This window comes from Psychrobacter sp. CoH-33_TS_01 (assembly GCF_058189395.1).
Map to the genome: position 1 here is coordinate 329,834 of NZ_JBVGQI010000002.1, position 57,671 is coordinate 387,504.

The 57,671-nt window shown below is 46.3% G+C and carries 43 protein-coding genes and 1 tRNA gene (1 of these 44 cut by a window edge); 24 read left to right on the forward strand and 20 right to left on the reverse strand.

The features are described from left to right. Position 1 precedes the first annotated feature (1 nt). From ACZ2XM_RS04505 to ACZ2XM_RS04520, 4 genes are all read right to left on the reverse strand, one after another. Positions 2 to 77: transfer RNA gene (locus ACZ2XM_RS04505), tRNA-Gln, on the reverse strand. 221 nt (positions 78 to 298) lie between these two features. After that, entirely contained in the window at positions 299 to 1,372 is a 1,074-nt protein-coding gene (gene ispE / locus ACZ2XM_RS04510; RefSeq protein WP_490587187.1) for a 4-(cytidine 5'-diphospho)-2-C-methyl-D-erythritol kinase, read from the reverse strand. 58 nt (positions 1,373 to 1,430) lie between these two features. Then, positions 1,431 to 2,090, reverse strand: a complete 660-nt coding sequence (gene lolB / locus ACZ2XM_RS04515; protein WP_490587188.1) for a lipoprotein insertase outer membrane protein LolB — start codon at positions 2,088 to 2,090, stop codon at positions 1,431 to 1,433. Between the two features lie 156 nt (positions 2,091 to 2,246). Then, complete coding sequence (locus tag ACZ2XM_RS04520) at positions 2,247 to 4,295, reverse strand: tetratricopeptide repeat protein (RefSeq protein WP_490587189.1); 2,049 nt, start codon at positions 4,293 to 4,295, stop codon at positions 2,247 to 2,249. Positions 4,296 to 5,115: 820 nt separating this feature from the next. On the opposite strand from ACZ2XM_RS04520, the gene hemA reads away from it, so the two are divergent. After that, positions 5,116 to 6,474 (forward strand): glutamyl-tRNA reductase, encoded by a 1,359-nt coding sequence (gene hemA / locus ACZ2XM_RS04525; protein WP_490587190.1) that lies wholly within the window; start codon positions 5,116 to 5,118, stop codon positions 6,472 to 6,474. 267 nt (positions 6,475 to 6,741) lie between these two features. Beyond that, the gene (locus ACZ2XM_RS04530) at positions 6,742 to 7,884 is read left to right on the forward strand and encodes an aminotransferase class V-fold PLP-dependent enzyme (RefSeq protein ID WP_490587191.1); all 1,143 of its coding nucleotides are present in this window, start codon (positions 6,742 to 6,744) and stop codon (positions 7,882 to 7,884) included. Between the two features lie 1,201 nt (positions 7,885 to 9,085). On the opposite strand, the gene ACZ2XM_RS04535 is transcribed toward ACZ2XM_RS04530, so the two are convergent. Then, positions 9,086 to 10,741: an AMP-binding protein gene (locus tag ACZ2XM_RS04535; protein WP_490587192.1), complete on the reverse strand. Its 1,656-nt coding sequence runs from the start codon at positions 10,739 to 10,741 to the stop codon at positions 9,086 to 9,088. Between the two features lie 409 nt (positions 10,742 to 11,150). Here ACZ2XM_RS04535 and ACZ2XM_RS04540 point away from each other — a divergent pair, with 409 nt between their 5' ends. The 4 genes from ACZ2XM_RS04540 to ACZ2XM_RS04555 all read left to right on the forward strand — a co-directional run bounded on the left by ACZ2XM_RS04540 (position 11,151) and on the right by ACZ2XM_RS04555 (position 16,260). Next, positions 11,151 to 11,855 carry a hypothetical protein gene (locus tag ACZ2XM_RS04540; RefSeq protein ID WP_490587193.1) on the forward strand — a complete coding sequence of 235 codons (705 nt, stop codon included), beginning with the start codon at positions 11,151 to 11,153 and terminating at the stop codon, positions 11,853 to 11,855. A 430-nt stretch (positions 11,856 to 12,285) separates the two neighbouring features. Next, a complete protein-coding gene (locus tag ACZ2XM_RS04545) occupies positions 12,286 to 14,421 on the forward strand; it encodes a 2,4-dienoyl-CoA reductase FMN-binding domain-containing protein (protein ID WP_490587194.1) in 2,136 nt (711 codons plus the stop codon). A gap of 287 nt (positions 14,422 to 14,708) precedes the next feature. Then, on the forward strand, positions 14,709 to 15,347 hold the full coding sequence (locus ACZ2XM_RS04550; RefSeq protein ID WP_490587195.1) for a DUF2238 domain-containing protein: 639 nt from the start codon (positions 14,709 to 14,711) through the stop codon (positions 15,345 to 15,347). A gap of 172 nt (positions 15,348 to 15,519) precedes the next feature. Beyond that, on the forward strand, positions 15,520 to 16,260 hold the full coding sequence (locus ACZ2XM_RS04555; RefSeq protein ID WP_490587196.1) for an SDR family NAD(P)-dependent oxidoreductase: 741 nt from the start codon (positions 15,520 to 15,522) through the stop codon (positions 16,258 to 16,260). A 163-nt stretch (positions 16,261 to 16,423) separates the two neighbouring features. Here ACZ2XM_RS04555 and ACZ2XM_RS04560 read toward each other — a convergent pair whose 3' ends face one another. Next, positions 16,424 to 16,840, reverse strand: coding sequence for a VOC family protein (locus tag ACZ2XM_RS04560; RefSeq protein ID WP_490587197.1), 417 nt, complete (start codon positions 16,838 to 16,840; stop codon positions 16,424 to 16,426). A 221-nt stretch (positions 16,841 to 17,061) separates the two neighbouring features. Between ACZ2XM_RS04560 and ACZ2XM_RS04565 the strand changes: the two genes are divergently transcribed. Further along, a complete protein-coding gene (locus ACZ2XM_RS04565) occupies positions 17,062 to 18,015 on the forward strand; it encodes a hypothetical protein (protein WP_490587198.1) in 954 nt (317 codons plus the stop codon). After that, positions 18,012 to 18,707, forward strand: a complete 696-nt coding sequence (locus tag ACZ2XM_RS04570) for a hypothetical protein (protein WP_490587199.1) — start codon at positions 18,012 to 18,014, stop codon at positions 18,705 to 18,707. Before ACZ2XM_RS04565 ends, ACZ2XM_RS04570 begins: the two co-directional genes overlap by 4 nt. Before the next feature lie 89 nt (positions 18,708 to 18,796). Here the strand turns inward: ACZ2XM_RS04570 and lplA are convergent, their stop codons facing one another. Then, positions 18,797 to 19,810, reverse strand: a complete 1,014-nt coding sequence (gene lplA / locus ACZ2XM_RS04575) for a lipoate--protein ligase (RefSeq protein WP_490587200.1) — start codon at positions 19,808 to 19,810, stop codon at positions 18,797 to 18,799. Between the two features lie 198 nt (positions 19,811 to 20,008). Then, positions 20,009 to 21,619 carry a GMC oxidoreductase gene (locus ACZ2XM_RS04580; RefSeq protein WP_490587201.1) on the reverse strand — a complete coding sequence of 537 codons (1,611 nt, stop codon included), beginning with the start codon at positions 21,617 to 21,619 and terminating at the stop codon, positions 20,009 to 20,011. Between the two features lie 379 nt (positions 21,620 to 21,998). On the opposite strand from ACZ2XM_RS04580, the gene trpB reads away from it, so the two are divergent. Together trpB and ACZ2XM_RS04590 are read left to right on the forward strand one after the other, a co-directional pair. Then, a complete protein-coding gene (gene trpB / locus ACZ2XM_RS04585; RefSeq protein ID WP_490587454.1) occupies positions 21,999 to 23,177 on the forward strand; it encodes a tryptophan synthase subunit beta in 1,179 nt (392 codons plus the stop codon). Positions 23,178 to 23,351: 174 nt separating this feature from the next. Beyond that, entirely contained in the window at positions 23,352 to 24,260 is a 909-nt protein-coding gene (locus ACZ2XM_RS04590; RefSeq protein WP_490587202.1) for a DMT family transporter, read from the forward strand. Positions 24,261 to 24,327: 67 nt separating this feature from the next. On the opposite strand, the gene ACZ2XM_RS04595 is transcribed toward ACZ2XM_RS04590, so the two are convergent. Beyond that, positions 24,328 to 25,581 carry a hypothetical protein gene (locus tag ACZ2XM_RS04595; RefSeq protein WP_490587203.1) on the reverse strand — a complete coding sequence of 418 codons (1,254 nt, stop codon included), beginning with the start codon at positions 25,579 to 25,581 and terminating at the stop codon, positions 24,328 to 24,330. A 380-nt stretch (positions 25,582 to 25,961) separates the two neighbouring features. Here ACZ2XM_RS04595 and ACZ2XM_RS04600 point away from each other — a divergent pair, with 380 nt between their 5' ends. Continuing rightward, positions 25,962 to 27,080, forward strand: coding sequence for an alkene reductase (locus ACZ2XM_RS04600; RefSeq protein ID WP_490587204.1), 1,119 nt, complete (start codon positions 25,962 to 25,964; stop codon positions 27,078 to 27,080). A gap of 125 nt (positions 27,081 to 27,205) precedes the next feature. Here ACZ2XM_RS04600 and ACZ2XM_RS04605 read toward each other — a convergent pair whose 3' ends face one another. Continuing rightward, entirely contained in the window at positions 27,206 to 28,363 is a 1,158-nt protein-coding gene (locus tag ACZ2XM_RS04605) for a BaiN/RdsA family NAD(P)/FAD-dependent oxidoreductase (protein ID WP_490587455.1), read from the reverse strand. A gap of 655 nt (positions 28,364 to 29,018) precedes the next feature. On the opposite strand from ACZ2XM_RS04605, the gene acs reads away from it, so the two are divergent. Then, positions 29,019 to 30,995, forward strand: a complete 1,977-nt coding sequence (acs, locus tag ACZ2XM_RS04610) for an acetate--CoA ligase (protein WP_490587205.1) — start codon at positions 29,019 to 29,021, stop codon at positions 30,993 to 30,995. Between the two features lie 146 nt (positions 30,996 to 31,141). Here the strand turns inward: acs and ACZ2XM_RS04615 are convergent, their stop codons facing one another. Continuing rightward, positions 31,142 to 31,834, reverse strand: a complete 693-nt coding sequence (locus tag ACZ2XM_RS04615; protein WP_490587206.1) for a DUF1345 domain-containing protein — start codon at positions 31,832 to 31,834, stop codon at positions 31,142 to 31,144. 207 nt (positions 31,835 to 32,041) lie between these two features. Between ACZ2XM_RS04615 and ACZ2XM_RS04620 the strand changes: the two genes are divergently transcribed. Both ACZ2XM_RS04620 and ACZ2XM_RS04625 read left to right on the forward strand, forming a co-directional pair. Continuing rightward, a complete protein-coding gene (locus ACZ2XM_RS04620; protein WP_490587207.1) occupies positions 32,042 to 33,256 on the forward strand; it encodes an NAD(P)/FAD-dependent oxidoreductase in 1,215 nt (404 codons plus the stop codon). Positions 33,257 to 33,622: 366 nt separating this feature from the next. Next, entirely contained in the window at positions 33,623 to 33,955 is a 333-nt protein-coding gene (locus ACZ2XM_RS04625; protein WP_490587208.1) for a hypothetical protein, read from the forward strand. 178 nt (positions 33,956 to 34,133) lie between these two features. Here the strand turns inward: ACZ2XM_RS04625 and ACZ2XM_RS04630 are convergent, their stop codons facing one another. Continuing rightward, positions 34,134 to 34,460 carry a hypothetical protein gene (locus ACZ2XM_RS04630; RefSeq protein WP_490587209.1) on the reverse strand — a complete coding sequence of 109 codons (327 nt, stop codon included), beginning with the start codon at positions 34,458 to 34,460 and terminating at the stop codon, positions 34,134 to 34,136. Between the two features lie 929 nt (positions 34,461 to 35,389). On the opposite strand from ACZ2XM_RS04630, the gene pgsA reads away from it, so the two are divergent. After that, positions 35,390 to 36,049: a CDP-diacylglycerol--glycerol-3-phosphate 3-phosphatidyltransferase gene (pgsA, locus tag ACZ2XM_RS04635; protein ID WP_490587210.1), complete on the forward strand. Its 660-nt coding sequence runs from the start codon at positions 35,390 to 35,392 to the stop codon at positions 36,047 to 36,049. Between the two features lie 108 nt (positions 36,050 to 36,157). Here pgsA and ACZ2XM_RS04640 read toward each other — a convergent pair whose 3' ends face one another. After that, the gene (locus ACZ2XM_RS04640) at positions 36,158 to 36,652 is read right to left on the reverse strand and encodes a pyridoxamine 5'-phosphate oxidase family protein (protein WP_490587211.1); all 495 of its coding nucleotides are present in this window, start codon (positions 36,650 to 36,652) and stop codon (positions 36,158 to 36,160) included. A gap of 505 nt (positions 36,653 to 37,157) precedes the next feature. Here ACZ2XM_RS04640 and purL point away from each other — a divergent pair. Together purL and ACZ2XM_RS04650 are read left to right on the forward strand one after the other, a co-directional pair. Continuing rightward, positions 37,158 to 41,150 carry a phosphoribosylformylglycinamidine synthase gene (purL, locus tag ACZ2XM_RS04645; protein ID WP_490587212.1) on the forward strand — a complete coding sequence of 1,331 codons (3,993 nt, stop codon included), beginning with the start codon at positions 37,158 to 37,160 and terminating at the stop codon, positions 41,148 to 41,150. 301 nt (positions 41,151 to 41,451) lie between these two features. Beyond that, on the forward strand, positions 41,452 to 43,113 hold the full coding sequence (locus ACZ2XM_RS04650; protein ID WP_490587213.1) for a GMC family oxidoreductase: 1,662 nt from the start codon (positions 41,452 to 41,454) through the stop codon (positions 43,111 to 43,113). A 321-nt stretch (positions 43,114 to 43,434) separates the two neighbouring features. Here the strand turns inward: ACZ2XM_RS04650 and ACZ2XM_RS04655 are convergent, their stop codons facing one another. Next, complete coding sequence (locus ACZ2XM_RS04655) at positions 43,435 to 43,650, reverse strand: hypothetical protein (RefSeq protein WP_490587214.1); 216 nt, start codon at positions 43,648 to 43,650, stop codon at positions 43,435 to 43,437. Positions 43,651 to 44,058: 408 nt separating this feature from the next. Between ACZ2XM_RS04655 and ACZ2XM_RS04660 the strand changes: the two genes are divergently transcribed. Beyond that, on the forward strand, positions 44,059 to 46,086 hold the full coding sequence (locus tag ACZ2XM_RS04660) for a hypothetical protein (protein WP_490587215.1): 2,028 nt from the start codon (positions 44,059 to 44,061) through the stop codon (positions 46,084 to 46,086). A 144-nt stretch (positions 46,087 to 46,230) separates the two neighbouring features. On the opposite strand, the gene ACZ2XM_RS04665 is transcribed toward ACZ2XM_RS04660, so the two are convergent. Then, entirely contained in the window at positions 46,231 to 47,103 is an 873-nt protein-coding gene (locus tag ACZ2XM_RS04665; protein ID WP_490587216.1) for an N-acetylmuramoyl-L-alanine amidase, read from the reverse strand. A gap of 200 nt (positions 47,104 to 47,303) precedes the next feature. Between ACZ2XM_RS04665 and ACZ2XM_RS04670 the strand changes: the two genes are divergently transcribed. From ACZ2XM_RS04670 to ACZ2XM_RS04680, 3 genes are read left to right on the forward strand one after another with little or no spacing between them, the layout of a single operon-like run. Further along, positions 47,304 to 47,573 (forward strand): type II toxin-antitoxin system Phd/YefM family antitoxin, encoded by a 270-nt coding sequence (locus ACZ2XM_RS04670; protein ID WP_490587217.1) that lies wholly within the window; start codon positions 47,304 to 47,306, stop codon positions 47,571 to 47,573. Between the two features lie 39 nt (positions 47,574 to 47,612). Then, on the forward strand, positions 47,613 to 47,864 hold the full coding sequence (locus ACZ2XM_RS04675) for a PIN domain-containing protein (RefSeq protein ID WP_490587218.1): 252 nt from the start codon (positions 47,613 to 47,615) through the stop codon (positions 47,862 to 47,864). A 12-nt stretch (positions 47,865 to 47,876) separates the two neighbouring features. Next, positions 47,877 to 48,017 (forward strand): hypothetical protein, encoded by a 141-nt coding sequence (locus tag ACZ2XM_RS04680; protein ID WP_490587219.1) that lies wholly within the window; start codon positions 47,877 to 47,879, stop codon positions 48,015 to 48,017. A 3-nt stretch (positions 48,018 to 48,020) separates the two neighbouring features. On the opposite strand, the gene ACZ2XM_RS04685 is transcribed toward ACZ2XM_RS04680, so the two are convergent. The 5 genes from ACZ2XM_RS04685 to ACZ2XM_RS04705 all read right to left on the reverse strand — a co-directional run bounded on the left by ACZ2XM_RS04685 (position 48,021) and on the right by ACZ2XM_RS04705 (position 54,339). After that, positions 48,021 to 48,800 carry an MOSC domain-containing protein gene (locus ACZ2XM_RS04685; protein WP_490587220.1) on the reverse strand — a complete coding sequence of 260 codons (780 nt, stop codon included), beginning with the start codon at positions 48,798 to 48,800 and terminating at the stop codon, positions 48,021 to 48,023. A 109-nt stretch (positions 48,801 to 48,909) separates the two neighbouring features. Then, complete coding sequence (gene rsfS, locus ACZ2XM_RS04690; RefSeq protein ID WP_490587456.1) at positions 48,910 to 49,314, reverse strand: ribosome silencing factor; 405 nt, start codon at positions 49,312 to 49,314, stop codon at positions 48,910 to 48,912. Between the two features lie 463 nt (positions 49,315 to 49,777). Continuing rightward, a complete protein-coding gene (locus tag ACZ2XM_RS04695; RefSeq protein ID WP_490587221.1) occupies positions 49,778 to 50,608 on the reverse strand; it encodes a nicotinate-nicotinamide nucleotide adenylyltransferase in 831 nt (276 codons plus the stop codon). 225 nt (positions 50,609 to 50,833) lie between these two features. Then, the gene (gene pta, locus ACZ2XM_RS04700) at positions 50,834 to 52,981 is read right to left on the reverse strand and encodes a phosphate acetyltransferase (RefSeq protein ID WP_490587222.1); all 2,148 of its coding nucleotides are present in this window, start codon (positions 52,979 to 52,981) and stop codon (positions 50,834 to 50,836) included. 167 nt (positions 52,982 to 53,148) lie between these two features. Next, positions 53,149 to 54,339 (reverse strand): acetate/propionate family kinase, encoded by a 1,191-nt coding sequence (locus ACZ2XM_RS04705; protein WP_490587223.1) that lies wholly within the window; start codon positions 54,337 to 54,339, stop codon positions 53,149 to 53,151. Between the two features lie 725 nt (positions 54,340 to 55,064). Here ACZ2XM_RS04705 and lptM point away from each other — a divergent pair. The 3 genes from lptM to dapF all read left to right on the forward strand — a co-directional run. Next, positions 55,065 to 55,385: an LPS translocon maturation chaperone LptM gene (lptM, locus tag ACZ2XM_RS04710; RefSeq protein ID WP_490587224.1), complete on the forward strand. Its 321-nt coding sequence runs from the start codon at positions 55,065 to 55,067 to the stop codon at positions 55,383 to 55,385. A gap of 231 nt (positions 55,386 to 55,616) precedes the next feature. Continuing rightward, positions 55,617 to 56,939 carry a diaminopimelate decarboxylase gene (gene lysA, locus ACZ2XM_RS04715; RefSeq protein ID WP_490587225.1) on the forward strand — a complete coding sequence of 441 codons (1,323 nt, stop codon included), beginning with the start codon at positions 55,617 to 55,619 and terminating at the stop codon, positions 56,937 to 56,939. Between the two features lie 459 nt (positions 56,940 to 57,398). After that, a protein-coding gene (gene dapF, locus ACZ2XM_RS04720) for a diaminopimelate epimerase (protein ID WP_490587457.1) crosses the window boundary here: on the forward strand, positions 57,399 to 57,671 show its 5' portion. Its footprint extends 621 nt past the window's final position; only the first 273 of its 894 coding nucleotides appear in the window; the start codon lies at positions 57,399 to 57,401; its stop codon lies off the right edge, out of view.

Sequence of the window (57,671 nt, forward strand, 5' to 3'; positions counted from 1 at the left end):
ATGGCAGGGGTAGCTGGACTCGAACCAACGGATGTCAGGATCAAAACCTGATGCCTTACCAACTTGGCTATACCCCTTTATGGGCGACCTATTATAATTAAAAAAAACTAATTTGCAAGTACTTTATAACAATAGCTGCTAATTAAGCGTAATTTTAACCGCAATAGTGCTTAAGGGCGCTATTATGACATAAATAAGACCAGTTTGCTGCGCTTTACGGCTTTAAATTATTAGAAAATTGAATGGGCTAAGTTGGACGTGACTCTAGTTAGAGTAACCGGGTGATAAAAGTGCTTTATTACTCACCAAAAAGACTATCGACCACTACCGCAGAGCAGGGGGCTTCCTTCATCCATAATGCTAAGCCTGTATTTATGGTCTGAGGCAAAGGTAAAAACACGGTACTGCCTGATCCGGTCATACGTGCCCTAATACTTTTTGGCTCAGCGGCGGGGCTTTGGGATGATATTTGGTCAGACAGTTCCGAGGCTAAACTTTGTAAATAAGTGAGAGCAGCTTTAACAGGTTCTGCTAATTGACAGACTACGGGTTCAAAAACGTTGTGATATGGCGGCGTTAATGCCCATAGGTAATCTAGAGATTCAGCGGTAATCTGCGCTAAGGTTAATTCTGGACAATCACGACGTAACGCAGGGTGGCCAAACAGCTTAGCGGTATTCACGTGAGCTTGCGGTAGCAGGATTAAATACCGTTGTTTTGGTAAATTAATCGGCGTCAATTGCCCGCCTATACCCTCAGCAATAGCATCTTGATTAAATATAAAAATAGGCACATCAGCGCCAATTTTCGCCGCTATCTCAAGCAGTATGGGTTGCGATAGATTTAATTGCCATAGCTCGTTTAGCGCTAGCAGCGTCGTTGCGGCGTTAGATGAGCCACCCCCTAAGCCTGCACCCATCGGGATAATTTTTTCTATTTGCACCGTTATTTGCGGTAGGGTTTGGGGTAAGAGCGAGACATTGGTAGGTAAGCTAGTCTGTAGCAAATAGTCGAGCAAGGCTTGCGCAGCTTTGATAATTAAATTATCTGCTGGATTTTGGGTAATGCTGTCTGCCCCAGTCAGTTCGACCAACTTACTAGCGACCACATCCAGTTTTGGAGGCGTCGTTGTAGCCCTATCTGCTAGAGCATCCGCCGCATCCACGCTAATTAGGCTAATCTGCTGATTATCATGTCGCCAAAAATGCAGGGTATCGCCCCAATCGAGCAAGCGAAACACAGTCTGCAAATTATGGTAGCCATCTTCACGTTTGCCAGTGATATGTAAAAATAAATTAATCTTGGCCGGTGAAAACTGACTTAAAGTCGGGGCTTCTGCAGCAACTGCAGTGTTTATTGCTAAACGAGACATGGCTACCTATTGGTTAATACTACTGATGATCCGTTAATATCTTTGCTGCATAAACAGACTATTGAGCCGTCTGATGCATAATCGTCATAACCACTTTATGGCCCTGATCGCTGCGGACGTTAATTTTACTCGGCAGAATCTTAGCGCCTTCGTAAGTGAAGTTCGCCGTCCAATCGCCATTGACCGCAGCTATTAAACGCCCGGCTTCATCGACTTGCTGACCACTATCAGAAGGGGCTGGTTTGCCGGAAATCCAATACGGCAGTTGCGAGATAGGCACTTGCCAACCTGTGGCTTTCTTTAGTAACTCATCAGGGCTGCTAGCCGTCATACTGCCGGTTTTTTCACTGACTAAAGTGGCCGTTTGACCATTATATTCAATATTCGTTTTGCCAATGCCGAGCGCCCCGACCAATTCGATAGCAAAACGATCGCCTTGCTGTCCCCAAGCATAAAAAGCACTGCCGGCTTGCGCAGGAGCTTGTGCGGTAGCGGGGGTGGTAATACCAATCTTACCATTAATAGTAAAAGTATCGAGCTTAGCAGGTGCCGTGACAATACCGCCAGGAGTGGTAATAACCGGCGCTGGCGTTTTAGTCTGCATCGATTGACAGCCTGTCACACCGAGTAGGCCGGCCATCATGGCTATACCAGCTAGTGACTTGAGTGACATTAGGGGTAGGGGAGAGTTGGTATTAGCAAAATAGCTTTGGCGCATAAAATTTCCTTATAAAATCAAGTCAGCGAGACGGCAGCTGTAAAAGGCCCAGTTATCATTTCCTTGAAGAAAGATATCAGTTAAGACATAAGTTACGGTATCAGCGCATAAAAATAGGACATGGGCCCATAAAGCTAATAAGATAACTGCGTTCCGCTAATAAATCTGAATACTATCGTTGACATTTTGTTGACCAAAGGCAAATCTACGTTGCAGCTCTGCTAATAAGGCCGTTACAGCCTCTTCATCGCCTAAACCTTGATAAGCGCGCAGCAGGAGCACGCCTGAGCGTAAGGTCGGTGAGACCTCATAAGGGGTCTGTAGGTAGGCGATAACTTTATTAAATTTATCATTGGCTAAAGCACTGCTCGCTAATAGATTCAAGGCTTCAAGCTGGCGTCCATTATCATGACGTGGGTCGTCATAACGGATATCAACAATGGCTTGCGCTAGTGCTAGGCCCGGTGCAGAATTGGGATCATTAGCCAATAAAAACTGTGCGTAAACCAATTGATAAGCGAGATCATCAGGCGCTTGTGATAGCAGATGAGTCAGTAGCGTACGCTTAACGATAAAGTCGTCTTTGTCATCTAGCAACTGCGCGCGTGCAAATAGCAGGGCCTCATCATCCGGATAGCGCTGACTGGCCGTGGTCAATAACTCTTTGGCCGCTTTAGACTCACCTTGCTGCCGCAAAATATCAGCCTGCATAATGTAACTGTCTGGCGCAAACACATCGAAGTCAGAGCGCAGCGCTTGCAAGGTCTTGATAGCCTCAGCGACATTATTATCAATTAACTCAAAAGCCACGACTTTTTTGCGAGCGGCTAACACCAAATCCTCTTGCATGACCGCATTAAAATAGCTCTTGGCTTCCTCAAAGCGCAGTTGCCGCTCAGCACTAACGCCCAGATAATAATAGGCTTGATCTAAATAATGCGGACTCTTTGCCAACGTATTGAGCAGACGGTCTGCTTCCTCATATTCTTCAATATCCAAACTGACCAGAGCGGCCAATAAGGTAATCTCTGCATCGTCGGCAAAGCGTTTGTTGGCCTCTAGCAATAGCTCCCAAGCTTGGCGACTCTGTGCCAACTCTAGGTAATAGCGAATTTCATATAGATATAGACTTTTACGATTGGGTAGGCGCAATCGGGCTTGTTTGACATAAGCCAGCACTTCTTGCGGCGTCACCAGTTTGCGTAAAATATCAGCTTTTAGGGTAATAACGGGCACATTATCCGGCTGCATTTTTAGGGTCTGATTGACGTTGAGCAGCGCGGCTTGTGGCTCGTTGAATTTCAGTAATAAGCCTGCCTTGAGGACTGACAACGAAGCGTTCTGCTGGCTGTCTAAATACTGGAGCGTCTCGAGCAGTTCGCGTTGGTCCTGCTCTTTATTAGGATAAATGCCAATCAAAATTTCGCTCAAATCCGCACGTGGATCATAGCGAAGGATACGGCTTAACGTCTCGCCAGCCAATTCATAGTCGTGGGCTTTTAACGCCAAATGCGCGACATAAAACCAAGCAGGCACATGATCTGGATTCTGTTGTTGCCAAGCGGTAGCAAACTGGAGCGAGTCCTCAGTATCTTCAAAGCTTAACGATAATGCGAGGGCACGCTCAAACACTGCGGTGGCATCGCGCAAGAAAGCTTGGCGCTTATAAATGGCTAGGCCACGTTCAGGCTCGCCACGATCGATGGCAAACTCAGCGTCTAATAAGGCATACAGGCTTGGCTCAGGTAGGGGACTGTCTGCAGTTGGGGTCGGCAAGGCATTGGCTAAGTTATTATTAGCCCGCTCTTCTTCACTGTCTAAGGTGTCGTTATCTAAAACCTCGTTATCCAAGGTCTCGCTATCTGAAATATTGCTATCTAAAGTCTCGCTATCTAAAGCGCCATTGTCTAACGCATTAGCTGTGTCGTTCTGTAGCTCATTAACAGCTTTTGGCAGCTCTCTAATAGCAGGTGCCGTCGTCAGCTTTTGAGCAGCAGGAGATTGTGGCGTACGTAATTTATTAGAGGAAGTGGGGATTTTATTTTGGTCTATAGCCGCTGGCGTTGTTTTATCGAGCTCTTGGTTTTCGAGGTTTTCAATAGGCGCAAAAGCCTCACTGGTTTTGGGCTCAGTGCTATAAGAAGGCATTAGAATTTGCAGTAAAGGATCAAAAATATTGGCTTGCGCAGGCATGCTGCTGCACATAAATGCTGCCAACAATAAAGCCCGCTTATGTTGTAAACAATAAGGCAAAATAAGATGAATATAAGCGCAGAGTGAGGAGTAAGTCGCTGCAGCGGCGCGATCTACTGCGCTATATAGAAACTTAACTCTTAAAAGACGCATAAGCTCAGTACGTTCCCAAAAATGTAGCTATAGTAATGCCAACTATAAACTGTGACGGTAGCAAGCCCGCTCGTTGCACTGGCCTAAATGCATAGCCCTTTATTATGGAGAATCATAAAGGGGCTGTCGTAAAGATGCTGATAGGGCAGATAGTGTTGTTATTGCTGCTAATAGAGCGGCGAATACCACGGGCACGTGCCTTGCTTAATATTTAATGACGGCTATGGAATGACAGTAGTTAAATAACCGCTAGTAAGTGACGACTATTGAATTATATTATTCAATTAACCGTTACTTCATCGCATTATAAAAGTACTGCCCTAAGCGGTACAATAGTACTCATGTTACCAAGCTTAGCGACTCGAATAAAGTAGAGACTATCATCCCTTTGTATACTTGGGTTTAGGGTAGGGCTTTGCGTTAATACTGGAGTGATTACGTGTGATTAGCGATAATTAAGTACGTCATAGCTAGCAGGGCATTGGCTTAAATACTGCTGCGTATTAAATAACTTAGGCAACAGTGATATAATAGTCGGTTTTAAATGCGCCTTTCGCTAGGCGTATCTTACAGCAGTGAGCGTGCCGCAGACTCTTAAGGCTATGATTCATAGTCGTTATAGCTAGATTTGTCAGATCAATCTGCCCATTCTTAGCGTCGTTTTTATGGTCAATACATAATGAGATTAGTGGTCATCGGGCTTAATCATAAAACCGCACCTGTCGCCATGCGTGAGCGTTTGGCGTTTGTGGGCGATGACCTGACGACGGCTATCCGTGAGCTTAACACCTTCACCGACGGCAGCGTGATTGTCTCTACGTGCAACCGTACTGAAATTTACGCTATGTTGCCTAAAAGTGAAGCGGGCACTGCGGAAACCCTCTCTACTAATGCGACGGCAACGCCGACCAATGAGCCGCGTATGTTAAGCGACCAGCAATATATTGATCGTATCTATGCCTGGCTGGCCAACTTCAAAAATATGTCAGTCGCACAAATCCAACCTTATCTCTATCGTTATGTGGACTCGCATGCGCTGACCCATTGGTTGCGCGTGGCGTCGGGTCTCGATTCTATGATTTTGGGTGAGCCACAAATCTTAGGGCAGATTAAAAGAGCGGTGAGTCTGTCGCATGAGTTGGGCGGTATGAGTACGCGCTTTGGTTGGATTATTGACCAAGTGTTTGCCGCAACTAAACAAGTGCGTAATGACACAAAAGTGGGGTCGCAGGCGGTATCTTTAGGGTTTGCTGCTGCCAAACTGGTCACGCAGATTTTTGATCGGATTGAGGAACGCACTTTATTGTTGGTAGCTGCCGGCGAGATGAATCGTTTGGTCGCTACCCATATTGCTGGCCTTGGCATTGGCAAAGTGATTATCTGTAACCGTAGCGCCCCGCGTGCCGAAGCCTTGGCTGAAGAATTGCGCGGTATGGGCCATCATGTGGTCGTCCACAGTCTGCAAGAGTTACCGACCTTGCTGCCGCAAGCCGATATTGTCAGCAGCTGTAGTGGCAGTATGGACATGTTGATTGATCGCGATATGACCAAAGCCGCCCTAAAAAAACGCCGCTACCAGCCAATGTTAATGGTAGATTTGGCGGTACCGCGTGATATTGATTCGGCCATCAGTCGTATGGACGATGTTTATCTTTATTCCATCGATGATTTACAGCACGTCATTGCCGGTAATATTGAACAGCGTCGCCAAGCGGCCGTGGATGCCGAATTGCTAGTGAGCCAGTTGGTCGTTGAGATTGAAAGACGCTTTCAAGTGCGCCAAGTCGGCCATGATATCGAGCTGTATCGCGCGCAGGCGTATGCCCATACCGACCAGTTATTAGCAGAGTCTTTGAACCAATTAGCCCAAGGCGAGCACTCGGCTGAAGAAATCATGGCGGAGCTGACCCGTAAACTGACGCAAACGCTCTCGCATGCCCCTTCCAAATTGATGCGTAAGGCTGCGCGAGAAGGCGATGCTGACTTGCTTAATTTCGTCGTGGGCGGTCTAAAAGAGGCTTATCGTCGGCGACCTTAAGTCAGTAGTAATAATTTATACAATAAATATAAGCGAGTTGACTGTACAAGGCTAGAGAAATAGCATAATCTTGACCATATGGTCAGGTTTTTTATTTGCTTTCTAATCCTGGCAATGCCGCTACTTTATGGCCCTTATTGTTGGCTTTAATAAGGGTGCTATTATTTACTGACTTTGCAGTAATTGACAGGGTAGTAAAAGTTCACCACTATTAGCGACTGTCCAATATTGCTCACCCTTAACGAATAACACGAAATGGAGCTTCCTATGACCGCTTTATTAACCGATATTGATCCTGATGGCTTGTTAGAGTATTCCGTCGTTTATACGGATCGTGCGCTCAACCACATGTCGCAAGTCTTTCAGCAAGTGATGAATGACTTGTCGAGCAATCTGAAAACTGTTTATAACGCTGAAGCTGCGGTTATCGTACCGGGTTCAGGAACTTACGCTATGGAAGCGGTGGCTAATCAATTGGCTAAAGATGCTGATTGCCTAATCATCCGTAATGGTTGGTTTAGCTATCGTTGGACGCAAATCCTAGAAAAAGGCAACTTCGCTAAATCGACTACAGTACTTTGTGCTGATCGTAAAGACGAAGGTCTAGACGAACAACCTGAGCCTTTCGCACCTGTAGAAATCGAAAAAGCGGTTGCCGCTATTAAAGAGCAAAAACCTGCGGTAGTATTTGCTCCGCACGTAGAAACCTCTTCAGGTATGATTTTACCGGACGACTATATCAAAGCTTTAGCAGAAGCGACGCATAGCGTTGGCGGTCTATTGGTCATTGACTGTATCGCTTCAGGCTGTATCTGGTTAGATATGAAAGATTTGGGTATCGACGTCCTGATTAGCGCCCCGCAAAAAGGCTGGAGCAGCACCCCATGTGCCGGTTTAGCTATGTTAAGTGCAGCCGCAGTTGCGAAAGTTGATGCGACCGAATCTGCCAGCTTTAGCTTAGATTTGAAACAGTGGCTCAATATTATGCGCGCTTATGAGAATGGCGGTCATGCTTACCACGCGACTATGCCGACCGATAGCTTACGTCAGTTCCGTGATGCTGTGCTTGAGGCCAAAGAATTTGGTTTTGAGAAGTTACGTGATGCCCAGTGGGAATTGGGCAACCGTATCCGCGATATCTTAGAAGACAATGGCATCGCTAGCGTCGCTGCTGAAGGCTATCAAGCGCCAGGCGTGGTCGTAGTCTATACCGACCGTGACGATATGCATAAAGGCAGTGCTTTTGCTGATGCAGGCATGCAAATTGCCGCTGGCGTGCCGCTTAAATGTGGTGAGCCAGACAGCTTTAAGACTTTCCGTTTAGGCCTATTTGGTTTGGATAAATTGAAAGATGTGGATGGCGCGGTTAACCGTTTTGCTGATACTTTAAAGCAGGTCATTGCTAAATAAGTATTTGCTGTTAATGGTAAATAAAGACCGGTAATAAAAGACGCTCTCTTACTTTTAAGGGAGCGTTTTTTTATGGGTTTTTGAAATCCTTCCTCGGTCCTCCCTTTGCGAAAGGGAGGAGGCGATTTTGCGGTGATGGTCGAGGGGGGTAATGAACTAACGGAATCTACGGTGTTTAATTTATTATTCCGTGGGTTGCCACCCACGCTACGGTTCTGAATCAATTGGTGAGTTAACATCACACGCTACGGTTTTAAATGGTTGGGTGTCGTAAACTCCACCCAACCTAGTTACTCTTTCTAGAAAAGTAAGGCTTTTGTAGGGTGCGCTCGGCGCACCATTTAAATCGTGATGGTAATCGGTGCGCGGGTCGCACCCTACGTGCATTTATAGGCATTACGAATAGTAAGAACCTATATCTTATACGCCCTTATAGAATGGATGAAGCTGGGCTAAAGCCTCAGCCTACAAGAGCAAAAGCGAATTTCAAATTTATAGATAGATGTAGCGTGGGTTATAATCCACGGAGGATTCGTTCAAAAAAGGTTTCAGTCTTAAAGATTCGAGGAACTGTTGTCTAATAGTGCAAGGTGCTAATTATTATCAATAATTTAGGAAGAAATCCCACCTCAATCCTCCCTTTGATAAAGGGAGGAGGCGATTTTGCACAGATAGTAGAGCGGGTAATGCATTACCGCCATCTACGGTGTTGAGTGTATTATTCCGTGGGTTGCCACCCACGCTACGGTTATCAATCGTTGGGTGTCGTAAACTCCACCCAACCTACGTATTGATTCATTCTTTTGTAGGGTGTGCCCCGCGCACCATTTAAATCGTAATGATGATTGATGGAGAACCTATATCTTATATGCCTTTATAGAATGGATAAAGCTGGGCTAAAGCCACAGCCTACTTCAGAATTCTATCAGGTTTTGCTGTTGCCTCGGGTGAGAACGGGAACAGTAAAACACTGTTTTACCCGTTTGCAAGACAAAGGCTATGCCTGCGTAGGTGGCCATAGTAATGAAAGAACGCCTACTTTTGACCCGCATATTTCATAGGCCTTAAAAAGCCCCGTTGCTAAGGCTATCAGGGCTTTTATATTTATTTTTGGCTTGGTTTTTCATCTTTGGGTGTAGAGAGACCCATGTCCCTATCGGTTATTGAGTCCGTGGGTTATTACCTACGCTACGGCCTCTTTTTAATGCGTTACCTTTGGCTCTTCGTGTGCCATCGATTTGGCAGCTTGACGCAGCTCATACTTCTGTACTTTACCCGTGCTGGTCTTCGGAATTTCAGCAAAGATGATGTGCTTGGGCACTTTAAAACCGGCCAAATATTGACGGCAATGCTCAATTACACCGGCGCGCTCTAAAGTGTGGCCTTCGCTGATTTCAATAAAGGCGACTGGGACTTCACCCCATTTATCATGCGGGGCGGCGACGACTGCGCAACTTGCCACAGCAGGGAGTTTGTACAGGACGTTTTCCACTTCGATACTGGAGATGTTTTCGCCACCAGAGATGATGATGTCTTTGAGGCGGTCCATAATTTTGATATAGCCATCCGGGTATTTGACGCCTAAGTCCCCAGTGCGGAACCAACCGTCTTGAAAAGCAGCATCGGTAGCCTTGCGACTTTTCAGATAACCTTTCATCACCATGTTGCCTTTGAGGGCTAATTCGCCCATCTCTTCGCCATCAGCGGCGACCGGCTCGGTAGTGCCTTGTTTAAACACTTCAAATCCGGCCATTAGATGGGAAGCTAGACCTTGGCGAGATTTCTTACTAGCGCGCTCGGAGACGGTTAGGTCATCCCACTCTTCATGCTCAACACATACCGTGACAGGTCCATAAACTTCGGTTAAACCATACACATGGGTGATGTGGAAGTTCATCGCTTCCATGTTCTCGAGCATAGTTTCTGACGGCGGCGCACCGGCAACCCAACCTTTGACCGGATGAGTAATCGCAGCTTTACGTTCATCTGTACCCGAGGCAATCATGCTATGTACAACGGGAGCAGCGCAGTAATGCGACACTTTATATTTAGCGATTAATTGCAAGATTAAGTCGGCATCAACCTGACGTAAGCAAACGTTGACCCCAGCACGCTCAGCAATAGTCCATGGGAAACACCAGCCATTACAATGAAATAGCGGTAGCGTCCACAGATACATCGGGTGTTTAGGCATGTCCCAATCTAAGATATTCGATAAGGCGTTCAGGGTGGCGCCGCGATGGTGATAGACCACGCCTTTTGGGGTACCGGTCGTGCCTGAAGTATAGTTTAGGGCGATAGCATCCCATTCGTCTTCGGGTTTTTCCCAGTTGTCCAAGTCGTCACCGCTAGCGACCAGCTCCTCATAAGTCATTTGCCCAAAGGAGTCAGTAGGCAGGGCAGCATCGGTAGCATGAATCAAAATAAGGTTAGGGAAGGCTTCTTCGATAATTTCCGCGTGCTTGGCAAACTCGCTATCGAGGATTAAGGCTTTGGCTTCAGAATGCTGCAAACAAAAGGTTAGCGCGTTGATATCTAAACGGGTATTAAGCGTACAGAGCACGCCACCCGACATAGGAATGCCAAAGGCGACTTCTACCATGGCCGGGGTATTCGGCAGCATCACCGCGACGGTATCGTTTTTATTAATGCCTAATTTGCGTAGAGCATCGGCCATCTGACGACAGCGGGTAAAGGTCTCGCTCCAAGTCTGCTTGAGCTCATTAGTCTTGAGGTCGTCATAAATAATGGCGAGCTTATTGGGATAAGCAAGGGCGGTGCGTTCGATGAAATCGATGGGAGTGAGCGGTTGATAGTTGGCCGGATTTTGGCCTAAGCCAGTATGAAAGTCGGTCATAAATAGTCCTTTATTGGGTGGGTGATCAGTCCTTGAGACAATAGCAACCCTAGCATAGCCGCCTAGAAGCGCTTTAGGCAGACCGAATTAGGGGTAGGGCTTGTAAAAATAGGTCTATAAAATATATGGTTACAGCCGTGGGTACCTTTTCGCTAGCAGGAGTGCTCATAAGTCTCACAAGAGCAGGTAGCGGCTAAAAATAGCCTTATTATCAAGACTCTACAATTTGCCCACGGTGGTGTATGTCGGTCTATATTAGCATTAACGCTAGCTAGTCGCCCATGCAGGGCAGCGTTAATTTAGAGTAATAGACGTAGTTGCGGCCAGTAAAACCACAATAAATGCTATAAAACCTTACTTATAATAAGGTTTAAGTCTATATTATAAAACGATAAATAAGGATATCAATATGCGCTATGCTAATTTTGCTCTATTTACGCCCATTGTGGCTTTAAGTTTTGGCTTAACTGCGTGTCAGTCGTCCAGTAATCCCACCACTAGTGCGGGGCAACTGCCGCCAGTATCTAAGCCAATCTTGGTGGCTAAGTCCGCACCTATAGTTAAAACTACTCCTGTGTCTAAACCAACCATAGTGAATGGTGCGCAACCTGCCACAATCAATACCACTATGACTTTCACCGAGCTTACCGCGCCATGGCGTCAGCCTGCCATCTCAGCGACAGCTACCGAAGCAGTGTATAGTCGTGAGTGGGCAAAATCGGAGACGCAAGATAAATGTCCGCTATTGGCTTTACCTAAGACCGCGGCAGCCCAATTGGCGAATCGTAACGTTCGCCGAGCTAATTTCTCCGGCGGTTGGGGTGTGGCTTATGATTTACCTAACGAGCGCAGTGCTTATGGCGTCGCTCACTCGGGTATCAGCGATCCAGTAGGGCAGGCCGCTATTTGGCAGGATTATCATCTGTATAACGATGGCACGGAGCTAACCTATGGTCGGGAGGGCGGTGATCCACAAGGCAAATGGTTGGCTTATCTGACCTTAGGCATACAGCATTCTCCTGCAGGTGAGCATTGCTTCTACAACATTTGGAGTCAACAGAGCAAAACGCATTTGGAGCAAATTATCACAGAATTAAGGCTCGTGGCTCCTTAGAATTAGGGCTGAGGGCTCTCTAAACAATGCTGTAATTTAAGCAATCATGGGTACAGTCTATAGTTAACATAAGCACAAACATCTACGGCAATGGCTTACCAAACTGCTAAAAATACAGTGTTATAACGTGGGCGAAAGTCGGGCTTTGCCAGTGCACAAATGTTTTGCTCACTGACCAGTCGAGCGCCCGTATAGCAAGGGCTCAAGCGCTTATGCTAGGATAGCTAACATCCTATTTTATAGTGTAGTTTTAAGCGAATAATGACGTGGCCGTGCTAAAAGTTGCTCTACCATTTGCGCAGGGATTCGCGCGATTATGGCCACATCAGAGCGTTTATTAATGCCCTAATCAAATTTTTCTATACCCCCTATTTTTATTCCCATTCACCTCACTTTTACTTCTATTTTTGACTCTTTATAAGGATATACCATGGAAGCTGCCGCTACCGACCGTTCAATTCCTACCCAGACCGATAATGCCCCATACCCACATATTTTTGAGCCGTTAGATTTAGGGCACACTACCTTAAAAAACCGTATTGTTATGGGCTCTATGCACACGGGCCTAGAAGACCGTTTTTATAACTATGGCAAGCTAGCGGCTTATTTCGCTGAGCGGGCTAAAGGCGGCGTGGCTATGATGATTACTGGAGGCATCTCGCCCAACCGGGAAGGCTGGTTATTGCCTGCTGGTGGCACAATGAATACCAAGGCAGACGTGATTAACCACCAACGCGTTACCCGTGCTGTGCATAAACACGACAGTAAAATCGTCATGCAAATCTTGCACAGTGGTCGCTATGGTTACCATCCGTTTGTGGTGTCGGCAAGCCCAGTAAAATCGCCTATTTCACCGTTTAAGCCGCGCCAAATGAGCGTAAAAAACATAAAACAAACCGTCGAAGATTATGCGCGCAGTGCCACCTTGGCTAAGCAAGCGGGTTATGACGGTGTGGAAATCATGGGCTCGGAAGGCTACTTGCTCAACCAGTTTTTATCGGCGCACGTCAACCAACGTACCGATGAATACGGCGGCGACATCCATGCGCGTATGAAGTTTCCGTTAGATATCGTCCGCGCTGTCCGTAAAGCGGTGGGTGAAGACTTCATTATCGTTTTCCGTCTGTCGATGATTGACTTAGTGCCTAATGGTAACGTGATGGACGAGGTGATTACAGTCGCCAAAGCCCTAGAAGAAGCCGGCGTTAGTATCATCAACTCAGGCATTGGTTGGCATGAAGCGCGTGTCCCGACTATCGTGACCAGCGTGCCCCGTGCTGCTTTCGTTGACTTTACTGCGAAGATTAAAGCGGAAGTTAATATCCCCGTCATGGCAGCAAACCGTATCAATATGCCAGAGACTGCCGAGCAAGTGCTGGCCAATGGTCAGGCAGACTTAATCCAAATGGCCCGTCCCTTCTTAGCCGATCCGGATTGGGTTAATAAAGCTAAGACTGGCGAGACCAATCGTATTAATACCTGTATCGCTTGTAACCAAGCCTGCCTCGACCATACGTTTGAAAATAAACGCTCGACTTGTTTGGTCAACCCACAAGCCTGCTATGAGACCGAGCTGGTCTATAAGAAAGCCAAAAAACCGAAGAAAGTTGCGGTCGTTGGTGGCGGTGTTGCGGGTATGTCAGCGGCTACTGTAGCGGCTTCACGCGGGCATAAAGTGACGCTATTTGAAGCTAAAGATATCTTGGGCGGTCAGTTTAACTATGCCAAAGTTATCCCAGGTAAAGAAGAGTTCTTTGAGACCATTCGCTACTATACCAATGAGCTTGAGCATCAAGGTGTCACGGTTAAGTTGAATACCCCAGTGACGAAAGAGCTGTTAAATGATGGTAAATTTGACCACGTCATCATCGCAACAGGTGTGGTACCGCGCAGTCTGGAAGGTAAACTACCAGGTGCGGACATGCCGAACGTCATCAGTTATGCCGACCTATTAAATGGCACGGCTACCGTGGGCGAAAAAGTCGCGGTCATCGGTGCTGGTGGTATTGGTTTTGACGTAAGTGAGTACTTAACCGCGCGTCATGGTCAGCCGCTACACGAGTTGGGCGAAGCCACGCTAAAAGACCCAACGTACCGTCCTGAGCCACAGCCGCTAGAGGAATGGCGTGAAGAGTGGGGCGTCACGCTAGACACCGACTATCAAACCGATGGTGGCCTTGAGCGTCCAGAAAAACTTACGCCAGTGCGCCAAGTATATCTGATGCAGCGTACCAAAGGCCGCTTGGGTGCAGGCCTAAACAAAACCTCAGGTTGGGTCCATCGCGCACATATTAAATCTCATGGTGTCATGCAGATGGCTGGCGTGCAGTACGAAAAAGTTACGGCTGAAGGTATCTGGGTCACTAACCCACAAGGCCAAAGCCAATTGCTCCGCGTTGACAGTATAGTCGTGTGTGCGGGCCAAGAGTCAGTCAATGACTTGATGCCCAATGTTGGCGATGCGCCAGATGCGGAATACCATTTGATTGGTGGTGCTAAGCTCGCTGCTGAGCTAGATGCTAAACGCGCGATTCGTGATGGGGCTGAAGTGGCTGCACAGATTTAAGCTATCGGAAAGTTTAAAAAAATCGGTTCATTATGGGTCGTGCAACGGGTAAAAATTTTTATGGCTGGTTGTATGCCAAAGGCTTTCAAAGGCTGCAAAAAATTTCTCCCAGTCGCACCGTATCTGTTTTAAATCAAACTCTAGCTGTTTGACATCATTTATTATATAAAATACCGCTGCCTTTATGGTTGGCGGTATTTTTTTGTTTGAACGATATTGGTGTTAATATCAGTCTATACGTCGTCAGTAAGCATCCTGTATCTTAGTCAAGGAAGATTAAAAATTTAATGAATACAATAAATAAAGGGCAACCCAGTTCACTAAAACTACTGTGGTTAGCAATATTCTTCGCGGTACTCATTTGGTCGGGTATTCATCCTAAGAATTATTTCACTTGGTTATTGGAGGTGGCGCCTGCGCTAATTGGTCTGGTCATCCTAGCCGCGACTTACCATAAATTTACTTGGTCAAGGTTGACGTATTTTTTGATATTGTTGCATTGCATCGTATTAATGGTAGGCGGTCATTACACTTATGCCGAAGTGCCCTTGTTCGATACTATCGCCAATTGGTTAGGATGGGAGCGCAACTACTACGATAAGTTGGGGCATTTCGTTCAGGGCTTCGTGCCGGCGTGTATTGCTAGGGAGCTATTACTGCGCTTGAATGTGGTCAAAAATGAACGTTGGTTACTGGTGTTTGTCGTATCAGTCTGTTTGGCATTTAGTGCTTTTTATGAGTTGGTAGAGTGGTGGGTAGCTATCGCAGTTGGTGAGGATGCAGAAGCCTTTCTCGGGACGCAGGGCTATGTTTGGGACACGCAATCGGATATGTTTATGGCGTTGATTGGTTCGGCTGTGTTTTTGGCCTTTTTCCGTAAGTGGCAGGATGCCAGTATCCGCAAAGTGGTAATCAAGGCTACCTAAATTTTAATCATATAAAACAAGCACTAACAATGTAAAAGTAATATAAGCCTAAGTACGAAACCTGCAAACCTTGTAACTTCTAGCAAGCTAAAATCTAGAATCTATTTTATCTTTGCTACCATCGTAGACTGATTTTATAAAATTTATAATCATAACTACAAAGGTCAATATAATGAAATTATTAACAGATAAAGTCGCTCTCGTCACCGGTGGTTCGCAAGGTTTGGGTGAAGCTCATGTACGTAAGTTAATCGAAGAAGGCGCAAAAGTTATTATCACTGATATTTTGCCTGAGCAAGGAGAGAAGTTAGCCAAAGAGCTAGGTGATAACACTACTTTTGTTAAACTCGATGTCACCGATCCTGACTCTTGGGAAGCAGCAATTAAACATGCGGAAGCAGCGTTTGGCCATATTAACGTGTTGGTGAATAATGCTGGCATCGATATTATGAAGCCGTTTATAGAATTTACTGGGTCAGATTTACAGAAATTGTTAGATGTTAATTTGTTTGGTAATTTTCACGGTATGCAAAAGATACTTCCCTCGATGAAGAAAGCGGGTGGGGGTTCTATCGTAAATATCTCATCGCTTGAAGGCTTGCGGGGCACAGCGGGTAACTCTATCTATAACGCTTCTAAATTTGCGGCTACGGGCTTGACTAAAGCTGTGGCGCAGGAATATGCCGAGTATAATATTCGCGTAAACTCTGTGCACCCAGGAGCGATACAAACTCCAGGTGTTGAGGCTGATGATATCAAAGATACGGTGCAAAACTATATCCAAAATATCCCAATGAAACGTATCGGTAAGCCTGAAGAAGTAGCGAATTTGGTGGCCTTTTTAGCGTCAGATAAATCCAGTTATTCGACCGGTGCGGAATTTATTGTGGATGGCGGCATTATGGCTACCTAATAGCTCATTGCCTGATGACTTGCTAATCTTTTATAACTGTCTTAATTTTATATATGAAGTACTAATAAAAAAGAGCCCTTCTACATTATTTAAATCGTGTAGCAGGGCTCTTTTTTGCTTAATTATTTTCTAGAAAACGTCACGGTAGCGTTGACTCTACAGCTTACCAACTCCCAATGTTTTCCATTGAAACCCAAGGCTCAGTTGGTGCGAGACGCTCGCCACTTTGCAGCAGCTCGATGGAGATATGATTAGGGTCTTTTACGAAAGCCATATAGCCATCTCTTGGCGGTCGCAATATCTGCACACCCGCACCCATTAAGCTTTCGCACAGCTCATAGATATTATTGACTCTAAAGGCAAAATGGCCAAAGTTATTGCCGTTGGTATATTCTTCCTCATCCCAATTATGCGTCAGCTCAATCTCTGGCGCCCCCTCATGTGTCGCTAAAAAATATAAGCTGAACCGTCCTGATTCCGAATCCTTTTTTCGCAGCAGCTTGAGACCTAGCAAATCACAGTAGAAGAACAAGGTATCGTCTAGTTTATTGGTTCTGATCATTGCGTGTAAATATTGCATAAATTGCCTTACGAGTTATGGTTATTTAAACTTTCTAGCCTTGGTGTTTTTGGCTTTTCCGTAAGTGGTAGCATGATAGGATTAGCCGATGAGTTTGAGCTCTCATGGGGCGAGCTTGCGACCACTAAAGATTTAGCATACTCTAAAACCTCAACCGACGTTTCTGAAAACTTCATGTGGTAATCATCACATTTATTAAAATAATGACTTGAGGGCACAATATGAGTCAACCAGACAAAGGTGAGGTGATAGCTTTTGTAAAGAATAACTATGGGGAGAAGATCAAAAATAAGCTAGAGAATGTGCACAGAGGCGGCAACAATAATTATAAAGGCCGTGACTATGAGAATCAGTTTTTACTTTATAGAGTGTTTGAGATAGCCGCTAAATATCCGCACAATTGCGAAAATCAAATTATTCAGACTCAAGCGGTTAGCTTTGTAGATGATATATGTCATATAGACTATGAAGAAAACACAAAGTACAACTACCAGGCGAAAAACTCATCTTTAGCTTCGGCTGATTGGACTCAAGAGACAAGTGAGCGCTTTAAGTTGCAAAGGGAAATCGATATTGCCCTTTACGGTATAAGTCGCACAAAAAACACTCTGCTTGTATCAGACCCAAAAAAAGCTCTCGCTAATCAGGGGAAGATACCTATAGAGCTACAAGGCCAAGACACATCCCAATATTTTAAGTGCCATAAAAATATCTATGACCTACTAATGAATACGGATTTAAAGCAGCATATCTCAAAGCTTATAGATGATACATTTTCATCCCGTTATGATTATGCAGCAGTACTCATACATGGTATTTTACAATCGGGGAACTATGCCACTATTAACGATATATTCTGCCAAGCTGAGTTTGAGGGTCGACCAAGCCCTTTTATAAAATTTCGAAAAAGTGAGGCACAAATTCCTAAATGGGTAATGCAAATTTTGACAAAAAATTCACATTACTTATCCTATGGTTTAAACTATGATGTATTAACAGTGACTATAAACCAGTCTTTTACAGCGACCTGTAATATAAATTCTCTTAATAAAGTATCAAGTGAAGTTAGAGACGAAGTCCAAAGTATTCAGGAGTTAATAGCTCTTTTTCTGTCTATTACAGGCTCTGATATCGAGCAATCTCTTAAGCCCTCTACTAAGGGAGAGGTAAAATGAATAGGGTATATACACCTATCGCCACAGCTGAAGCGAAAAGGCAATTAAACAACCTTTTTGCCCATTTAGACGTACCCAAACGTTATCAAGAAACTATGGTCGCGTTAGGTAGATTACTGGCTGAGGAGGTTTCTCCCCTATTAAAATCTAAAACCCATACTGGTACCTTGATAGTATCGACAGCCGAAGATGCTGATTTTCTTCAATATGGGGTGTCATCGACCTTACAAAATCAGGGTATCGATACAAAGTTAGCTGTATTTTGGAACCATCATTATCAGCTACCCAACCATGCTAGCGTGGCCCCTATATTGCATAGGTTCATTGAACCAAATTTTGAGCAGATGCATAATATCGTTATCGTCAAATCTATTATGTCAGGCAGTTGTGTGGTTCGGACCAACCTCATCGAAATGATAGATAAGATGGAAGATATTGAAGATATCTTTATTTTATCACCTGTAGCTCACAAAGATTCAGAGTCAAAATTAAAGGCTGAATTTCCTGATGAGATTGCGAGTAAGTTTAAATTTTACTGCTTTGCTTTAGATGATGAAAAAACTGAGCAAGGTGAAGTCCAGCCAGGAATTGGCGGTCAGATATATGAGCTATTAGGTTTAGTTAAGCAGCCAGCGCTTAGTGGATATATTCCTGAGGTAGTTAGCAAGTTGAGTTTTCAAAACCTTGCTTAAGGTAAGTAGTCGTTCAATCAGAAAAGGCAGTTGCTGTAAGATAGCAACTGCCTTTTTTCTAGCATAAAAACTTCTTACTTTACTCTGCTCTAACCCTTAATCTCACCCACTAACCAAGCAGAAAAGTCAGCAATTTGCGCGGCCATCTCAGGTTGTGCCTCACTTAAAGCAGCCAACTTAGCACTGATAGCTTCTTGATTATATTTAACCTCAGTCAGCGCTTCTTTTAACACCTCAATCAACTCTACATTTAACGCATCTGAGAAGATAACCACCTCGGTAATCACCGCCTGTTTCACATCCAAATGCAAATCAATCAAGCCCCAATCAAAGCGAGTCTCTAAATGATGGGAGAATTCCGGGGTCTTACCAAAGCGCCATTCCCAATCGGCCATCTGTTGATAGTATTTATTAAGGTGGAGTTCTTGTGCTAGGGTCGCCTCGTCCAATTCCTCAACTGGAGTATCTGCCACGTCTTGTCCATAATACTCACAGAAAGCTTCAATCATTGCCTGGGATAAGGTCTCATGATTAATAGCCTCGTTAAATTCAACCAAGTTGGCGACTCGGGAGCGTACCGACTTAATACCCTTTGCTTGCAGTTTCAGCGGGTGTGGGTTGAGATAATCGCCTAGCTTTTGCATATCCGCATTGACCAATAAAGTACCGTGGTGAAAGCTACGATCAACGCTGTGTTTAAAGGCACTGCCTGATATCTTCTTATCGCCGACTTGCATATCGTTACGGCCAGAAAGGGTAGCGTCTACGCCCAGTTTTTTGAGGGCATTAATGATAATAGTAAAGTTAGCTTCTTGGTCGTAATCGGCTTTGGGCGATAAGAAGGTAAAGTTGGTATTGCCCAAATCATGAAATACCGCGCCACCACCACTTTGACGGCGCGCTAAAAAGACGTCGTCCTCTGCCATCTTATCCGTTTTGCATTCTACCCAAGGGTTCTGTGAGCGGCCAATGACCACAGTCTCTGAGTTGCGCCATAAAAATAGCGTGTGTGACTGCGGATCAAGGGCTTGGAAGATCCAGTCTTCGGTGGCGAGATTAAACCATGGGTTGGTCACGGCTGATTTTAAGATTCTTAGTTTCATTTTTTAGTCCTTTTTAAATCGGTTTTTATAATCTAGCGGCGTATAAATATCTTCAAGCAATGATAGCGCACCTTACGGCAGATATATAATAATGTCGGGGCTAAGTCTGGGTTTATTGCCATAAAGCTTATCTTCTCAGTGCAAGCAATGAAGACTTCCTTATGCAATGCTTAAAACTCTTTGCCTTAAATATCCTCGCTAACCCTTAAAATCCTCACGCAAAATAGTCGCCATATTACGCTCAGCCAGCCCCGTGATAAACACATAAGGGTTCACGCCAGCACTGCCTGGGATGAGCGACCCATCCTGCACATAAATATTCTTATGCCCTTTGACCCGGCCAAATTCATCCGTGGCTTTGCCTAGCACACAGCCGCCAAGTGGGTGATAGCAAAAGTTATCACCAATACCATTATTAAATAATAAGCTAGATATTCTACCGCCATTAGCAGCGGCGAGCTTCTCTAACAAGGCTTTGGCGGCACGCACAGAATACTCATTTTGTGAGCGTTTCCAGTTGAGTTTGACCGACTTAGAGTCTTTATCGTAGTAGTAATTGCCGCGCTCAGGGTTATCAGTAATCGCTAAAAATAGCGTGGTCCAAGTCTCCAACCCTAGTGGTAACGGTGCAATCTCAGCAAATATTTTAAACTCTGCCGGCTCCGTCGCGCCCTCTTGCGGGTCCCACATATTGATAGCTTTCACGGGGATGGTCGATTGAATAGCACCAGCGGCAGCCACAAAGTTACGCCCAGTCATGATATTGCCATTGGGTCCCCAATGCTGGCCAATATGTTCGTTGAGATGGGGTAAGTATCCCTCAGCTTGGCTCTTTAATAACAGCTCAGAAGTACCCGTACTGCCCGCATTCAGGAAGAGTTTGTCGCAAGTATAGTGCTCAACTTTAGCAATGCCGCCTTGCAGGTTTAACACGTGGACTTCTAAGCGCAGCTTATTATTGGGTAGCTGTTGGATAGCCGCTACTTTACGCAGAGTTTTAACGGTTACATTGCCCGTAGCTTCCGCATCCTTAAGATAAGTTAGGTCGAGTGAAAACTTGCCCGCATTATTCCCATAGATGACCTCACCGCCCAATGCCGATGCATACACTTCACCTTTGGCCTCGCGCTGCATATAGTCAAAGTCATAACTGTTGCCGAAAAACTCGGTTTTTAGTCCAGCTTTTTCAGCTTGGCGTTCGGCGGCACGGGTAAACTCGTAATGTTTCGTCTGATTAAAAAACTCTGCAGGAATTTGACTAACCTTTAACGCTTTCATTGCCTTAGGAAAGAAAGTGTCATACATCTCATCGGCATCTAACCACGGGAAGGTAGCCTCAAAATGTGAGCGTCGGGGTTGAATGGCAATCGCGCCATTGACGATAGAGCCGCCACCATAAGCCCGGCCAGCGAACACTTTTATCTCGTCATATTCGATTAAGTCGAGGACCCCAGGGTATTTTTTGATAGGTTTAGGGATAGGAATAGGGGCGTTCGGCCAATTGGAAAACCAGCTAGAACGCTCATCGGCGCTAATCATTTTACAAAAGGTATTGTGCTTAGGGGAGCGATCCCAACGCATCCCCATTTCTAATATGAGGACAGGATGGCCTTGCTCTGCCAAGCGTAACGCCGATACTGCCCCGCCATAACCACTACCCACGATAATGTTACTAAAGTGTCCAGCTTGGATAGGCTCGCTAGCTGAGGTTTGCGGTAGCGTTTTTGGGAAAGTCTGACAACCACTCACCATACTAGTAGCGCCAATCGCCCCTAAGCCCATAGCTTTGATTAATTTACGACGTTGCATAGTAAATCCTAGTAATTGACCGAATGATGTTAAGAAGAAGGCAGTGCATTAATGAGGCTTAAATAAAGCCGCGTTATTTTAGCAATCTTACCTATCATTATTGTGTCCCAATCGCACGATTATAACGGCTAATAAAGAAATTCTTTTGATTAAACATAGTGTTGATAGATGTCGCTTGACCTAAATCCAGAGTTAGCATAGAATTTGTTTCAGTGTACTAGAACGAAGATACAATAATGATTCTGGTTAGAAATTAATTACCTCATTGATGAACTTATTAACAAACACCATGATTAACGAGAGAAGGTTTACTATGACGACAGCAATAGATACCAGCAACAGCAATGGCTTGAATAAATACGGTTTACATCACTCGATTATGCCTAGCACAGAGGGTTTATACGGTGAGTATGGTGGCAAAATTGGTCATCCAGACCTTGCCAAAGCCATGCAAGAGATCGAAGTAGGCTTCCGTGAAATTATCAAAGAGCCAGATTTTATTAATGAGATGCAGCGACTGCGTGAGACTTATGTCGGTAGACCTAGCCCGATTTATCATGCTCAACGCTTAAGTGAGCATTGCGGCGGCGCACAGATTTATTTTAAGCGTGAAGACCTCAACCATACCGGTGCGCATAAAATTAACCATTGCTTAGGCGAGGTGTTACTGGCGAAAAAGTTAGGCAAAACCAAAGTTATCGCTGAGACCGGCGCAGGTCAGCATGGGGTAGCTTTGGCCACTGCAGCAGCATTGATGGGTATCGAATGCGAGATTCATATGGGCGTCGTCGATATTAAAAAAGAACATCCTAACGTCAGCCGTATGAAAATCCTAGGCGCTAAGATTGTCCCGGTATCAGAAGGCGCAGGTACGCTAAAAGAAGCGGTAGACAGCGCTTTCAACACTTATTTGGGCGAGCTCGATAGCAGTATGTTTGCTATCGGTTCCGCGTTAGGGCCTGCCCCTTATCCTGAGATGGTGAGTTATTTTCAATCGGTAGTGGGTCATGAAGCCCGCGCACAATTTTTAAAGACCACCGGCAAGCTGCCTAATAAAGTCGTCGCCTGTGTCGGTGGAGGCTCTAATGCTATTGGTATATTTAGCGGCTTTTTAGCCGATGAGGATGTTGCTTTAGTCGGGGTAGAGCCCGCGGGGGAAGGCCTAGATACGCCCAATCATGCTGCCACCATGAGTTTAGGAGTGAAAGGCGAAATCCATGGCTTTAAGTGTTATGTTCTCCTTGATGAGAAAGGCGAGCCGGCTCCGGTACATTCAATCGCTTCAGGCTTAGATTATCCTGGCGTAGGGCCGCAGCACTCGTTATTAAAAGATTTACAACGCGCCAGTTATGAGTCGGCTACCGATAAAGAGTGCTTAGAGGCGTTTATGGCGCTATCGCGGATGGAAGGCATTATCCCAGCATTAGAGTCCGCCCATGCCATTGCTTATGCGATGAAAGTGGCGAAAGATATGTCGTCCGACCAGAGTATTTTGGTCAACCTATCCGGTCGCGGCGACAAGGATATTGACTTTGTTTTGGATAAAGTCGATTTATAGGCGATTTTAGCAGTGAAAAATAAGGAGTAATTTAAGTATTTAGTTGTTATAAATTGAGAAAAAACATCCCTGTAAAGTGATTTAAAAGTTATCATTATGATATTTTTTTACTTCATAGCAGCGGCAGCAGCTTGGTTGATTAGCTGCCATTTACAGCCTTCATAGGATATCTCAATGACCAGACGCGACCTTATTACTTTTATTATGCTCTCCTTTATGTGGTCGCTGTCTTTTATATTTTATCGCATTGGGGTGCCGGAGTTTGGCTCGCTCGCCTTTGCTAGCTTGCGGGTCGTCTTAGCAGGGCTGACCATGCTCGTTTTTGTGCTATTTAGTGCCAAAAATAGAGTGGGTATCCTGGAGAATTGGAAAGCGTTAACCCTCGTGGGGCTGTTTTCTGCTGCTATCCCCTTTATCTTGTTTTCTATTTCCGCACGTTCGGTCAATGCTGGGGTATTGGCCGTATTAAATGCTTCGGTACCAATGATGAGTGGTTTTATCGCCAGCATCTTCTTTAAAGATAAGCTCTCTAAAAAACAGATCTTAGGCCTGATCATCGGGGTAGTGGGCGTAATGATTCTGATGAGTGAAAACTTATTTGGCAATGCCGCTGCAGAGGCGAGTGTCGGCGCTAGCTCAGGCTTGATGCCCATGGGCTATGCGCTATTTGCCTGTGTGGGGTATGCGTTAGGCGCCAATGTCACGCGTAATTATTTAGAACACGTGTCTCCGATTGCCATTACCGCGGGCTCGCTAATGATTGCCAGTGTGATTATGCTGCCGGTAGCGGTCTATCAATTTCCTTACGGCGCGACTATTAGCGCAAAAGCTTGGGTGTCGATGATTTGCATCGGGGTATTCTCAACCGCTATTGCGCTAATTTTTATGAATCAATTAATCAAAAATATTGGCCCAGTTCGCGCGACCAGCATCACTTTAGTCATTCCCATTTTCGCTATTTTTCTAGGGTATTTATTACTAGGAGAAGCCTTAGACTTACCAGCTATTATTGGTTCAGTCGTTATCCTATTTGGTACCTATTTATCTTTAGATTTGTCTATTAAAAAGATGCTGCATGCTTAGTGCCGGTTTAGCTTTAAGATAAAACTGGAGCGCTTATTCCTCTTTGTAACTTAATCTCCTGTATAACTTATTCCCCTCTATAAGTGGTACAGACCACCCCTTCTAGACAATTGCGATTATCCTCGGCTGTCCAAGGGGAGAGAATTTGTAGGGCGTCTCTCAGTTGTTGCTTAGCTAGCTGTCCTTCTCGCTGCATATTATCAGCGGTCTCGTTAGCTGAATGTGGGTACTTTAGCTCACGTTCACTATCGGCTAAGGTCATAAACTCTAAGAATGTCTGGGCATCTTTTGCCAACACACTATTAGGACGCTTGGCCAATTGCTGCATAGCTTGTGCTTGGGCTGGAGTATCAAACTTACGGATAGCATCATCGGTCCATTGGGTGTTTTCAGAGCCGAAAAACAGCACATAACGATAAATGTTAAATAGTCTTTTGGCATCGCGGGTAGCGTAACCATCAGGGTAAAGTTGGCTATAACTCTCCCAAAATAAAGCGCGATTTATCAACTCGTTAAAGGGCACCGCAATCGCCGCGTCATTCCAAAAGATGCCTTGATTGTCTCGCGCCATCCGCTGAGTGAATGCGGCTTGGTCTTTACGCAAGTAGGGGGTAAACAGTTTCGCCATCGCTGTTAAATCGTGATTAAAGCGAAAGTCGCCTTCGCCTAAATATTGCACACTGACGTCTGCCTTCTGCTCTACCAAACCGATTAAATACTGCACCCTTGGGCTCATAGTCTTGAATAAAGCGGCCGGTACGGGTTTACCTGCTGCGGCCTTATCCATGACGGTATAAAAATTCTCTTGATGGCTAGTATCGGTATTGGGCAACGCTAAAAAACGCTCATACATGGCTTGATACGCTGCTAGCCATTGTAAGACGGTGGCATTATCCGCTGCGGGTAAGCAGTCGCGCAATAAATCTTGAACGGCCGTAACTTCTGCCATTTTGCTTTTACTATTTACAGCGGCGATAGTTTTACTGACACTAGCGCAGAGCTGTTGATTTTTAGTTGCAGCCGTCGCAGCTGAGGGCGGCGCAGGGGTGATGGCCTGAGTATCCGTGTGCTTAGTGGCATCAGTAGCAACACCAGCATCAACATCAGTATTCACATCGACATCAGCATTAGGCTCGGCATTCGCCAGTGTCGGGTCCTCTAGCTTTGGCTCAGTAGCTGACTCGGCAGGTTCGATAGGGGCGGGCGCTACAGCAGGCCGATTGTTATCCGCAGTTTCTGGCTCAGCCGGATCGGGCTGGCAGGCGCTCAAACCCAAAAGTAGGCTCGTGGCCATCATGAATGGTACCGTTGGTTTACGCATAGCCCAATCCTCTGATTATTTCTGGCTAAATATTGATGATGTTGCGGCTCAATTACTGTTAATTATTTAGCAAAATTACCCCTAAGAAGTTCTATAATTTCAATATTTTCATAAGGTTAATATTTACTAAGGTCGGCTTTAAGGCGTCTATTAAGCTATTTTTATGCCTTGAGGGGTGTTTTTGTTTGTAACGCCCCCTTGGAATAATAGCCTTTATACCTTATAAAGGACAAAGTTAACAAATAGACCGTTCGTCTAGTAACTATTAATGACTGGCAATGATGGCCTATTAATGGTTATAAATCGACGGCTTATCTCTTATTTATCTTTAATTCATCCATTTTATAATTGTTCTAATTTAACGGACAACAAGGCTTTTTATGGCTAACGATATCTTATTTCAACCCCTAACAATGGGCACACAAACTTTAAAAAACCGCATTATGATGGCACCTTTGACGCGTTTACGTGCGACTGAGCCGGACGATGTACCGACGGTATTAGCCGCTGAGTATTATTCGCAGCGCGCAGGCAGTGGTTTATTAATTACTGAAGCCACACAGGTTTCTTTTGGTGCCAAAGGCTATGCGGGTGCGCCGGGTTTGCATACTGAAGACCAAATTGTGGCGTGGAAAGTCATTACGGATGCTGTGCATGCGAAAGGCGGCAAAATCGTCGTGCAATTGTGGCATACCGGTTTGGTGTCGCATAAGAGCGTGCAGCCTGAAGGGCGTGCGCCTATTTCGGCCTCGGATACCGACGTCAAAGTACGTACCACGCTCAGAGATAGCGAAGGCAATGCCATTCGTGTCGATGTGACGCCAGCACGCGCCGCAAGTGTGGCAGAAATAGAGCAAGTGATTGCAGACTTTGCACAGGCAACCCGCAATGCCCGTGAAGCAGGATTTGATGGCATAGAGATTCATGGTGCGCATGGGTATCTATTGCATGAGTTTTGGGCAGAATACATCAATAAACGCGATGACAATTACGGCGGCAGCAAAGAAAACCGTGCCCGCTTTATGCTGGCCGTGATCGACGCCTGTGTAGCCGCTTGGGATGCCGACCATATCGGTATTCGTATCTCGCCATGGGGCAGCTTTAATGGTGTGGAAGCTGGCTATAACGTGGAAGATAACATTTGGCTGATCGAGCAGATTAATCAACGCGGTCTTATGTATTTGCATCTCTCTGAGCCTGATTGGGCGGGTGGTGAGTCGTATACGGATGAATTCCGTCAGCAAATCCGTGCTGCTTTTGATAATGTTATCGTAGCTGCCGGTGCCTATACCGCTGAAAAAGCTGTGAAAAATATCGAAGCCGGCTATATCGATGCCGTCGCTTTTGGGCGTGATTATATCGCTAACCCCGATCTCGCTGAGCGTATTCAACAAGACGCGCCACTCAATGAGCAGCATCCAGAAACATTCTATGGTGGTGGCAGCGAAGGCTATACGGACTATCCTTTTTTAGCTGATACTGAGACTTCAACGTCTTAGGTTAATTATTCAGCAACGGTATTTATTAACGGTATTTGTTGTTCAGCAAAAAAAGCCCCGATAGCGCTATGCTTCGGGGCTTTTTGATAGGAGCTGCTTTAGATTAAATTAGCCATTAAATTGGCCTAAACCACCTCACCACAGACAAAGCCACTCGCCCAAGCCCATTGGAAGTTATAACCACCGAGCCAGCCGGTCACATCCAATACTTCCCCTACAAAGTAGAGGTTGGGCTGCAGTTTGCTTTCCATAGTCTTTGATGAGACATCCGCCGTATTAATCCCGCCTCTTGTTACCTCAGCCGTCCGATAGCCTTCCGTACCCGACGGTTTCAGTTGCCAGTCATTTAAAGTAGTGCCTAGTTGTACTAAGCGCTCGTCTTTAATATTGGCCAATTCGGTTGTCTTTAGGTCTTCCCACAGGTGTGTTTGTAGGGCTGCCAGTAGTTTTTTCGGGAAGTGCTCGGTAAATAAGGTACGGATCAGCTGTTTAGGGTGCGCCGCTTTATGGGCTAATAATGCCTCAGCGGCGTCTAATTCTGGCAGTAGATTGATATGGATATACTCCCCCGGATACCAATAATTCGACAGCTGCAGCATAGCAGGTCCCGAGAGACCACGATGGGTAAACAGCAGTGGCAGGCGATAAGAGATGCGCTCATTAAAAGCGACTACCGGCAAGCTAATCCCCGCCAGCGACTTAATTAAATCGCCCGTTTTATCGGTAAAGGTAAAAGGCACTAGGCTGGCATCGGTCTTGTGAATTTCGTGACCAAAGGCGCTGGCGAGCTCGTAACCAAAGCTTGACGCCCCTAAAGTTGGAATGGATAAACCACCTGTCGCCACCACCAGTGAGGCGCAGCTATAGTCCCCTTTGGAGGTCTGTAATACATAGTTTGGCTGGTTATCGGCAGCTACAGTATCTTCTGGCAAGGTCTTGATATGAGTGATGTCCGTTTGCAACTGTACCTTAGCCCCTGCAGCGTCACATTCTGCCAGCAGCATCGCTACAATCTCTTTGGAAGAATCATCGCAGAACAGTTGGCCGTGCTCGCGCTCGTGATAGGCGATACCATGTTTGGCAACTAGACCAATAAACTCCCAATTGCTATAACGGCTCAGCGCTGATTTACAAAAGTGCGCGTTGTCACTGATAAAGTGATTCGGCTCGACCACGTAATTGGTAAAGTTGCAGCGGCCACCGCCCGACATCAGGATTTTTTTGCCCGCTTTATTGGCATGGTCGAGCACTAACACTTTGCGGCCTCGCTGTCCTGTGGTCATAGCGCAATATAGACCGGCAGCTCCAGCACCAATAATGATGACGTCATAGTGATGCTCAGGCGGGCAGGCAGGTAGTTTAGCCGTACGAGAGAGTAGCGGAGATTTTTTGCTAGCGTCAGGCTTAAGGGTATCAGACATAGGGGCAGTAGCTCAGTTCAGCAGTATAAAAGGGGGGAGTGGGGTAAAGCGCTCGTTAACGGCGGCTCTTTATGACGACGCTTAAAAGCGGTGCTTAATAACGATGTTTAATAACGACAATGCCGCTAATAATTTTGTTAGGGGTATTATACAGGGTCTGTTGCTACCACATAGTTTCTTTCAACACGTCCTAGGCTTTCATGACGATTGGCCTACCATTTTGGGCGTAAAACAGCAGATTAATCCACTTTTTCATTAAGGATTATTATTTATAATGATAGATATCGTATTACCATCATGATTAAAAATACCTATCAAGTCGGGTTTACCTTGCAACAAACGCCCTTATTTGTCACACTATTCATTCGGGCAATCCCATTATGGAAGATGAAACGTTGCCCCTGTTGGTAAGGTTTGAGATTTATGGGTCCATTTATGACAGCCATCTACAGTATGGTTTTTTAAGGGCCAAAATTCAGCCTGGCAGGGGAGCGCTATCTACTGCAGGAGCAACACAATGACAATGAAGTCTTATCCCAACAGCGCTGAATTCGCTGCCAAAGCCAATACCAATCCAGAAAAATACGCTAAAGACTATCAAAACTCTATCCAATCTCATGAGAGCAACGAAGCGTTTTGGGCTGAACGCGCTGAACTGATTGACTGGATGAAAAAACCGACCATAATCAAAAACGTTAATTACGACCTTGATGATTTCAATATCAAATGGTTTGAAGACGGTGAGCTGAATATTTCGGTCAACTGTATCGACCGCCATCTCAAAGAAAACCCTTTTAAGCCTGCCATCATTTGGGAAGGCGATCACCCCTCCCAGCATAAAATCATCTCTTTCAAAGAACTGTACTCCGAAGTCTGCCGTCTCGGTAACGCCATGCGCAAAATGGGCGTGGGCAAAGGCGACCGCGTCGCTCTATATATGCCGATGATTCCAGAAGCAGCTATTTCTATGTTGGCGTGCGCTCGTATTGGTGCCGTCCACACGGTAGTATTCGGTGGTTTTTCAGCAGAAAGTCTCGCTAGCCGTATCATTGATAGCCAAGCCAAGCTAGTCATCACCGCCGATGAAGGCATGCGGGGTGGCAAACATACGCCATTGAAGACCAGTGTCGATCGCGCTTTAGATATTGATGGTACAGAATGTGTGCAAAAGGTCATCGTCGTACACCGCACCGGTAACTCGATCCCTATGAGTGGCCGCCGCGATGCTTGGTACCACACCATCGTCGATAATGCGACGGAAGACTGCGCACCTGAACCTATGAACGCTGAAGACCCACTTTTCTTACTCTATACCTCAGGCTCGACCGGCCAGCCCAAAGGCGTCGTCCATACTACTGGCGGCTATATCACTTATGCGCTCTCCACTTTCCGTGATGTCTTTGATGTCAAAGACGATGATGTGTTCTGGTGTACGGCTGATGTGGGCTGGGTGACGGGCCACAGTTACATGTTGTATGGCCCGCTGGCTAATGGCACTACCACGGTCATGTTTGAAGGCGTGCCGCAGTATCCTACTTGGTCACGTATCGGCCATATCATTGATAAGCATGACGTTAGCATCCTATATACGGCGCCAACGGCTATCCGCGCGATGATGAAAGAAGGCGATGCCTTTGTGCGTGAGTCGAACCGCTCTAGCCTACGACTATTGGGCTCGGTCGGTGAGCCTATCAACCCAGAAGCTTGGGACTGGTACTACAATGTGGTCGGTGAGGCCCGTTGTCCTATCGTCGATACTTGGTGGCAGACGGAGACTGGCGGTATCTTAATGGCACCCCTTCCTAATGCGGTCGATATGAAGCCAGGCGCTGCTATGACCCCGCTGTATGGCATTCAACCTGCGATTGTTGATGCAGATGGTGAGGTGCTGGATGGCGCCACCGAAGGCAACTTAGTGATTCAAGACAGCTGGCCTGGGCAAATGCGCACCATTTATAACGACCACAAGCGCTTTTTAGAGACCTATTTTACGACTTATCCTGGCAACTATTTCACCGGTGACGGGGCAATGCGGGATGAAGACGGTCACTACTGGATCACGGGCCGTGTTGATGATGTCCTCAACGTATCGGGCCACCGTTTAGGCACAGCCGAAATCGAAAGTGCTCTAGTCGCGCACCCGACTACTGCTGAAGCAGCTATCGTTGGTATGCCGCATGATATCAAAGGCCAAGGCGTCTGTGCTTACGTCATTTTGAAAGCGGGCGAAGTGCCTTCTGAGTCGCTTAAGGGTGAGCTAAATCGTCACGTGCGGGCGGAAGTGGGCCCTATTGCCAACCTTGATGCGGTTTACCTCGTCAATGCGTTACCAAAAACCCGCTCAGGAAAAATCCTACGCCGCTTGCTACGTAAGCTCGCAGCGGGTGAATACGAAGGTCTAGGCGATACCTCAACGCTAGCCGATGCGGATATCTTGGACGAGTTAATCGAAACGGTCAAAACAGAAAAACAAGCCAGCTGCCAGCAGGGCTAAATCTAGTTCCTCTGAATAGTAGCTCAATCAAAAACCTCACTTTTCTTGGGTAGTGAGGTTTTTTTATGGGGGTTTTTCAACTCATTGGATAGGAAAAGGGACTTTATTGGCAAGCGTTATAAGGGGGGCTTATTATGTAACAGTGCTCATAAGTACTCGGCAATGATGCTCACTAATAAAGAAATAATGGCTAGGTTAAAGATAAAGGCGATAATGCAGTGCAAGGTACCTAACTTTCTGCCAGCGGTGGAGGTAAAAGGCACATCGGCCGTCTGCCCTGAGGTGCCAATAGCGACCGCTATATAAAAGAAGTCGGCAAACTCGACCTGACTTGTAGCCGTGGTAGTAGCGCTGTCCTCAGGGAACACCAGCGGTGCGGGAGTATTATTATTGCGCGCAGAAAAGTAAAGATAAGCGTATTGCAGGGCAAAGATGACCTGAATCATCAGCCAAGCCAAAAAGATAGTGCCTATGGTCAACGCTAGATTCAGTAACTGCGCCAGACCTTGGTAGTCCTTACCTATATGGGTCTGCCTATTAAGCGAAAATAAGCAGACGAGGCTGGCTAACAGCACTAAAGTTAGAATCAGCGCCTTACCCTCGTGCTCTTGAGTCAGATGCTGGTGCAACGTATCGCTCTGCATCATGTAGATAATACTAGCGATATAACAGATGACCGTGCTGTCCCAAGCAATGAGAAAACAGGTGCTAAGTGAGAGCGATTGCACAACATAAAAAGCGAACCCAATACTCGCGCCCAACAGCAGGCTGAGCATCAAGCGCCAATGGCTGCTCAAAGGGCTAGGGGAGTGACGATTGATCTGATGGGATGCCGGCATACGCCAAACCTTAATAGGGTGAGTAAAGTGCTAAGAGGTATTGAAGCACATTTTCTGATGGTATTAAGCATAATTACTAATAGAAAATTAAAACTGCCCGCCCAAGCAGGCTGCCATTATTGCTACCTCAAAGCCATTAATAACGCTAGCCAATCTCGCACCACTTTGACACAATGAGCGCACCTTTACTGCTGTGTGCTGATTGCCATGCCTGAGTCTATCCGCTCTCTCAATGCTGCTGTTGCTAATCCTAATACGGCTACTGCTGCCGATGCTACTACTACAGCTTTGCCAACCCGTATCGCTATTATTGGTGCGGGGCTTACGGGCCTCATAACGGCGACCTTGCTTGAGCGTAAATTTGCTGAGTTAGGCCAAGCGTTGAAGACTGATATCTTTGAGAAGTCTGGCGGGGTAGGCCGTCTGGCCACTCGTTATAAAAAGCCAGCGACTAGTCATACGGCTGACGGCGCTGACGAAGATAAACAGTGGCAGTTTGAATTTGGCGCGCAGTTTTTTACCGCAAAGAGTAGCGAGTTTCAGCAATTTATCCAACCTTGGTTGGCGCAGGATGTCTTAACCCCTTGGCATGCGCAAGTGGCGCAATTGACCACAACGGCTGCAGAGATGCAGGTCATTAGTCTGAGCGAACTATGGAGTGATGCCCAGCCTCGCTATATCAGCAGCCCTAAAATGACCAGTTGGGGGAGAGCTATAGCGAAGGCGCTGCAGCACACCACCCTGCATTATAAAACCCGCGTTGCGCCATTAGCGGACCCTCATATCGACCACACGGCCCAAATAAATACAGCGCTGTGGGATGATCAGGGCAACGCCTTGGGCAAGTACGACTGGGTGATAGTGACAGCGCCAACCGTTCAAGCCAATGAACTGCTCGCGTCATCCAGTTTTGCTTTCCAACAGGAGATAGCCCAGCGTAAAATGGTGGCCTGCTATACCTTGATGTTGGGCTGGCAAGACTTCACTACTTTGCCCGCCAGTATTGCAGACGCGACTTGGGAGGTATTGGAGGTAGCGGGGGCTAATCAAGGGGCGAGTATTGGCAAGCTATTCATTGAGCACACGAAACCGCAGCGCGATAAAGTATTGCCGAGTATCACTATCCATGCTGATAATGCTTGGTCAGAGCAGCACGTTGATGATGATATTGAGAGTGTCAAAGCCACGCTATTAGCTGCTGTGCAGCAAATACTAGGGTGGACTGACCGTCAGGCGCCCCAGCATATTGATTGCCATCGTTGGCGCTATGCGGCTACGGCAACCGAGTCGCAAACCTCGCCAACCTTATATAGGGATCAGGATAAGCAATGGCTAGTGTCTGGCGATTGGTGCGGGCAGGGGCGTATCGAAAGCTGCTATCAGCAAGCGGCTTTAAGTGTGGCTAGCATTTGTTCTATTTAGCCACAGTTCTATTTAACCCTAGTCCTTTCCCATCAAGATAAATAGGCAACTCAATAGCTTACTAATCGTTCAGTACTATCAGGGTTGGGTAACATGATAGGGAAAAGGGCAGATAAATTTACACCTGCCATACAGCGTTTACGCGCGGTATTCACAAATTTACTCGTATTTCCATTACAGTAGCTCACTAAGTCTAAGCCCAATCATCAGCAGTCATCAGCAACCGTTTTGAGTTGCTTACGTTTTGAGTGGATTGAATCAGTAGCCATTAAATCTATTAAAAGAGTTTGTCCTATGTCATTAAAAGTCACATTAAATAAGGTCACATTTGGCTTATTAACTTGTCTAGCTTTGAGTAGTCCAGCTATGGCTGTAACTAGCCAAAATACTGAACTTACTAAAGAAAGCGTCGATAGCAGCTATAATGAATGTCTGCAGGCGGCTAAATATGATGGCGAAAATATCATGTGTATGATTGATGCCTTTTATGAGTATAACGATTTGGCAGAGCAGCTACCGCATAGCGATTATGGCACTCAAGCTTACGAGACCCAATTGGATGCTTGTAGCGAAGTCGAAGATACCCCAACGTCTTTAGAATGCGCAATACTAGCGGTTAAGTCTTACCTACACGATGGCGATGTATCACAAAGTAAAGCTGTGACCGTGGCAAGTAATGGCGCAGCGTTGCCAAAATAACTTAGGTTGCCATATCTGTTTTTAATAGTGGTCGGCAACAGATAGGCTTAGGCTTGATAGGCTTAAATAAAAAATAACCCCTAACATTAGCTAGGGGTTATTTTTTTAGCGCTTTTGGGCTTAGCATTTTTGGACTTACCATTCTTATCTTAGATAACGATAGGCCGCTAGTTAAAGTTTAACGATCCGCTTCTTGCATACAAGCTGAATTCACGGCGCTAGCAAACCCTTCTACAGCACTGCGCTGTTGCGCCTCGTCTTTCTGTACGGGTTGCGCATAGGCATTAGTAATCATGCCTTTCATCAGCTGGTTCACCCCTGCATCCGCTTCGTCTTTTCCTGCCACTGCATCAGCAAGTTGCATGGCTTTATCCATAGGAATGCCCGACTGTCTAAATTTCATAGCATTCTCTGCCATTTTTTGGATAGGGGTGCAATCTTGGGCGCTGGCAAAAGCCATATTGGTGGCCATTAACATAGTGGCGGCTAATAATATTTTTTTCATAATTAATCCTATAGTAGAGACTTACGGTCTTTATATGGTTCCAGCAAGCTATGGCACAGAGCAGAATTTATAATCAATAGGAACTACGCGAGGGACAATAGTTGTTTCATGCTACAGTGATTGGCCAGCTGCTTATAATGTTAAAGGCCTAATATAATGGTTTAAATAGAATGATTGTTGCTGGCTTGGTGGGCAAAATAGAGGTTAATGTAGCGAAATATTAACAATGTCGTTTATCCTCAAAATTATTAAGGAAGAAATATTTTATAAAGGACTAATAATATGCGATTAAAAATAACTTTAGCAATGACAGGCCCTTAAAATACTCAATTAGTGATCAAAATGGTGGTCAATTCGCTATTTCAAAAGCAAGAACCTATATGCCACGACGATTAGAGAGGACAAAAAAAACCCACAGAGGAGGAACTGTGGGCTGAGGAAAAGTATAAAGGAACTATTATATTTTACAAGTATAGTTTACAAGTGTTTCCTAAGCTTTAATTATAGCTGAACTCTAGTCATTTTCTTTACTAGGTTTACACGAACTTACGTTTTACTTAGTTTTGCTACATTGACATAGTTATTTTATAAGTCCACATTTTTGTGAAATCCTATAGTCTTATTAGCAAGCTAGTTAAAAGACACTTTTCCAGTTAAGAGGCGCTTTTAACGGCCAGCAGCTATTAAAAGTGTTTTGATAACTGACGCTACGAGCTAAAGATGCTAAGCTTGCCGGCAAGATATTCAATATTAACGTTTATCTATGCCATTATATTAAGAGTGGCTATCGTAGTTCCGCTAGCTCATAAGCCCTTACCTCTACAACTTATCGTCTCTATCTTTTGCCTAGTGTTGCTTTTAAATAGGCAGCAGCTCATGGAGAAGGGCACAAGAGCACACTGTGATATTTGACAAACTGACAGGTTACCATGACCGATCTTACGCCTAATGCGCCAACCCAAAGTATCTTTAACCTCCCCAATAATCTGACTATCGCGCGGATTCTAATGATTCCGTTGTTTGTCGCTATCGCTTATTGGCCTCCCGCCCTCGGTATTGGGGTGCCTATGATTTCTAACAATGCCATTGCCAACCTTGGCATGTCGATGGTGGAGTTTAGCGACAGTACCTTACGTCATCTGGTATTGACGCTATTGTTTGTATTGGCCGCGATTACGGATTGGCTCGATGGCTATTTGGCACGGCGCATGAATATTACGTCGGCCTTTGGTCGCTTCCTGGACCCCGTGGCCGATAAATTGATGGTGGCGGCAGCTTTGATTATTATCGTGCAGTGGCATCCCAACATTATTATGTCGATTGCCGCTATCGTCATTATTTCGCGAGAGATTGCCGTATCAGCCTTACGCGAATGGATGGCAGAGTTGGGCAACCGTACTAGTGTCGCAGTTTCCTACGTGGGTAAGTTAAAAACGACGTTTCAGATGATTGCGATTATTGTGCTGCTGCTTAATTGGAAGTCGCTAGAAATTCTAGGCTATGTGCTGATGATTGCTGCAGTGATATTAACGCTGTGGTCGATGATGATTTATATGAAGGCAGCTTGGCCTTATTTAAAAGAAGGCTAACAGCTAACCTTACTAACTAGCACCGCCAACAGATAGCCAATAAAAAACGCCAGAGTAAGCTCTGGCGTTTTTTTGTGCTTTATCTTTATAAGCATAAGCAAGCAACTATTAAAATTCAATAGAAGCGTTTTCGCCCATGCTCTCAGCCGTTTTACCATCTTGGACTGCAGCCGCTGCCATTTTCACAGCATTGATAACGCTGTTACCACTGATCCAATACTCAGCACCATTAGGTACAACTTTAATCAATTGAATGTCTGGGTCTTCTTTACCCTGCTCATAAAAAGCATTGTAAACCGGTGACCATAGCTCGTCTAGCTTGTCCTTATCATCGACTAATTCAGCTGTACCATTGATAGAGACATAGTCTTTATCTTGCTGGCTGACATACGCTAAATTAACCTGCGGATTGCCTTTAATATTCGTTACTGATTCAGATTTTTTATCGCCGATGAACCAAATCTCTTTAGCCCCAAGGCTAGTTTCACTGGTGGTCATTGGGCAGCCGTGAAGATGACCTTCAGCGGTAACCGTAGTCATCATGGCATACTTAACGTCTTTTACCATCTCACGAATTTTATCGATATGGGCTTGCTTACTCATAAAACATCCTTATTGTTGCCAATTTTATTGTCATTGTTAATAGGGTAGGGTTAGTAGAACCAAAGGGTCGTTCACCAATCTGCAGTTATAATAACTAGATTTAAGTCCGACTCTATATAGCAAGCCCGTAAAGCGTTGTGAGTGTATGTAAGCAATAAAGCGATTGCGTAAGGAGGTATAGCAACGCTTAAATAGAGTTGCCGCAATGTGAAACTGAGCTAGCAAGAACTCTCCACATAGCAGGATAAGCCATACAGAGTGCGAAAAGTCTTTAAGATTAGAAGCGTAAAATATTAGGAGAAAAGCTAGGATAGTGGTAAATGTATAGCACTGTGGCGGTAATGCGGTCTTAATGGGCAGTAATGTTAGATAAAGTACGATATAAGATAACGGAAACCTCCACTTAGCACCTGTATCTTGGGAGTCTTCTTGTTATAATGCAGCCACCCTTATTGGTACGACCTTCCTCTCTATAATTTTGCCATCGACTCTGAGACCTTGCCTTATGATGACCATCGCCGGCCAGCCGTATCTTACCGATTTCCAGACCCAGCAACTCATCCAAGAACTGAGCACTAAGACCGACCTCGCTATCACCGATATTCGCACGCAACAAGTTTATGTCTTGGCCGAAGTGCTCGAAGGTGAAGCACTGAGCAAAGCCCAAGACCTCCTTAATCATGGCCAAACTTTTGCATTGCCAGCCGCCACTGCCGGTGAGCTACAAGTTATCGTTGCGCCTCGTTTTGGCACCATCTCTCCTTGGGCCAGTAAAGCGACCGATATTTTTAATAACTGTGAGCTGACTATCTCACGCGTTGAGCGCGTGGTGGTCTATACGCTCGTGGGCAGTAACTTACCTGCTAAATTGGCTAAAGACGTTGAGCAGTTGCTGCACGACCGCATGACGCAAAGCTTGGTCTATAATTTAGACATGGTAGGGCAGCTGTTTGACGATCATGCGCCAGCCCCGTTAGCGCATATCGATATCTTAGGTAAAGGCCGTAACGCCCTTGAGCAAGCGAATACTGAGTTTGGTTTTGCCTTATCGGTTGAGGACATCGATTATTTGATGGCTGCTTATACTGATGAGCTGAAGCGTAACCCTACCGATGCGGAATTGATGATGTTTGCCCAGGCGAACTCTGAGCATTGCCGTCATAAAATTTTTAATGCGGAATGGACTATCGATGGCGAGCGCCAACCGAAGTCGCTATTTGGCATGATTAAAAACACTTATAAGGCGAGTCCAGAAGGTATCTTGTCCGCATATAAAGACAATGCGGCGGTGATGGAAGGCTCTGAGGGTCAGCGTTACTATCCGGTACCACAGTCCGCTGATGCGAGCGATGCCGATAGCTTTGACCGTCACGTTTACGACTTCCATCAAGAGCACATCGATATCTTAATGAAGGTCGAGACGCATAACCACCCCACGGCTATCGCACCATATGCAGGTGCAGCGACGGGCTCTGGTGGTGAGATTCGTGATGAAGGTGCTACCGGTCGTGGCGGTAAGCCGAAAGCAGGGCTTGCCGGCTTCCATGTCTCGCATCTGCACATCCCTGAGATGCCGGAGAAGTGGGAACAGTCGGGCAAGCTTAGTACTCAAGATTATGGCACCCCTTCACGAATGGCGACCAGTCTAGAGATTATGACCGAAGCTCCGCTAGGCAGTGCCAATTTCTCTAATGAATTTGGCCGTCCGAATCTATGTGGTTATTTCCGCTCATTCCAGCTAGACACCTCGGCTGAGCAAGACGGTAGTGAGATGCGTGGCTATCATAAGCCTATTATGATTGCTGGTGGTTACGGCAACATCAAACGCAACCTAGTCGAAAAGAATACTATTAACGAAGGCGACTTATTGATCGTCCTCGGTGGCCCAGCCATGCAAATCGGTTTGGGTGGCGGTGCGGCCTCTTCAGTGGATAGCGGTGAGTTGGACGAAGGCTTAGACTTCGCTTCGGTCCAGCGTGACAATGCTGAGATGGAACGTCGTTGCCAAGAAGTTATCGACCGCTGCTGGGCGCTTGCTGGCAATAGCGTTGAAGAAGATGGCAACCCAATCGTTTCGCTACACGATGTGGGCGCGGGTGGTATCTCTAATGCGATGCCAGAGCTGGTCAATGACCACGAGCGCGGTGCAATTTTAGACCTACGTAAAGTGCCTTCGTTAGAGGCCGGCATGTCGCCGATGGCCATTTGGTCGAATGAAGCGCAAGAGCGTTATGTGTTAGCGATTCGCCCAGAAAGCCATGAGCAATTTGACGCCATTTGTGCTCGTGAGCGCTGCCCGTATGCCGTGTTAGGCACTGCAACAGAAGTCCGTCAGTTGCGAGTAGAAGACAACTTACTGGGCGAGCATCCGGTCGATATGCCGATGCAGGTATTGCTCGGTGGTACGCCAAAAATGCAGCGCTCATTTAAACGTGCAGAGCAAACGCTACCGGCGTTATCGTTAGACGATGTCAATCTGACCGAGGCCGTCACAGACGTGCTCCGTCATCCCACCGTCGCTAGCAAATCTTTCCTAATCAGTATCGGCGACCGTTCTATCACTGGTATGGTAGTGCGCGATCAGTTTGTCGGCCGCTATCAAGTCCCTGTGGCAGATTGCGCGGTTACCGCATCAGGCTTGATCATGCTAGACGATCAGCCGATGACTGGCGAAGCAATGAGTGTGGGCGAACGAACGCCGGTTGCCCTTATTAATCCAGCGGCTTCTGCCCGACTTGCGGTAGGCGAAGCGATTACCAATATCGCTGGTGCCCGTATTAAGCAACTCTCTAACATCACGCTATCGGCCAACTGGATGGCGGCTTGTGGCGAAGATAAAGAAGATGCCGCACTATTTGACGCCGTCTATGCTATTGGCGAAGAGCTATGCCCCGCTTTAGGTATCGCCATTCCAGTGGGTAAAGATTCGCTATCGATGCGCGCCAACTGGTCAGACGCTACCGACGGTACTACTTTAGATAAATCAGTAGTCTCACCTATGAGCTTAGTGATCACAGCTTTCGCTCCGGTGATGGACGTGGCTGAAACCCTAACGCCAGAGCTCATCAAAGGCGACAGCGCGTTCTACCGTATCGACCTATCACGTGGCAAGCTGCGCCTAGGTGGTTCCATCCTAGCGCAGACCAACAGCCAATTGGGCAATGACTGCCCCGATTTAGACTGCCCAGAAGACTTAATTAAATTCTTTAACTTCATCCAAGCGGGTAATGAGCAAGGCATCATCAGCGCCTATCATGATATTGGCGATGGTGGTTTGCTAGCGACGATTGCTGAGATGCAATTTACCAGCCGTCAGGGTGTGAAGTTATCGCTGACTGATGACGATTTACTCGGTCAGTTGTTCAGCGAAGAGTTGGGTGCCGTCATCCAAGTGATGCCAGAAGACGTGGCTGAGCTAATCGAATTGGCCGAGAAGCACAATGTGTCTGACATGATTAGCTTGGTCGGTCAAAGCTGCGAAGAAGACCGCTTGTTCATTCAGACGCCAACGCTAATCGAGGATAAAACGCTAAGCTTTAGCCGTGTTGAGTTGCAGCAAGCGTGGACGCAGGTCAGCTACCATATCGCTCGCCGCCGTGATAACCCAGAGTGTGCTGAGCAAGAATACGGCCTGATTAGCGATACCAGCCATCAAGGTATCGTCGCGTCGCCAAACTTTGACCTCAATCAACGTATTGAAACGCCGTATCTCAATAGCCGTCTGACTAAGCCAAAAGTGGCTATCTTGCGCGAGCAAGGCGTCAACGGTCAGTTGGAGATGGCAGCAGGCTTCACCATGGCGGGATTTGAAGCGGTCGATGTGCACATGAGCGACTTAATCAAAGGTCGTATTGACCTGCGTGATTTTGAAGGGCTAGTGACTTGTGGTGGCTTTAGTTATGGTGACGTATTAGGCGCAGGTTCTGGTTGGGCGAATTCTGTCCTATTTCATGACGACCTACGCATGCAGTTTGTGCGTTTCTTTGCCCGTCCTGAAACCTTCAGCCTTGGGGTGTGTAACGGTTGCCAGATGATGAGTCAGCTCAAAGACCTCATCCCAGGCGCAGAAAACTTCCCACGCTTTATCGCCAATAAATCTGCGCGCTTTGAAGGCCGCACGGTCAATGTCAAAGTCGAGCGTACCAAGTCTATCCTGCTTAAAGGCATGCAAGACAGTATCTTACCGATTGCCGTAGCGCATGGTGAAGGTTTAGCGACCTTGACCGCTACTGAGATTGCGGGCATGGCCAACCACGGTCAGATCGCTATGCGTTATGTCGACAGCCAAGGCCATCCTACTGAGACTTATCCGCTCAATCCAAACGGCTCTGCTGGCGGCGTGACCGGTGTTTGTAGCACCGATGGTCGTGTGACCCTAATGATGCCGCACCCTGAGCGTACTTTACGCGCCTATAACCACAGCTATAAACCAGCCGATTGGCAGGGTGATGGCGCTTGGTTGCGTATGTTCCGTAATGCTAGAGCTTGGTTGCGCTAAGTCTAGAGCTTTAAAGTTTTAAGATATTAATATTGTTAATTAAATAAAAAAAGGTGGCTGAGAAGTCCACCTTTTTTTATATCCTAAATTTGCTCACCCTGTATAGTAAGTTTTAGATAGTGAACAGTCGTAACGAATAGTCAGCGAGTAAATGACTACTTGCGAGTCCACAGACGCAAAGGGATGTGGTGTTATCGCTTATAGCGAGACACAGAATTTACGTCATAACGGGTCACTAAAGATTAGCGATAAGGATATCTGTAGCATTCGCTGGAATGGCTACTAGCAAGGGAGTGTAATAATGGAATTTGACTATATCGTAATAGGCGGCGGATCATCGGGCGCGGTAGTGGCCAGCCGTTTATCAGAAGACCGACAGGTTAGCGTTTGCTTATTAGAAGCAGGCGGCGAAGGCAAAGATTTGCTCGTGCGTATGCCCGCTGGGGTCTTTGCTTTAGTGCCAGGGCGACCGGTCAAAATTAACAATTGGTGTTTTACCACCGTGCCACAAAAACAGCTCGGTGGCCGTACCGGCTATCAGCCACGCGGCAAATGTCTTGGGGGTGGCTCAGCAATCAACGCAATGGTCTATACCCGTGGTAGTCGCCATGACTACGATGGTTGGGAGAAGGCCGGCTGCCCAGGTTGGGGCTACGATGATGTGCTACCGTATTTCAAAAAAGCGGAGAATAACGTCCGCGGTGCCAATGACTTCCACGGGGGCGATGGCCCGCTGCATGTGACCGATCCGCTGAGCCCGCGACCTATCAGTCAAGCCTTTGTGGATGCTTGCGTGGCCAATGGTTTGCACCGCACCGATGACTTTAATGGTGACCGCCAAGATGGGGCGGGGCTCTATCAAGTGACCAACTTCCATGGTGAAAAACAAGGGCAACGCTGCTCTTCCGCGGCAGCCTACCTGCATCCTATTCTGGATCGCCCCAACCTGACCATCATCACTCATGCGCATGCCAAACGTATCATCATCGAAGATAAGCAAGCGCGCGGCGTCCTCTTTGAAAAAGATGGCAAAGAGCAGTCGGTCTACGCCAAAGGTGAGGTTATTCTCAGCTCAGGCGCGTTTGGCTCCCCGCAGCTATTGATGCTCTCTGGCATTGGCCCTGCTGAACACTTGCGCGAGCACGGTGTCGAAGTGGTAGTCGATAGCCCAGAGGTTGGTGAAAATCTCCAAGACCATATCGATCTTATCTTGCAGTACAAAGTGAACACCACCGATGTACTCGGTATCGGCGTGACGGGCGGCCTAAATATCGTCAAAGCTGGCAATCAGTGGCGTAAAGACGGCAGCGGCATGCTCTCGACCAACTTCGCTGAAGGCGGTGCTTTCTTTGGGGTGGGGGAAGATGCCCCTGCTGATTGGCCGGATATCCAGCTGCATTTTGTCATTGCTGCTGTACAAAACCATGGGCGTACCCTGAAATGGGGTTACGGCGTCTCCTGCCATGTGTACTATCTGCGTCCTAAGAGCCGCGGCACCGTGCGCCTAGCGTCGAGCAATCCGTTTGATCAACCCGCGATCGATCCCAATTTCTTATCGCATCCTGATGACCGCAAAAACTTACTCGAAGGCGTCAAACGTACCCAGCAAATATTCAAAGAGCAGCCACTCGCGCAATACGTGGTCAAAGATACTTTGACTGGTGAAGCCAAAACTGACGAAGACTTGATGGACATTATCCGCAAGCATGGCGACACCGATTATCATCCAGTGGGCACGTGTCGCATGGGCTCTGATGCCAACTCCGTTGTCGATCCTGAACTGCGTGTGCGCGGTATTGCCAACCTTCGGGTGGTCGATGCCTCGATTATGCCCAACCTAAACAGCTCTAACACCAACGCGCCGTCGATTATGATTGGCGAGAAGGCGGCGGATATGATTATTAAAGGTCGGCAGATGCCGTCTATGACGAAGCAGGCCCAACCAGAGATGGCGCGTCGTTAATTAGTTTGATTATTAGTTTTTCACAAAATAAAAGGTGGGCCATTGGGCTCACCTTTTTTAGGCTTTTGCTCCCTTCCTTTTGCAAAGGAAGGGTTGGGGATGGATTTAGGTTGAGGTACTTATCTTTGTTTTTAAAGATTAAAAACTGGAAGCTTGGCCTTAGCATCGGGGTTCTTTAACAAATACGAAATATGCGGGTCAAGGGTAGGCATTCTTTAATGACTATAGCCGCGCCTCGTCCCGAGGCAAGTCCATAAAGCCTTTCTTATAAATTAGTCCGTTGAGTGTCACAAGCTCTACCCAAACTACAGATTACCCAACCTATTCACCTTTCAAAGCCCGTTCCCTAGCCTCCTGCTGAGCCTTAGCAACCAAAGCATGCACCTTAGCAGCTTCCGATAACACACAGGCTTCATAAGCAGATTTCGGCTCGTCTTTAGCAGCCGTATTAGCGTCATTTTCTAGAGACTGGCTAAGGTTCTTCTCAAGGCTGTCTTGAGAATCAGATTGAAAGTTATCTTCTGCAAAATTACTCATATTACCTTCCTTTTTATAGCTAAAGCTTTATCTTCATTTTTCTTGTATAAAGCACTAAGCATAACATAGCCTAGCGCTCTAAGTCCGTTCGCTCATAGCAGACGCCAACCCTAAATGCTCTCTACCATATTTGCCAAGGCAAACCTGCAAAAATCTAGGTACAATAGTAACTTACATTAAAATAGTGCTCAGCTGCAATGGTGATTTACCCCATTGAATCTTTCTATAAACTATAAGAAAAGTCATAAGTTTTGCCAATGAATACCCAAATAATAACAGCACTTTTTTAGCTTGTATTGATCCGATAATTGTTCCGATAAGCACCCGTATTCAGCATATATATCAATTTTACGCAGCCCCCTGATTCATTAAGTTTATACCGCATCTGACCGATAGAGACCCTTGTCCATGGCCAACATCATTGTAAAAACGCATCACCGCAACCAAAGTGAAACTGTTTTAAGGCTCGCAACCGAACAGTCGCAAGTGCCTGTTATTCAAGCGGGTAGCCACGCTCGCTATGAGCTAATCAATGAGGCCACGGGACTGGCGCCAACCAAAGCCGTAATTAGACGAGTGGGCAAGGATTTAGAACTCTCTTTCGATGAGTTGAATAGAGATACCGACTTGATCATTCAAGATCATTATAGCTATACCGATCAAGCTATCGTGGGACATACCAGCGAAGGGGTGTTGCTTAACTATTTGCCAGTTACTGGTGAGACCAACGCCTATACCAATCAGATTATCAATCCTGAAGCCTATAACCCTACCTTGGTGAATGACGCTAATCACCTGCCATTTTGGGCGACCTTAGGTTTAGAAAATGCATGGGGTTTGGTGTTGGCCGTGGCACCGATAGCTCTCTATGCCTCCTTAGGTAGCGATAAAGACGATGATGGTAATAAGGATAAAGACAGCAGCAATACCGCGCCCATATTAACCGTCACTCAGATTACAGGCTTTGGGGAAAAGGATGCCGATGCCAAAGCAGGAGCCATCATCGCCAACTATATGACCACGGATAAAGACAAAGATAAAGTGACGGTCAAGCTTAGCGATGAGACGCACTATGCCTTGGATGCTAAAGGCAATATCACCTTAACGGAGAAGGGTGCTGAGCTTATAGCGAGTGGGGCGCAGCTGCCGACCTTCAGTTTGGTACCCAATGATGGCAAGGTAGATGGCAATAAAGTGGCTATTAATCCTATGGTTAATGCTGCCCTTACCGTGACTATATCAGCCAAAAATGACTTTATTGAAGATGCGGTCGCTACCCAAAAAGGCGCCATCGTGGCTACATATAAAGTCGCAGGGGAGGAGAGCAGTAAAGCCTCGGTGTACCTTAGCGATACCGTAAATTACGGGTTTGATGATAAAGGCAATATCGTCTTGACGGACAAGGGGGCAGAGCTCGCTAATAGTGGTAAACCGCTGCCCAAATTTACTTTAACGCCGCAAGTCGATATGCAGGCGGGCAAATCTGTGACCGTTGAACCAAAAGTTACCTTTGTGAATGATGCTCCTGAGTTGACCGTCACTGAAACTACCGTGTTTGTGCAAACGGATAAAAATATTAAAGCCGGCAATATAGTGGCGAAATATACCACCTTTGATGAGGAAGACGGTGCCGCTGCCAAGGTTATACTCAGTGACACCGAGCATTATAAGTTGGATGATAAGGGCAATGTTTTACTGACGCAAAAAGGTGTGAATTTAATCACTAGCGGCACCGAATTGCCTGCGTTTAAACTGACTCCCAATGACAATATTATCAATGGCTCAGCGGTATTGGTAGGTCCTGAGATTAATAGTGCACCTGTATTAACTATCACCAAAACCAATGACCTAACGGCTACTGAAGGCGAGGTCAAAGCAGGAGAGATAGTCGTCAGTTTCAAAACCGTTGATGTTGATAGTATGGTGGTGACCGTGAAGTTAAGCGATGAAACCCACTATGCTTTGGATAGCAAAGGCAACGTCACGCTAACGGACAAAGGCGCTGCGCTAGTCAATGGGGACAAACCACTTCCTGAGTTTACGCTCACGGCCAATGATGCCGCACAAGATGGGGCAGATGTCACGGTGACTCCTAATACTTTCGCGGATAAGGCGGCAGACGCTAGCAGCTTTGCGCTAGGATTAAGTGACCTGACATCAGAGTTTGCAGTGTCAGAGCTTGAGTCGTCTGAGCCAGTAATTATAGCGGCAAGCAGCTTTAGTGAAGCTATCCCATTGGACATGGGGGCAACTAAGTTATCCATGGTAGATTTATTTAGCGAGCCGAATACGGAATTATTTAGTGATTATAAATTAGAACATAGCTTAGAGGGTAAAACTATAGGGCAATCCTCAGTAGCTAGTGATGGGACACTTTATAACCAAAGTCATCTGATAACTCTGCCTGAGTTAGAAATAGTACCAACGATTATTTAAAGAAATTTTACTTTCCGTGTTCCTTGTCAACCGCTAGATTTTACGACTAGTCTGCGGCGCTTATTCTAGCCAAGCTTATCTGTTAAGACCGCTTAATAGATAAGCTATAGCCGCATCCCAATAATTTTTATCTGTAATTCGTCATTAGTCCCTATTACCATACTTCTTATTCAAAGCTCGCAAAATCGCATAAGTTTCCAAGTCCATCTCAGCACTTAGATTGTCAGGTCTGAAGTGCAGCTGAAAGGCATAGATGACATTACGACTGGGCTTGTCCCATTCCTCAGTATTATTAATCTGATAGCCATAATCGCGCAAAGCTTGTTTGATATCGGCAATGGATTGCTGGGTAAACTCCTCTTCATCCATGAAGCGCTGCTTATCCGCCTCATCGTACCAAGCCCCAATACCGTATTCTTTATACAGTCTTTCCCAAGGGAACTTCGCGCCAGGGTCGATTTTTCGCGACGGTGCCATATCTGAATGGCCGATGATATTTTTAGGAGAAATATCATAGCGTTTGGTTAAATCGAACACCAACTGCGCGATTTTACGCACCTGAATCTCTTTAAAGTCTACGAAATGCTCAGTGGGATGATAGGCTAGATTTTGACTTTTGAGCGACCCTCGATAAGGCAGTTGAATGCCGTCATTGACGACTTCAATGCCGATTGAGGTGTCATTGAGCACTGTTCTACCGGCAAAGCCGCCGCTACCGGCATGCCAAGCGCGTTCATTATCCGGCACTAAATGATAGATTTTATGGTTATCCGTGCTAGGGATAAGATAGTGGGCGCTGACATTTTTGGTGGTGAGTAACTCAAGGGAGGTCGGCTCATCTTCAGCAGTGTAGTGCAGGACGATGAAGTTAATCCGCTCGTTCTTGCCTTGCGCCTGATAACTCTGGTCGTCGATCACAAAGCGAGGTTCGGTGGTGGCGATGCAGCTGATTAGGGGTAGAGTAAAACAAAAAGCTAACGCTAACGGCCATGCTATAGGAATAAATCTTTTGCTCATGAAACGCTCAATATAAAACTAGGGAGAAGGCGGATTTTTTAATAAGGTAGGTATTTTAGACGGTTATTTAGAGCCCTTTCTTGATCAGTAGAGGTATAACTGTTGTCGGCTTGTATTGTTTAAAATTACTGTCTAAGATAGTTAAATAACTGGTCATCTGACTGGGTTTAAAACAATCTGATTTCCAAGTAGGTGAAATTATGATGACATGGTCTGTACAAAACGCTAAAGCGAAGTTTAGTGAGTTATTGGAAAAAAGTATTCAATCGGAGCCGCAAATTGTGACTAAACGCGGTCAGAAAGTAGCCGTGGTACTCTCCATAGAAGAATGGGAGCGGCTTAAATCTCAATCTAAGCCTTCGCTGAAGCAATTGTTGCTGACAGAGTCTGCACGCTTTGATTTACCTGATATTCGTCAAGAACAGCATAGTAAGGTAATAAAACGTCGTAAACTCCCTAATTTCGACTAATAAGTATAAATCAACCCAATAACCATTAAGGATAAATGGGTGTATTTACTAGATACGAATGTTATTTCAGAGTTACGTAGAGTTAGACCTCATGGTGCAGTATTAGCGTGGGTTGAGCAAATCCCTGAGCATGATTTATCTATAGCTGCCGTAAGTATTGCTGAAATTCAGGCTGGTATTGAAATGACCAGAGAGCAAGATACTATAAAAGCGGCCGAGCTTGAGCGTTGGTTAGAGCTAGTCTCACAAAGTTATAATACATTACCGATGGACGCGATAACATTCCGTTAATGGGCGAAGTTAATGCATAGAACTTCTGACACCTTATACGAAGACGCCATGATTGCTGCTACTGCTCAAATACATCATCTAACCGTAGTTACCCGTAATATCAGTGATTTCAAAAATTTTGATGTTGCTATGCTTAACCCTTTTGAACTTTAAATCTTAATCCCTCTTAATCTTCTTCGATAAAACCTTTTTCCAACTCTCCTCCAAACAAGCAATCGCAAGCCAAGGCTCAATAACCTCTGCCGCAAATTTTTCTTTTGCATTAGCCAGCTGCCACAGTCTCTCAAGTGTCGCAAACGGGTAGGGGCGCTCCATCAAATACACGGGTAAATCCGCACAAATTTTGCCATCACGCACCACTTCAAAATACCAGCCCGCAATCCCTTGTTTGGTAATCCATGCCGCAATATTAGGCACCTTGGTAAACTGACCAATTTGATCGTTGATTTTATAGCAAGGTCGGCGCGGTTGTACGATGCGCAGTTGCACGCTGTCTGCCCCACCGATTTTATCCTTACCTACCAAGCCGCCGTACTGAAAAACGTCGCCAATACACACGGTAGACTCGTCCAAATCGGGCAGACCACTCACCGGCTCAGTCGTGAGGTTTTCACCCAATGTGCCGACCCGTACCTTAAGGCCAAACTCAGCATTGATTTTGGCATAGGTCGCTGTAGGCAGTTGATGCACCGCTTTTAGCGGACCGCCATGATGACGTCGATCCGCCTGCTCATCCGTGGCTAACCCCATAAAGTCGACCGCTACCGGCACTTTAATCGGTGCTTTATCGATGGCGCTCAGCTGCTCGCGGGCAAAAGGCATGGCTTTACCCGTACGCACACACACTAGCTGAGCAACGTGTAGGGGCAATTGGTTGCTATCAAAAATGGTAGTAGAGAGTAGAGCAGAAGGTAACGAGGGTTGAGCAGCGGCCATAATAGATTCCTTAATCGCGGTATTGCTAATCACCGCTTCAGTTTAGCAAAAAAAAGGCCAGACAATGAGTCTGACCTTTCTTAAATAGCGCCAATTCGTTAAGGCTAACTTAGTTACGGCGACCCGCTCTTTTCTTTTCACGTGGGGTAGCGATCAGCTCAGCCAAGCTTTCTGGTGAAGACCACAAACCTTCTAGGTCATAGAACTCACGGGCTTGTGGCATCATCATATGGACGACGACTGCGCCTAAATCGATAAGCGTCCACTCAGAATCTTGACCGCCTTCACGGCCTAGTGGCATAAAGCCAGCTTTTTTGGCTTCAGCGCCTAAGCTATCGGCCATAGCACGCACGTGGCGCTTAGAAGTACCATCAGCGATGACGATACGCTCCATAACATCGGTCAAATGAGCGACGTCTAGGACAGTGATATTTTTAGCTTTTACATCTTCCAAAGCTGTTTTAACGAGGGCTAAGCATTCTTCCAAGCGCGCGTTAGTCATGGTGCTGGTCATAATAGGATTAGTCATATAAATAGGGTCTCTTAATCAATAAATGGGGTTGAATCGGGATAGGCTTGTCCTATCGCTTCAAAGTATCGGGTCGGTCTAACATAAAGGTTGCTAACCTAGGGCGCTCTAACATAGAGTTTTCTAAAATAAAGCGGCTAAGCGGCTAAAGCAGTCGTTTAAATCATCGAATAGGGTGGTCGGCTCATAATAGGGAGTCGCTGTCTTTATTTTTACCTTCAGCAATATCAGTCAAGCTAGGCAGTCACTAGTAGGGCGCTTTATTGTGTTAAATACACCCTGCTTAATAAGCTGTGATTGGCGCACTATGACAAGTCGGCTAGCGTTAAGCAGCGTGACAGCTTACTGACATTCTCGGTCATGTCAATCACTGATTTTAATCTATGGTACTCAGTTTACCTAATAATAGCGCAGCAATCTAATATTTGCGTGTTAATAACGCATTGATTCACTCCGAATACAGCTGATGCTGCTCAATATAGGCTGCAACGGTAGGGGGTAATACTGCGGTTAAAGTGTCGTTAGCCCCTGCTGCTAGGGCTTGCCGCACTTGTGTACTAGAGATGCCAGCGATAGCGGTCTTATCTCTATAAATGCGTCCGTTTATAGGTGTTTTCAAGCTATCGGTGGGTGGTGTTAGTAAATCCTTCGGGTCAGCAGTGCTACGCGACTGTAACGGGTCAGGTAGCTTAGCTATTAGTCTGTCTTCCCGTAATTCTGTATTAATTAAAGCATTTTTTGCAAGATTGGTGGTAAATGCTGTTTCAGTTTGCGGCTTCGGTTGTGTCTCGCCTTGTAGTGCTAAATCACCGGCTTGAGCAGGTAGCGAGTAACGGTCAAACACCCAAAGATGCACATAGTCTATTAGCTCTAACCCTTGTTTCCAGCGCGGCAGACTCACCACACTGTCTGCCCCCATAATAAAAATTAGGGTATCGTTGGGATACTGGTTACGCAGCGCTTTCACCGTATCAATAGTATAAACGGGGGGCGCTTGCCATAACTCATGCGTACAAATTTCTAGTGGGGTAGCGGCTATGGCCAGTTCCAGCATCGCTAGCCGTTGCTTGGCAGCGGTACTTTTATCTTTAAAAGGGGAGCGCGCATTGGGGAGTAAGGCCACATGCACAGGACGCTTCAGCTCGGCGTTTAATTGCATTAACTGCTCATAAACCACCAACGCCATTTGCAAATGACCTTGATGTACGGGGTCAAACGAGCCGCCAAGGTAGGCACGAATCGCAGGAGGTTGGGATGATAAATTGGGAATGAATGACATCGTAAGTCGTTATTACCTATAAGCAAACGGTTAAATAGACCGTTTTACAGCATGTGTGAATATTAGACATTATATTGTAGAGGCTCCGTATGCTAATTAATAGCTATAAAAAATAGCCATAAAAAAAGGACAGCAACCTAATGTCACTGTCCTATTTTTAAGATGCTTCGAGATTAGCCGCTAAGCGCCTTAAGATAAAATAACGCTTTTATAAAAAAATAGCCTTTAGATATCAGTGCTATGCGCCTGAATAGCCGTTAGCGCGATGGTATAGACAATGTCATCAACCAGAGCGCCGCGGGATAAATCATTCACCGGTTTATTTAGACCCTGCAACATCGGACCCACGCTCACCACATTGGCACTACGCTGCACCGCTTTATAAGTGGTGTTACCGGTATTCAAATCTGGGAAAATGAACACGTTGGCTTGTCCCGCAACTGGTGAGTCGGGAGCCTTTTGTTTGCCCACACTTTCTACGAATGCAGCATCATATTGCAACGGACCATCGACTGCTAAGTCTGGCGCGCGCTCACGGACGATTTCGGTGGCACGTTTGACTTTTTCCACATCATCGCCAGTACCGGAAGTGCCGGTAGAATAGCTGATCATAGCGACTTTCGGCTCGATACCAAAGGCTTTTGCAGATGCTGCTGATTGGATAGCAATCTCAGCGAGCTCTTCGGCATTCGGGTCGGGGTTAATCGCGCAATCGCCATAGACCAAGACTTGCTCAGGCATCAACATAAAGAACACTGAGGACACTAGCGAGTAATCAGGGGAGGTCTTAATAAACTGGAAAGCGGGGCGTACAGTGTTGGCCGTAGTATGGACCGCACCAGAGACTAAGCCATCGACTTCTCCCATATGCAGCATTACTGTCCCGAGCACTACGGTGTCAGACAGTTGGGCTTCGGCCATAGGCTCAGTCAGTTTGCCTTTACGGCGCTCAATCATAGCCTTAATGTATTTATCATGGTTAATACTGGCTGGATCGATAATTTCTAAGCCTGCGGGCAGTTCGATGCCAAGGTTTTTAGCCACGTCTTCGACTTCTTCGCGTTTGGCGAGCAAGACACAGTTAGCGATTCCACGGCTTTGACAGATACAAGCGGCTTCGACGGTACGCGGCTCAGCCCCTTCTGGCAACACGATACGCTTATTCGCTTGTTCAGCCTTTTTGACGACCAAATGACGGAACGCTGACGGGGATAGGCGTGAGACATGGCCACGGTTAAAGTAATCTTTGAGCCAGTCTAAGTCCAGATGCGCGGCGACAAAACGGGCCACTTCTTCAGCACGGTCGATATCATCGATAGGGATTTCGCTGCTCATATTCATGAGGTTTTGTACCGTAGCGTAGCTGTCGGTCTCCACGCTCATGACTGGCATACCGGTCTTGAGCGCCGGACGGCATAAATCAATCACCGTGTCATTGGGCGTGATACCGCCAGTCAAGATAATACCAGCCATCGGGATACCATTCATACAGGCGAGCGCCGTGGCGAGCAGCAAGTCATCACGATCGCCAGGGGTCACAATCAAGGTGCCACGGCTAAACACCTCGCCTACGCGGGAGACAGTGCGAGCGGTCAAGCTAACTCTGGTAATACGGCGCGATTTCGCCTCGCCAATACTGAGCCACTTCGCGTCCAATTCGCTGGCGACGTCCCAAGTGCGAGATACGGATAAAGTCTCACTAAAAGGCACCACGCCAATCACTTGGAATTGCTGGGTACCAAAAGTGGGGGATAAGCGCTGTACCGCCTGCATAAAGCTGGCATCCAATTGGAAAGTCGCTTCACCAGGGGCGACGGGTTGGGTAGCAAAAGTATTCGGGACGTTTTTGACGCGCATCAAGATACAACCGAGCGTTCTTGCGCCAGTGATGCCGCCAAATTCCTGCGCGTGCACGTCCAGTTTGTCGGCCAATTGCTCAGGATTGGTAATATCAGCGGTACTGACAAAAATAATTTTGGCATCTAAAGCATAGGCGAGTGCATGGTTAATTTGACCGGCATAAGACGCTTCTGTCGTCGGTACCAGCCCTTCACAAATCACCATATCGTAATCACCGCTCATGCTTTGGTGCATGGCGACGACTTCTTCCATCAAATCGCCCAAGTTGCCTTCACCCAACATACGCTCAACGCGGCGACGGTTAATAGAGGCAGGAGAGTCGATATCAAAAGCCTGTTTGGCTAAAGCACTGGAGTTGTCGAGACGATTTTGCTTATCTTGGGTATCATCCTGCAAAAAAGGCTTCATAAAGCCCGCTTTAATCCCTGAATAATCGAGTGCTCGAATTAAACCTAAGGCAGCGGAGGTCAGGCCAATACCACGATCGGTAGGCACCAGTAAAATAGTCTGCATAAAAACTCCTATAAAAAGATGAGCGTAAATTTTATGACCTAGCGTGCTACTCCCTGCTATGTTGAGCGCTAAGTAGAGCGTTATCAGGGCTAATTAGCACGCTGGCGTGTGGTTATTGCAGTGCTGTTGGCTGAGTAAATAAGCCATTATGAGCTGCGATTATGAGCCTAAAGACCCAATGCTTCTCGCGTCTCTTCAGCAATGCGATACTCTTCATCGGTAGGAATGACCCACAGCTCAACTTCGCTGTCCGCCCCGTGGAAGCTGCCTTCTGCACCACGAACCAACTCAGCGTTTTTGTCAAAGTCAGCTTGGATATCAAAGTGACGCATCACCTCGAGGATACTGCGGCGCATAGAGACTGAGTTTTCGCCGATGCCGCCGGTAAAAATAATACCGGTAAAGGTCGGTAGGGCGCAGGTCAATGACGCGAGGTATTTACCGGCACGATAGCTAAACAGCTCCAATGCTAATTTAGCGTCTTCATTGCCCTCATCCGCCGCTTGCTCCACAGTGCGCATATCATTGGACAAGCCCGAAACCCCTAGCAGACCACTTTGCTTATTCAACATCGTATCGATTTCTTCTAAACTCATATCCAAGGTGCGCTTCAGATGGATGTGCAGACCAGGATCGACATCGCCACTGCGCGTGCCCATCATCAAGCCCTCAAGCGGGGTGATGCCCATGCTGGTATCGAGACTCTTGCCGTCGTAAATAGCCGCCGCTGAACAACCATTACCCAAATGGGCGGTGATCCAACCGTGCGGTCCGGCTTGCTCGGTCAACTGGCTAGCACGGTCCGAGACATAAGCGTGCGAGGTGCCATGGAAGCCATAGCGGCGGATACGATCTTCATCATATAGCGCTTTTGGGATGGCATAGCGGTAAGCGACTGGCGGCATAGTTTGGTGAAAAGCGGTATCAAACACGACCACTTGCGGTAACTCAGGATAGATAGCGTTGACGGCTTCGATACCCAAAGCGTTGGCCGGATTATGCAGCGGTGCCAAAACCTTGAGACGTTTGACCTCTTCTAGCACGTGCGGAGTCACTTGCACCGCTTTAGAGAATTCACGACCACCGTGGACGACGCGGTGTCCTACCGCTATCGGATGGTATTGTTCGAGTAGCGCCAAGATTTTTTGTAGGGCCAGTTTATGACTGCCACCGGCAATATTAATTTCTTGTTTTTCACCGTTTAAATTGGTGTGCTTGATGCGTGCGGTATCGAGCCCTAAGTTTTCGGCAAGGCCAGTGATACGAGTTTGGTTGTCGGCGCTGATCAAAGCATATTTAATGGAAGAAGAGCCACAGTTTAATACTAGAGTAGGGTTATCGAGGGTTTTTGCAGTCATAATAAGTCTCGTTTTGAGAAGAAGTTTGGTGTTTTAAGTCCGTTTTTCGGGGCGGCATCTTTTATCTGGGCACACCCCTTATAGTTCGCGGGCAAGTATCATGAGCGGTGTAACTGGGTCATAGAGAGGCTAGGCAAAGTGGTGAGGGCATAGTAAGCTCTTGACCTAAGGTTGAGCAAAACTTTCAAGGTATAAAAAATAACGTAGTACTAATTAAAAGGTAGTGCTAATCACAAGGTAGGCTACCCTGCAGCGGTTAATAGCTTACGGCTCATCGTCCTACTAAAAATAATAGCCAAAAAAAATCAACACAATTGACACAGCACCGCTCCGTGGTGAGGACTGGTCAATGGCGTTGATAGGGTGATATCAGCCTTAGTTGCGGCTAAATCACCATAACGGGGCGCGCTATATCCTTTAGCGTCTTACTAAGCTAGTAGCGTATTACCAAGGCACTAGCCGCTATAACAATAATAGCGCTAAGATTAATAAACTACTTAGTAATCATACAACAGTTAGCGCTATCATTTCGACAATAAAACAGAGTAATTGTCAGCTAAGTGCTGACGCCTGCAAATTATTGGCAGGCCGCTTACACATAAATGCTGCCGTTTATAGCAAGCAATAATGTATCATATTTTATCTCTATCATCCGTATTTGACCGATTTATGTTGCCTGCTGCAGTTTATGCTCGCAAATCATTGCTTTAACAAGAGTAATTTCTATGAATATATCTGCAAAATCCCTATTTCACCCCGTAATTAGCCTAGCTCGCCGCCGTGCTATAACTACGGCTGCCTTAATGGGAGTAATATTGGTCAGTAGCGGCTGTGGCCAAAAAGGCGCGCTATATCTGTCCGATGCTAGCGATAGCCAAGCGGTTATTGCTCCGACAGCTGAAAATACCAATTTGGACGACTTAGATAGCTTGGATAAATTAAATCAATCAAATAACTCAAATAAAACCAATGAGATTAGCGAGGACTTGTCTTTTCTCGATCCAGCGACCGAGCAACAAGTTTTGGACGACCCGAATAACTATTAATAGCCAGTAGCCTTTAAGAACGAGTAGCCTGCTAAGTCCTAATTAAAATAATAGCAGGGCATTTTAGTATTTTGATAACTTTTCTTTATGCGTATAATATGGGCAAATTTATCCCTATTTGCAGTCACGCCGGCGAGCGCTTTTGTGCATCATTAAGCCACTAACAAGCGGTTTGGTTCAGCCCCTGTGACCTGCTAATTGCTACCCATTCAAGCCAATTTGAGCCTAATTATGAGTCATTCTACCCCAGCTGCTGATCTTCAAGGTCGCGTTATTAATCCCGAAACCTTAGTGGCGCAATTGCCTGCCCTACACTATGTCGAAGGCGCTTTATGCGTTGATGGCGTCGCTGTCGAGAGCCTAGCCACCACTTATGGCACTCCTTGCTACGTCTATTCTAAACAAGCCATTTTGGACGTCTATCAAGCCTATACCGACAGCTTCTCAGCTGTGAAACATCAGGTTTGCTATGCGGTAAAGGCCAACTCAAACTTAGCCGTATTGGGGATTTTAGCAAAGGCAGGTGCGGGCTTTGATATCGTCTCTTCCGGTGAGCTTGCGCGAGTCTTAGCGGCAGGTGGCGAGGCCAGTCGCGTGGTATTCTCAGGCGTAGGCAAGCGCGCTGACGATATTCGTTATGCTTTAGAGGCTGGTATTGGCTGTTTCAACATCGAGTCCGATAGCGAGTTGGCTTTGATTCAAGACGTCGCTGCTGAGTTAGGCAAAACCGCTGCTATCTCCTTACGGGTAAACCCGAACGTTGATGCCAAGACGCATCCGTATATCTCGACCGGTCTTAAAGACAACAAGTTTGGGATTGCGCATGAAAAGGCGCTAGCTGTCTATCAAAAAGCGGCTAGCCTGCCAAATATCAGTATCAAAGGTATCGATTGCCATATTGGCTCACAGCTCACCGAAGTCGCCCCGTTTATCGATGCTTTGGATAAATTAATTGAGTTAATCGCTAGCTTACGCGAGGCAGGTATAGAGCTTGAGCATATCGATTTAGGCGGCGGTCTGGGTGTGCAATATATCGATGAGACCCCGATTAGCATTGCTGACTTTGCCGCAGCTTTATTGCCTAAATTACAGCAATTGGGGCTAACCGTGTTTTTTGAGCCGGGTCGCAGCATTGTTGCTAATGCCGGCGTGCTATTAACGCGTGTCGATGTACTCAAACCTACTGAGCATAAAAACTTCGCTATCGTCGATGCGGCTATGAATGATTTGATTCGTCCGGCGCTGTATCAGGCAGAGATGGCGATTATTCCGAGCGTGTTGCCCAATGCTGCTGACAACCAGCAGACTTGGGATATCGTTGGCGCTATTTGTGAGACGGGTGATTTCTTAGCCAAAGACCGCGCATTGTCATTGGCGGTAGGGGATGTGCTGGCGGTGACCGGTGCTGGTGCTTACGGTTTTGTTATGAGCAGCAATTATAATACCCGCCCGCGCAGTGCTGAAGTGATGGTGGCAGAAGGTCAGCATCAATTGGTGCGTCCGCGTGAGCAAGTGGCTGAGCTGTTTGCTACTGAGCAACTGTGGCAAGGTTAGCCAAGGATAGCTTATTATTTTATAAGACGGGCTGCGCGTAGCCCCTCCTAGCTTCGTTCATAGTAAGTAGTAATAGCCCAAGCCCATTATCGAGCGGATTTAATAGCTAGATAGTGGGCTTTTTTACGCCTGTAGTAAGTTGCCACATAGAGAAATACTTGGTCTTAATCTGTCATAAATAGGTCTTTAATAAGCGATAAATAGGCTAAGTCATAAGGCAGCAAAGTAAGACGTAAAGCGGAAAAAATATTTTTATTAACAAAGTTAAGTAGGTTTACAGTCGTAAATGGGGCAAAGTAAGAAGTATTAAAATGATTGATTTTCATTGAGTTAATACTCGGAATATTGAGCAATAAACGGCTTAGAGAGGGTGCAGTATTTAACCATCGCTTTATTATCATTGTCATAACGGCCATGGTAAGATAACTCACACACAAAAATACGACAAGGTACATGGATATGTTACTAGAATTTACCAAAATGCATGGTCTAGGCAATGATTTTGTGGTCATTGACTTAGTTACCCAGCGTTTGGAGTTGACGACAGAATTAGTAAAATTAATGGGCGATAGACATTTAGGTATTGGCTTTGATCAGTTATTAGTCGTCGAGCCGCCCATGCGTCCCGATGTGGATTTTAGTTATCGTATTTTTAATGCGGATGGATCAGAAGTCGAGCAATGTGGCAATGGCGCGCGCTGTTTTGCCCGTTTTGTCCAAGCCCGCAAACTG

Coding starts and splice junctions, on each gene's coding strand:
- ispE (WP_490587187.1), bottom strand. CDS start 1,372: ATGTCTCGTTTAGCAATAAACACTGCAGTTGCTGCAGAAGCCCCGACT.
- lolB (WP_490587188.1), bottom strand. CDS start 2,090: ATGCGCCAAAGCTATTTTGCTAATACCAACTCTCCCCTACCCCTAATG.
- ACZ2XM_RS04520 (WP_490587189.1), bottom strand. CDS start 4,295: ATGTGCAGCAGCATGCCTGCGCAAGCCAATATTTTTGATCCTTTACTG.
- hemA (WP_490587190.1), top strand. CDS start 5,116: ATGAGATTAGTGGTCATCGGGCTTAATCATAAAACCGCACCTGTCGCC.
- ACZ2XM_RS04530 (WP_490587191.1), top strand. CDS start 6,742: ATGACCGCTTTATTAACCGATATTGATCCTGATGGCTTGTTAGAGTAT.
- ACZ2XM_RS04535 (WP_490587192.1), bottom strand. CDS start 10,741: ATGACCGACTTTCATACTGGCTTAGGCCAAAATCCGGCCAACTATCAA.
- ACZ2XM_RS04540 (WP_490587193.1), top strand. CDS start 11,151: ATGCGCTATGCTAATTTTGCTCTATTTACGCCCATTGTGGCTTTAAGT.
- ACZ2XM_RS04545 (WP_490587194.1), top strand. CDS start 12,286: ATGGAAGCTGCCGCTACCGACCGTTCAATTCCTACCCAGACCGATAAT.
- ACZ2XM_RS04550 (WP_490587195.1), top strand. CDS start 14,709: ATGAATACAATAAATAAAGGGCAACCCAGTTCACTAAAACTACTGTGG.
- ACZ2XM_RS04555 (WP_490587196.1), top strand. CDS start 15,520: ATGAAATTATTAACAGATAAAGTCGCTCTCGTCACCGGTGGTTCGCAA.
- ACZ2XM_RS04560 (WP_490587197.1), bottom strand. CDS start 16,840: ATGCAATATTTACACGCAATGATCAGAACCAATAAACTAGACGATACC.
- ACZ2XM_RS04565 (WP_490587198.1), top strand. CDS start 17,062: ATGAGTCAACCAGACAAAGGTGAGGTGATAGCTTTTGTAAAGAATAAC.
- ACZ2XM_RS04570 (WP_490587199.1), top strand. CDS start 18,012: ATGAATAGGGTATATACACCTATCGCCACAGCTGAAGCGAAAAGGCAA.
- lplA (WP_490587200.1), bottom strand. CDS start 19,810: ATGAAACTAAGAATCTTAAAATCAGCCGTGACCAACCCATGGTTTAAT.
- ACZ2XM_RS04580 (WP_490587201.1), bottom strand. CDS start 21,619: ATGCAACGTCGTAAATTAATCAAAGCTATGGGCTTAGGGGCGATTGGC.
- trpB (WP_490587454.1), top strand. CDS start 21,999: ATGCCTAGCACAGAGGGTTTATACGGTGAGTATGGTGGCAAAATTGGT.
- ACZ2XM_RS04590 (WP_490587202.1), top strand. CDS start 23,352: ATGACCAGACGCGACCTTATTACTTTTATTATGCTCTCCTTTATGTGG.
- ACZ2XM_RS04595 (WP_490587203.1), bottom strand. CDS start 25,581: ATGCGTAAACCAACGGTACCATTCATGATGGCCACGAGCCTACTTTTG.
- ACZ2XM_RS04600 (WP_490587204.1), top strand. CDS start 25,962: ATGGCTAACGATATCTTATTTCAACCCCTAACAATGGGCACACAAACT.
- ACZ2XM_RS04605 (WP_490587455.1), bottom strand. CDS start 28,363: ATGACCACAGGACAGCGAGGCCGCAAAGTGTTAGTGCTCGACCATGCC.
- acs (WP_490587205.1), top strand. CDS start 29,019: ATGACAATGAAGTCTTATCCCAACAGCGCTGAATTCGCTGCCAAAGCC.
- ACZ2XM_RS04615 (WP_490587206.1), bottom strand. CDS start 31,834: ATGCCGGCATCCCATCAGATCAATCGTCACTCCCCTAGCCCTTTGAGC.
- ACZ2XM_RS04620 (WP_490587207.1), top strand. CDS start 32,042: ATGCCTGAGTCTATCCGCTCTCTCAATGCTGCTGTTGCTAATCCTAAT.
- ACZ2XM_RS04625 (WP_490587208.1), top strand. CDS start 33,623: ATGGCTGTAACTAGCCAAAATACTGAACTTACTAAAGAAAGCGTCGAT.
- ACZ2XM_RS04630 (WP_490587209.1), bottom strand. CDS start 34,460: ATGAAAAAAATATTATTAGCCGCCACTATGTTAATGGCCACCAATATG.
- pgsA (WP_490587210.1), top strand. CDS start 35,390: ATGACCGATCTTACGCCTAATGCGCCAACCCAAAGTATCTTTAACCTC.
- ACZ2XM_RS04640 (WP_490587211.1), bottom strand. CDS start 36,652: ATGAGTAAGCAAGCCCATATCGATAAAATTCGTGAGATGGTAAAAGAC.
- purL (WP_490587212.1), top strand. CDS start 37,158: ATGATGACCATCGCCGGCCAGCCGTATCTTACCGATTTCCAGACCCAG.
- ACZ2XM_RS04650 (WP_490587213.1), top strand. CDS start 41,452: ATGGAATTTGACTATATCGTAATAGGCGGCGGATCATCGGGCGCGGTA.
- ACZ2XM_RS04655 (WP_490587214.1), bottom strand. CDS start 43,650: ATGAGTAATTTTGCAGAAGATAACTTTCAATCTGATTCTCAAGACAGC.
- ACZ2XM_RS04660 (WP_490587215.1), top strand. CDS start 44,059: ATGGCCAACATCATTGTAAAAACGCATCACCGCAACCAAAGTGAAACT.
- ACZ2XM_RS04665 (WP_490587216.1), bottom strand. CDS start 47,103: ATGAGCAAAAGATTTATTCCTATAGCATGGCCGTTAGCGTTAGCTTTT.
- ACZ2XM_RS04670 (WP_490587217.1), top strand. CDS start 47,304: ATGATGACATGGTCTGTACAAAACGCTAAAGCGAAGTTTAGTGAGTTA.
- ACZ2XM_RS04680 (WP_490587219.1), top strand. CDS start 47,877: ATGCATAGAACTTCTGACACCTTATACGAAGACGCCATGATTGCTGCT.
- ACZ2XM_RS04685 (WP_490587220.1), bottom strand. CDS start 48,800: ATGGCCGCTGCTCAACCCTCGTTACCTTCTGCTCTACTCTCTACTACC.
- rsfS (WP_490587456.1), bottom strand. CDS start 49,314: ATGACCAGCACCATGACTAACGCGCGCTTGGAAGAATGCTTAGCCCTC.
- ACZ2XM_RS04695 (WP_490587221.1), bottom strand. CDS start 50,608: ATGTCATTCATTCCCAATTTATCATCCCAACCTCCTGCGATTCGTGCC.
- pta (WP_490587222.1), bottom strand. CDS start 52,981: ATGCAGACTATTTTACTGGTGCCTACCGATCGTGGTATTGGCCTGACC.
- ACZ2XM_RS04705 (WP_490587223.1), bottom strand. CDS start 54,339: ATGACTGCAAAAACCCTCGATAACCCTACTCTAGTATTAAACTGTGGC.
- lptM (WP_490587224.1), top strand. CDS start 55,065: ATGAATATATCTGCAAAATCCCTATTTCACCCCGTAATTAGCCTAGCT.
- lysA (WP_490587225.1), top strand. CDS start 55,617: ATGAGTCATTCTACCCCAGCTGCTGATCTTCAAGGTCGCGTTATTAAT.